This is a genomic window from Brevibacillus sp. MER 51, assembly GCF_023714195.1.
In the GTDB taxonomy this organism is placed as follows: Bacteria; Bacillota; Bacilli; order Brevibacillales; family Brevibacillaceae; genus Brevibacillus.
Map to the genome: position 1 here is coordinate 1 of NZ_JAMAUS010000019.1, position 57,671 is coordinate 57,671.

The 57,671-nt window shown below is 49.7% G+C and carries 58 protein-coding genes and 1 riboswitch (1 of these 59 running past the window's edge); of the genes, 14 read left to right on the top strand and 44 right to left on the bottom strand.

Annotation, left to right across the window (positions count from 1 at the left end):
* Window positions 1-240: 240 nt before the first annotated feature.
* From cdiI to M3630_RS26620, 7 genes are all read right to left on the bottom strand, one after another.
* Window positions 241-642, bottom strand: coding sequence for a ribonuclease toxin immunity protein CdiI (gene cdiI / locus M3630_RS26590; RefSeq protein ID WP_251254085.1), 402 nt, complete (start codon window positions 640-642; stop codon window positions 241-243).
* A gap of 9 nt (window positions 643-651) precedes the next feature.
* Entirely contained in the window at window positions 652-3,903 is a 3,252-nt protein-coding gene (locus M3630_RS26595) for a CdiA family toxin C-terminal domain-containing protein (protein ID WP_251254086.1), read from the bottom strand.
* A 37-nt stretch (window positions 3,904-3,940) separates the two neighbouring features.
* On the bottom strand, window positions 3,941-4,315 hold the full coding sequence (locus M3630_RS26600) for a DUF4280 domain-containing protein (protein WP_251254087.1): 375 nt from the start codon (window positions 4,313-4,315) through the stop codon (window positions 3,941-3,943).
* 207 nt (window positions 4,316-4,522) lie between these two features.
* Window positions 4,523-5,452 (bottom strand): S66 peptidase family protein, encoded by a 930-nt coding sequence (locus M3630_RS26605; protein ID WP_251254088.1) that lies wholly within the window; start codon window positions 5,450-5,452, stop codon window positions 4,523-4,525.
* A 49-nt stretch (window positions 5,453-5,501) separates the two neighbouring features.
* The gene (locus M3630_RS26610) at window positions 5,502-6,869 is read right to left on the bottom strand and encodes a sigma-54 interaction domain-containing protein (RefSeq protein ID WP_221867515.1); all 1,368 of its coding nucleotides are present in this window, start codon (window positions 6,867-6,869) and stop codon (window positions 5,502-5,504) included.
* Window positions 6,856-7,617 carry a response regulator gene (locus M3630_RS26615; RefSeq protein WP_251254089.1) on the bottom strand — a complete coding sequence of 254 codons (762 nt, stop codon included), beginning with the start codon at window positions 7,615-7,617 and terminating at the stop codon, window positions 6,856-6,858. Before M3630_RS26615 ends, M3630_RS26610 begins: the two co-directional genes overlap by 14 nt.
* Window positions 7,604-9,175: an ATP-binding protein gene (locus tag M3630_RS26620; RefSeq protein ID WP_251254130.1), complete on the bottom strand. Its 1,572-nt coding sequence runs from the start codon at window positions 9,173-9,175 to the stop codon at window positions 7,604-7,606. Before M3630_RS26620 ends, M3630_RS26615 begins: the two co-directional genes overlap by 14 nt.
* 99 nt (window positions 9,176-9,274) lie before the next feature.
* Between M3630_RS26620 and M3630_RS26625 the strand changes: the two genes are divergently transcribed.
* Window positions 9,275-10,324, top strand: coding sequence for a DctP family TRAP transporter solute-binding subunit (locus M3630_RS26625; protein ID WP_173608949.1), 1,050 nt, complete (start codon window positions 9,275-9,277; stop codon window positions 10,322-10,324).
* Between the two features lie 5 nt (window positions 10,325-10,329).
* Here M3630_RS26625 and M3630_RS26630 read toward each other — a convergent pair whose 3' ends face one another.
* The 3 genes from M3630_RS26630 to M3630_RS26640 all read right to left on the bottom strand — a co-directional run bounded on the left by M3630_RS26630 (window position 10,330) and on the right by M3630_RS26640 (window position 13,387).
* Complete coding sequence (locus M3630_RS26630; protein WP_251254090.1) at window positions 10,330-11,784, bottom strand: HAMP domain-containing sensor histidine kinase; 1,455 nt, start codon at window positions 11,782-11,784, stop codon at window positions 10,330-10,332.
* On the bottom strand, window positions 11,750-12,439 hold the full coding sequence (locus tag M3630_RS26635) for a response regulator transcription factor (protein ID WP_173608951.1): 690 nt from the start codon (window positions 12,437-12,439) through the stop codon (window positions 11,750-11,752). Before M3630_RS26635 ends, M3630_RS26630 begins: the two co-directional genes overlap by 35 nt.
* Before the next feature lie 213 nt (window positions 12,440-12,652).
* Entirely contained in the window at window positions 12,653-13,387 is a 735-nt protein-coding gene (locus M3630_RS26640) for a stalk domain-containing protein (protein WP_251254091.1), read from the bottom strand.
* A 247-nt stretch (window positions 13,388-13,634) separates the two neighbouring features.
* Here M3630_RS26640 and M3630_RS26645 point away from each other — a divergent pair, with 247 nt between their 5' ends.
* Window positions 13,635-14,927, top strand: a complete 1,293-nt coding sequence (locus tag M3630_RS26645) for a dicarboxylate/amino acid:cation symporter (protein WP_251254092.1) — start codon at window positions 13,635-13,637, stop codon at window positions 14,925-14,927.
* A 49-nt stretch (window positions 14,928-14,976) separates the two neighbouring features.
* Here the strand turns inward: M3630_RS26645 and M3630_RS26650 are convergent, their stop codons facing one another.
* Window positions 14,977-15,231: a hypothetical protein gene (locus tag M3630_RS26650; RefSeq protein ID WP_173608954.1), complete on the bottom strand. Its 255-nt coding sequence runs from the start codon at window positions 15,229-15,231 to the stop codon at window positions 14,977-14,979.
* Between the two features lie 327 nt (window positions 15,232-15,558).
* Here M3630_RS26650 and M3630_RS26655 point away from each other — a divergent pair, with 327 nt between their 5' ends.
* Together M3630_RS26655 and M3630_RS26660 are read left to right on the top strand one after the other, a co-directional pair.
* Window positions 15,559-16,056 (top strand): cation:proton antiporter regulatory subunit, encoded by a 498-nt coding sequence (locus M3630_RS26655; protein WP_173608955.1) that lies wholly within the window; start codon window positions 15,559-15,561, stop codon window positions 16,054-16,056.
* A gap of 2 nt (window positions 16,057-16,058) precedes the next feature.
* Window positions 16,059-17,291 carry a cation:proton antiporter gene (locus M3630_RS26660; RefSeq protein WP_232773630.1) on the top strand — a complete coding sequence of 411 codons (1,233 nt, stop codon included), beginning with the start codon at window positions 16,059-16,061 and terminating at the stop codon, window positions 17,289-17,291.
* A 47-nt stretch (window positions 17,292-17,338) separates the two neighbouring features.
* On the opposite strand, the gene M3630_RS26665 is transcribed toward M3630_RS26660, so the two are convergent.
* Together M3630_RS26665 and M3630_RS26670 are read right to left on the bottom strand one after the other, a co-directional pair.
* A complete protein-coding gene (locus M3630_RS26665; protein ID WP_251254093.1) occupies window positions 17,339-17,899 on the bottom strand; it encodes a peroxiredoxin family protein in 561 nt (186 codons plus the stop codon).
* The gene (locus tag M3630_RS26670; protein ID WP_251254094.1) at window positions 17,883-18,578 is read right to left on the bottom strand and encodes a hypothetical protein; all 696 of its coding nucleotides are present in this window, start codon (window positions 18,576-18,578) and stop codon (window positions 17,883-17,885) included. Before M3630_RS26670 ends, M3630_RS26665 begins: the two co-directional genes overlap by 17 nt.
* Window positions 18,579-18,667: 89 nt before the next feature.
* Here M3630_RS26670 and M3630_RS26675 point away from each other — a divergent pair, with 89 nt between their 5' ends.
* Entirely contained in the window at window positions 18,668-19,447 is a 780-nt protein-coding gene (locus M3630_RS26675) for a GNAT family N-acetyltransferase (RefSeq protein ID WP_251254095.1), read from the top strand.
* Between the two features lie 54 nt (window positions 19,448-19,501).
* Here the strand turns inward: M3630_RS26675 and M3630_RS26680 are convergent, their stop codons facing one another.
* The 21 genes from M3630_RS26680 to M3630_RS26780 are packed head-to-tail and all read right to left on the bottom strand — an operon-like array spanning window position 19,502 to window position 38,743.
* Window positions 19,502-20,137 carry a precorrin-2 dehydrogenase/sirohydrochlorin ferrochelatase family protein gene (locus M3630_RS26680; protein ID WP_251254096.1) on the bottom strand — a complete coding sequence of 212 codons (636 nt, stop codon included), beginning with the start codon at window positions 20,135-20,137 and terminating at the stop codon, window positions 19,502-19,504.
* Window positions 20,138-20,162: 25 nt separating this feature from the next.
* On the bottom strand, window positions 20,163-20,945 hold the full coding sequence (gene cobA, locus M3630_RS26685; protein ID WP_221867505.1) for a uroporphyrinogen-III C-methyltransferase: 783 nt from the start codon (window positions 20,943-20,945) through the stop codon (window positions 20,163-20,165).
* Complete coding sequence (gene cobT / locus M3630_RS26690; protein ID WP_251254097.1) at window positions 20,942-21,982, bottom strand: nicotinate-nucleotide--dimethylbenzimidazole phosphoribosyltransferase; 1,041 nt, start codon at window positions 21,980-21,982, stop codon at window positions 20,942-20,944. Before cobT ends, cobA begins: the two co-directional genes overlap by 4 nt.
* Complete coding sequence (locus M3630_RS26695; RefSeq protein WP_251254098.1) at window positions 21,982-23,499, bottom strand: cobyric acid synthase; 1,518 nt, start codon at window positions 23,497-23,499, stop codon at window positions 21,982-21,984. The genes cobT and M3630_RS26695 overlap by 1 nt, the downstream gene beginning before the upstream one ends.
* A complete protein-coding gene (locus tag M3630_RS26700; RefSeq protein WP_251254099.1) occupies window positions 23,492-24,868 on the bottom strand; it encodes a cobyrinic acid a,c-diamide synthase CobB in 1,377 nt (458 codons plus the stop codon). The genes M3630_RS26695 and M3630_RS26700 overlap by 8 nt, the downstream gene beginning before the upstream one ends.
* A complete protein-coding gene (locus M3630_RS26705) occupies window positions 24,865-26,010 on the bottom strand; it encodes a cobalt-precorrin 5A hydrolase (RefSeq protein ID WP_251254100.1) in 1,146 nt (381 codons plus the stop codon). The genes M3630_RS26700 and M3630_RS26705 overlap by 4 nt, the downstream gene beginning before the upstream one ends.
* A complete protein-coding gene (gene cobM, locus M3630_RS26710) occupies window positions 26,010-26,789 on the bottom strand; it encodes a precorrin-4 C(11)-methyltransferase (protein WP_173608966.1) in 780 nt (259 codons plus the stop codon). Before cobM ends, M3630_RS26705 begins: the two co-directional genes overlap by 1 nt.
* Complete coding sequence (gene cobI, locus M3630_RS26715) at window positions 26,789-27,499, bottom strand: precorrin-2 C(20)-methyltransferase (protein WP_251254101.1); 711 nt, start codon at window positions 27,497-27,499, stop codon at window positions 26,789-26,791. Before cobI ends, cobM begins: the two co-directional genes overlap by 1 nt.
* Entirely contained in the window at window positions 27,496-28,725 is a 1,230-nt protein-coding gene (gene cbiE / locus M3630_RS26720) for a precorrin-6y C5,15-methyltransferase (decarboxylating) subunit CbiE (RefSeq protein ID WP_251254102.1), read from the bottom strand. Before cbiE ends, cobI begins: the two co-directional genes overlap by 4 nt.
* Complete coding sequence (locus tag M3630_RS26725; RefSeq protein ID WP_251254131.1) at window positions 28,688-29,824, bottom strand: cobalt-precorrin-5B (C(1))-methyltransferase; 1,137 nt, start codon at window positions 29,822-29,824, stop codon at window positions 28,688-28,690. Before M3630_RS26725 ends, cbiE begins: the two co-directional genes overlap by 38 nt.
* 4 nt (window positions 29,825-29,828) lie before the next feature.
* On the bottom strand, window positions 29,829-30,479 hold the full coding sequence (locus M3630_RS26730; protein WP_106655678.1) for a precorrin-8X methylmutase: 651 nt from the start codon (window positions 30,477-30,479) through the stop codon (window positions 29,829-29,831).
* A gap of 2 nt (window positions 30,480-30,481) precedes the next feature.
* A complete protein-coding gene (gene cobK / locus M3630_RS26735; RefSeq protein WP_251254103.1) occupies window positions 30,482-31,255 on the bottom strand; it encodes a precorrin-6A reductase in 774 nt (257 codons plus the stop codon).
* 12 nt (window positions 31,256-31,267) lie between these two features.
* Window positions 31,268-32,209, bottom strand: a complete 942-nt coding sequence (locus tag M3630_RS26740; RefSeq protein ID WP_251254104.1) for a sirohydrochlorin chelatase — start codon at window positions 32,207-32,209, stop codon at window positions 31,268-31,270.
* A gap of 35 nt (window positions 32,210-32,244) precedes the next feature.
* Window positions 32,245-34,002, bottom strand: a complete 1,758-nt coding sequence (cobJ, locus tag M3630_RS26745) for a precorrin-3B C(17)-methyltransferase (protein ID WP_251254105.1) — start codon at window positions 34,000-34,002, stop codon at window positions 32,245-32,247.
* 27 nt (window positions 34,003-34,029) lie between these two features.
* Window positions 34,030-34,980 (bottom strand): adenosylcobinamide-phosphate synthase CbiB, encoded by a 951-nt coding sequence (gene cbiB / locus M3630_RS26750; protein ID WP_221867502.1) that lies wholly within the window; start codon window positions 34,978-34,980, stop codon window positions 34,030-34,032.
* A complete protein-coding gene (locus tag M3630_RS26755; protein WP_251254106.1) occupies window positions 34,977-35,609 on the bottom strand; it encodes a histidine phosphatase family protein in 633 nt (210 codons plus the stop codon). Before M3630_RS26755 ends, cbiB begins: the two co-directional genes overlap by 4 nt.
* A complete protein-coding gene (cobS, locus tag M3630_RS26760; protein ID WP_173608974.1) occupies window positions 35,606-36,346 on the bottom strand; it encodes an adenosylcobinamide-GDP ribazoletransferase in 741 nt (246 codons plus the stop codon). The genes M3630_RS26755 and cobS overlap by 4 nt, the downstream gene beginning before the upstream one ends.
* Entirely contained in the window at window positions 36,343-36,882 is a 540-nt protein-coding gene (gene cobU, locus M3630_RS26765) for a bifunctional adenosylcobinamide kinase/adenosylcobinamide-phosphate guanylyltransferase (protein ID WP_251254107.1), read from the bottom strand. Before cobU ends, cobS begins: the two co-directional genes overlap by 4 nt.
* Window positions 36,879-37,994 carry a threonine-phosphate decarboxylase CobD gene (gene cobD / locus M3630_RS26770; protein WP_251254108.1) on the bottom strand — a complete coding sequence of 372 codons (1,116 nt, stop codon included), beginning with the start codon at window positions 37,992-37,994 and terminating at the stop codon, window positions 36,879-36,881. Before cobD ends, cobU begins: the two co-directional genes overlap by 4 nt.
* Window positions 37,991-38,539 (bottom strand): cob(I)yrinic acid a,c-diamide adenosyltransferase, encoded by a 549-nt coding sequence (gene cobO / locus M3630_RS26775; protein WP_017247397.1) that lies wholly within the window; start codon window positions 38,537-38,539, stop codon window positions 37,991-37,993. The genes cobD and cobO overlap by 4 nt, the downstream gene beginning before the upstream one ends.
* Before the next feature lie 27 nt (window positions 38,540-38,566).
* Entirely contained in the window at window positions 38,567-38,743 is a 177-nt protein-coding gene (locus M3630_RS26780) for a hypothetical protein (RefSeq protein WP_234126961.1), read from the bottom strand.
* Between the two features lie 35 nt (window positions 38,744-38,778).
* Window positions 38,779-38,994: riboswitch (cobalamin riboswitch) on the bottom strand.
* A 181-nt stretch (window positions 38,995-39,175) separates the two neighbouring features.
* Here M3630_RS26780 and M3630_RS26785 point away from each other — a divergent pair.
* Window positions 39,176-39,868 carry a M15 family metallopeptidase gene (locus M3630_RS26785; RefSeq protein ID WP_251254109.1) on the top strand — a complete coding sequence of 231 codons (693 nt, stop codon included), beginning with the start codon at window positions 39,176-39,178 and terminating at the stop codon, window positions 39,866-39,868.
* A 71-nt stretch (window positions 39,869-39,939) separates the two neighbouring features.
* Here M3630_RS26785 and M3630_RS26790 read toward each other — a convergent pair whose 3' ends face one another.
* The gene (locus M3630_RS26790; protein WP_251254110.1) at window positions 39,940-42,027 is read right to left on the bottom strand and encodes a hypothetical protein; all 2,088 of its coding nucleotides are present in this window, start codon (window positions 42,025-42,027) and stop codon (window positions 39,940-39,942) included.
* A gap of 280 nt (window positions 42,028-42,307) precedes the next feature.
* Between M3630_RS26790 and M3630_RS26795 the strand changes: the two genes are divergently transcribed.
* Both M3630_RS26795 and M3630_RS26800 read left to right on the top strand, forming a co-directional pair.
* Window positions 42,308-43,192: a hypothetical protein gene (locus M3630_RS26795; RefSeq protein WP_251254111.1), complete on the top strand. Its 885-nt coding sequence runs from the start codon at window positions 42,308-42,310 to the stop codon at window positions 43,190-43,192.
* A gap of 75 nt (window positions 43,193-43,267) precedes the next feature.
* Window positions 43,268-43,798, top strand: coding sequence for a peroxiredoxin (locus tag M3630_RS26800; RefSeq protein WP_173608985.1), 531 nt, complete (start codon window positions 43,268-43,270; stop codon window positions 43,796-43,798).
* 289 nt (window positions 43,799-44,087) lie between these two features.
* Here the strand turns inward: M3630_RS26800 and M3630_RS26805 are convergent, their stop codons facing one another.
* Together M3630_RS26805 and M3630_RS26810 are read right to left on the bottom strand one after the other, a co-directional pair.
* Complete coding sequence (locus M3630_RS26805) at window positions 44,088-45,662, bottom strand: FMN-binding glutamate synthase family protein (RefSeq protein WP_173608986.1); 1,575 nt, start codon at window positions 45,660-45,662, stop codon at window positions 44,088-44,090.
* A 73-nt stretch (window positions 45,663-45,735) separates the two neighbouring features.
* Window positions 45,736-46,047, bottom strand: a complete 312-nt coding sequence (locus M3630_RS26810; RefSeq protein WP_251254112.1) for a hypothetical protein — start codon at window positions 46,045-46,047, stop codon at window positions 45,736-45,738.
* A 360-nt stretch (window positions 46,048-46,407) separates the two neighbouring features.
* Here M3630_RS26810 and M3630_RS26815 point away from each other — a divergent pair, with 360 nt between their 5' ends.
* From M3630_RS26815 to M3630_RS26830, 4 genes are read left to right on the top strand one after another with little or no spacing between them, the layout of a single operon-like run.
* Complete coding sequence (locus M3630_RS26815; RefSeq protein WP_483298480.1) at window positions 46,408-47,700, top strand: right-handed parallel beta-helix repeat-containing protein; 1,293 nt, start codon at window positions 46,408-46,410, stop codon at window positions 47,698-47,700.
* Window positions 47,697-48,278, top strand: a complete 582-nt coding sequence (locus M3630_RS26820; RefSeq protein WP_251254114.1) for a nitrous oxide reductase accessory protein NosL — start codon at window positions 47,697-47,699, stop codon at window positions 48,276-48,278. Before M3630_RS26815 ends, M3630_RS26820 begins: the two co-directional genes overlap by 4 nt.
* 17 nt (window positions 48,279-48,295) lie before the next feature.
* Window positions 48,296-49,102 carry an ABC transporter permease gene (locus M3630_RS26825; protein ID WP_064201759.1) on the top strand — a complete coding sequence of 269 codons (807 nt, stop codon included), beginning with the start codon at window positions 48,296-48,298 and terminating at the stop codon, window positions 49,100-49,102.
* 4 nt (window positions 49,103-49,106) lie between these two features.
* A complete protein-coding gene (locus tag M3630_RS26830; RefSeq protein ID WP_232773613.1) occupies window positions 49,107-49,832 on the top strand; it encodes an ABC transporter ATP-binding protein in 726 nt (241 codons plus the stop codon).
* Window positions 49,833-49,886: 54 nt separating this feature from the next.
* Here the strand turns inward: M3630_RS26830 and M3630_RS26835 are convergent, their stop codons facing one another.
* From M3630_RS26835 to M3630_RS26860, 6 genes are all read right to left on the bottom strand, one after another.
* Window positions 49,887-50,804: a response regulator gene (locus M3630_RS26835; protein WP_173608991.1), complete on the bottom strand. Its 918-nt coding sequence runs from the start codon at window positions 50,802-50,804 to the stop codon at window positions 49,887-49,889.
* Window positions 50,805-50,807: 3 nt separating this feature from the next.
* Window positions 50,808-52,076, bottom strand: a complete 1,269-nt coding sequence (locus M3630_RS26840) for a sensor histidine kinase (protein ID WP_251254132.1) — start codon at window positions 52,074-52,076, stop codon at window positions 50,808-50,810.
* 76 nt (window positions 52,077-52,152) lie between these two features.
* Window positions 52,153-52,803, bottom strand: a complete 651-nt coding sequence (locus M3630_RS26845) for an amino acid ABC transporter permease (protein ID WP_173608992.1) — start codon at window positions 52,801-52,803, stop codon at window positions 52,153-52,155.
* A 15-nt stretch (window positions 52,804-52,818) separates the two neighbouring features.
* Complete coding sequence (locus tag M3630_RS26850) at window positions 52,819-53,472, bottom strand: amino acid ABC transporter permease (RefSeq protein WP_088906220.1); 654 nt, start codon at window positions 53,470-53,472, stop codon at window positions 52,819-52,821.
* Window positions 53,473-53,568: 96 nt separating this feature from the next.
* Entirely contained in the window at window positions 53,569-54,420 is an 852-nt protein-coding gene (locus M3630_RS26855; RefSeq protein WP_173608993.1) for a transporter substrate-binding domain-containing protein, read from the bottom strand.
* Between the two features lie 32 nt (window positions 54,421-54,452).
* Entirely contained in the window at window positions 54,453-55,181 is a 729-nt protein-coding gene (locus M3630_RS26860; RefSeq protein WP_007715956.1) for an amino acid ABC transporter ATP-binding protein, read from the bottom strand.
* A gap of 187 nt (window positions 55,182-55,368) precedes the next feature.
* On the opposite strand from M3630_RS26860, the gene M3630_RS26865 reads away from it, so the two are divergent.
* Window positions 55,369-55,947 (top strand): sigma-70 family RNA polymerase sigma factor, encoded by a 579-nt coding sequence (locus M3630_RS26865; protein WP_251254115.1) that lies wholly within the window; start codon window positions 55,369-55,371, stop codon window positions 55,945-55,947.
* Window positions 55,937-56,923, top strand: a complete 987-nt coding sequence (locus M3630_RS26870; RefSeq protein ID WP_251254116.1) for a hypothetical protein — start codon at window positions 55,937-55,939, stop codon at window positions 56,921-56,923. The genes M3630_RS26865 and M3630_RS26870 overlap by 11 nt, the downstream gene beginning before the upstream one ends.
* Before the next feature lie 72 nt (window positions 56,924-56,995).
* Here M3630_RS26870 and M3630_RS26875 read toward each other — a convergent pair whose 3' ends face one another.
* A protein-coding gene (locus tag M3630_RS26875; protein ID WP_173608994.1) for a manganese catalase family protein crosses the window boundary here: on the bottom strand, window positions 56,996-57,671 show its 3' portion. 179 nt of this gene lie beyond the right edge of the window; the window shows 676 of its 855 coding nt (coding positions 180-855); the start codon falls outside the window, past its right edge — the gene reads right to left on this strand; its stop codon occupies window positions 56,996-56,998.

A 57,671-nucleotide genomic window follows, 5' to 3' on the forward strand; every position in this document is an offset into this window, starting at 1 on the left:
GACTTCATGTTTTTCTCTTTGATCCACTGCTTGATCTGCTCTTTTGACATCATAAAAATCTCCCAACCTTTCTAAGACTAATTGTAGTTTAGAGGTTGAGAGTTTACACAGAATATTTTACAGACTCTAGGCTCCCTCTCTACAAATCTTTCATACCACTCATGTACGATCTTGTTGTTGGAGTTGTAAATTAGTTTACACAATATCGTGCAGCCCTCCACTAATCGCCATACCCAACCACTATTCTTCAATACCATATTTGGATTTAATTCTTAATAAATATTCGTTTATCTCATCTTTTTTATCTGAGTTCTTTTCAATATAGAAATTACACGCTACCTGCAAATAATCATATAATTCTTTATAACTGACAATATCATAATTATCATCTACTCCATAATAAAACAAAACCCTATTCTCGCCAAAATAACCTTCATCCCCAACATCGTATTCATCTGAATAGATTACTCCCATATAATCTCGTCTCTCAATATACTCGTTTAAAAAACCCTCTAATACCTTAACAATATCATGTTCCAACACAAAATCACCAAGAACATCAATGACTGAGCCTTTTTCAAGTCCTTTTTCTTCATACATGAGAATCAACTTATTTTTATCGTCGTAAACAGTGTTCATCATGTTATCTCCTTAATTTTCTCCAAATTTCAATACCGGATAAAAGTTCTCGATTTCTCCAGTATCAATATTTTTTATCCCTTCAAACTTCAATCCATTACTTGAAACTCCTCGGATTATTTGCTTATTTGCTTGGCTTTTCAATTGATTGACTCTTTGCGATTTTATACCTTCTTCCATTGCCTCTTTTCCTAATCGAACAATATCGTCATTAGAGATTACAGTAGGGTCATATATGGTTTTCTTATGAGGTGGCTTATCTTCTTTTGGTATAACTTTATACTCCCCTGTTCCTTTTCCTTGGTAGTTCTTTACTTCAACCTTTAATCTATATTCAATATCATATATTCCCGGGATATCTGGATGTTCTTTTCTTCCTATTTCTTCATATCCATATTTCCCATTTGTGTCAAAGAATTTCTTAAATTCCTCATAATTATGCCCACCGCTGACACCTTTCCAGTCCGTACATTTTGTAACTTCTCCGGTTAAATGTTCAACATAGTAACCTTCTTTATACTTAAGATTACCCGTCCCCTCAGTATCCGGCTTCTTTTCACCTTGAGGATCATTTTTCTTAGTACTATCACCCTTCCCCTTAGGAGGCGTAGAATGATTCGAATGCCCAGATCCGCCGTTCACTACCTTTGGTAAATCCTTCTCATCAGGAATGTCGAGAGGTTTTTCAGCATGTTGAGCTTGTCCTGTCCTTGCCTCATTATCTGGCTTATTACTTCCTTGAGAATTATTTTTGTTCGTACCATCTGCCTTACTATTCAACGATGGAGAATGATTGGAATGCCCAGAATCTCCGTTCACTACCTTTGGTAAACCCTTCTTATTGGAAGTGTCGAGAGGTTTTTCAACATGACCAGTTCTACCATTCCCTGCATCACTATTGAGATGATTACTGCCACGACCGCCTCCAGTGCTACCAGGCATATCATCATGCCGCATCCAATAAACCATAGGCTGACCTGTAACAGCATCTCTGAGAACGACAATTCTTCCATTAAACACACCATTCATCTGCTTGAGGAACTTATCAACTTTCTCTTGTAACTCAATCATCGACTCTGCAAAACTCTTACCATGCGTCTTTAGCTTTCCATCCTTAAGGATGGCGCTCATTGCATCATCAATACTGGAATTAGGCAAAAGGACACTTTTCCCATTTCCCTCATGGTCACCAGACTTTTTCTTGCCATTCGGCCCATCCAGCTTATTGGCCAGTTTCACTGTCCGCGTAACGGCTGTACCTGTACCAGCACTAAGAGCACTTACCGCTACCTCTGCAACCACCATGTCTTTCTTAAACTCATTCTGGCCCTTTGCATAACTCTCTTCTTCTGATCTGGTCCACAGACCGCCGTTAAACAAGTTATCTTGATCATATTGGGCGTCTTTTGCGAATGGGTCGATATAGTCATCGTATAGCCCTTGTCCAAATGACTTTGCATCGGATTTGATTTGTTCCCACGATTTATTGCCCGTTACCGTATCTCCCACGTAATTAACTGCATTCGTAGCGGTTTCTACAGCTCCTCTCGCGAGATCATTTCGTTCGAGGAGAGAAGGTCGCTCTTCCCCAGTCACCCCTTCGTAAATGGCGTCTACCAGATACGATGTTGGTAACGCGGTCGACGCAATATCTCCGGCATCTACTACCACATTCCACAAGCCTAACAAGGTATCTCCGAGACCATCTAACTTTCCTTTCGCCTCAGCAAGCTGGTTGTTGACAGTTCTGCGCAACATGACGGCAGCCAAACCGTTTTCCTCAACGTCCTTTTCAAACGCACTTAATATTCTCGGAAACGCCTGACGAACGGTCGCCTCCAGCTTAATTTCCTCACTGCTGGATTTGTTTTCCTCCAATAGTTCTATCGTATCCGACGATGTTTTCACGTTCAAGCTCTCAGTCCCGGACAAATACACAGCCGCCCCACTCAGATTCAGCGCCCCACTCGCACTGATATTCACATTCGAGGTGCTTTTCAGACTGACGCCAACATCCTTGTTCATCGAGATGTAAAGCATCCCTTCCTTGGCCGTCATCGTCAGCTCTTTATCCCCGAGCGTAAACTCTTTTCCCTGCGGATTCCCAAACGTCTTCACACCGGGGTCCTGCATTTGCCGCTCCTGCTTCTCGGCGGCCGCTCCTTTGGGCGCATGGCGCACGGAGTTCATGACCATGCCGTCGTCTTCATCGGCGCTTGGGAAATACAGCTTTACCTTCGACCCGATCTCGGGCATCAGGTACAAAATTTGGTTGCCTTCCGCTGCATACGGGAACCACTGGGCCTTGCTTGGCTCTTGCTTTTTGTCCATATTCAGATGAAGCTTGACCTGATTCCGTCCGATTTGAATCACTTTTCCGTCGATCGCCGCACCGATGATGGCCTTGTTGTACAGCTTCGTTTGCTTGACGGCTTCCGGCACGGCGCATACGTAGCTCCACCTCAGGAGTCCCTGCTCCAGCTTCCCAGTCACTTTTGTAATGACAAACGTTTGCCCTTCCCGCTGCACCTCATCCCCGATTTGGAGCAGGTCGTCATAATCGAAGGCGTACGTCGTGTACTGGTACTCGCTGACAGACGAGAAGCCGTTTGCGGCCTTTTTCATGTACGGTGCGATGGCCCGGTTGACCTCATATGGTGATTCTTCTTCCAGCTTGATTCGCTTGCGTCCCTCCGGCATGCCGATCCACAAGCGCACCTTATGTGCACTCAAATCCGGTACGAGCACGGCTCCGACATGGGACGCGATTCGCTTTAAAAAGGTCCAGTCTGTCTCCTCGTACTGCATGATGAATTTGCCCTGCTGGCGGTCGTCGAAGGCTTGATCGATGACATCCCCACCGTGATAGATGGACATGATTTCGTCTACGACATCCCGGTACAACCTATTCACCTGTTGAAACGAACGTGTTTTCACGCTCATGTCCAACGCATATGTATGCGAAACGGCCTTTATTGTGACGTAGTGAATGTCCCGTACGACCTTGATTTCCACATGATCCAGTCGCCCCATGAATATCGGCTGTTTTTCCCCGCCTTCCACCTTGTACAGCTCGATGGGATCGTGGGTGCCGGCACGATTGATGATCTCGTCCTCTTTGTCTTCCGGGACAATTCCTGTGATCGTGAGCTTGGCATGCGTGCCTGTTTGATGGACGAACTCCAGCTGATCTAACCGTATCGGTCCATATGGCCAAACGACTTTTATATCCTGATAGGTCATGACGCCGCTTGTACGCTGCATATTCTCCCCCCTCCTTCTCTGGCAAGCGCGATAAGCGTCAATCCTGACCGTCTTTTTCAATCGTGATGATGCCCGAACGATTGCAAACCAGCTGCGACCTGCTCAGCAAGGCATGCTCATTGTCGATGAGCACATCGTGTTTTCCATCTGTCCATTTCGAGAACGTCTGTGGTACACACTCATCACCTCCTGCTGCTTTGCAAAACCCAAAGCATCCGATATTCACGCCGGGGACGTGATCGGCGACATTCATGACAGGCTTGCCAAGGCTGTAAACGCCATGGCACGAGGGTAAATTCAATACGCCGGGGTCGGTTCCCTGACTGCACTTGAGGGTCGCTCCCCGCACGACATATGAGTACTCGGGGCTGAACAGCCCCATAGCAAGTGCTTGAAGTAACGCTAGCATCATTAGACCTATCTCCCCTTCCCAAAAAATCCTCCGCAAGCAACTTCCATATTTCGTCTTATTTTTACATTCCATCTAATAATCGGGATAAATTGGAAAATGATTTATGGGTCAAACGTCCTGTTTCCTTATTTTTCAAAATAACCCAAAAAGGCCTCCACCAACTCTGCGATAGTTGGGGAAGCCTTCTTGAAAGAAAAAGCAATCTCGTTATATCGTTACACTTTCTTCGATCACCAGCTCACCGTTTGTCGCGTCGAGACTGGCCTCTACGCCCAGAGGGAGAGCAATGTTGCATGCGCCATGCCCGATCTGTATGTTCCAGATGGTCGGCTTTCCGTACGGTACGACGATATTTTGAAACACATCCCAGACAGAGAAGCCTTCGCGCTTTTTCGGCTCACAATCGGTCCATGTCCCGATGACGACGCCCGCACAATCATCAAACAAGCCACCCTGAGCAAGCTGTGTCAGCATGCGGTCAATCCGGTACGGCTCCTCGTCGATATCCTCCAAAAACAACAGCTTGCCTCTCGTATCGAGCTGGTACGGGGTCCCCATCAACGCGGAGACGAGGGCGAGATTCCCGCCGACTACAGGTCCAGCTGCCTGACCTTCGACGAGACAGACGATTTCTTCCCCCGGCGGATTCATGATCGCTCCCAATGGCTCGGGGCGAGTCATGGCGCGCAGCAAATATTGCTTGGACCAGTCATCCAATCCATGCGCGATGTCTGAGGTAGCCATCGGTCCGTGAAGGGTAGCCAGATTCGCACGCTGTCCAAAAACGGTATGCAGCGCCGTAATGTCGCTGTAGCCGATAAACAGCTTCGGGTTTTGGGCGATGTGGTCATAGTCGAGCAAAGACAGGATTTGCGGGGAACCGTAACCGCCACGCATGCACATGATCCCGTCTACTTCCTCGTCGACGAACATGGCATTTAGCTCAGCCGCTCGTTGCTCAGGAGTTCCCGCCAAATACCCACCGTACGATTCTCGGCACGTATCCGATATTTTCACCTTGTATCCCAAACCTTGCAGCTCTGCCATTGCTTTGTTCAGCACTTCTTCTGTAGCAGGGCTAGAGGTTGCCACTACTCCGATTGTATCGCCCGCTCGCAATGCTTTCCCTTTGTTCATCTGTCCAGTCTCCTCCTCCGGGTTCTCTCCCCATTATCGTACATCTGTGTCAAATGGTGCATAGCCATTTTCGCAGCTTGCGACTTGCAGACGGCTGGCTGATTCCGAGCGCTTCCGCTACCTTTGTCGTCGTTTTATGCTGCTCATACGCCCGGTGCACGAGCTGCCGCTCCACCTCGTCCATTGCCTCCTGCATCTGCATTACACGATCAACCTTGATCCCCTTGTGCTCCCTGTACTCTTGGTTATGTATGTAACGCGGAATTTGCGCGGGCGTAATGAGGGTATCGTGAGACGTGACGACGAGCCGTTCCACTACATTTTCCAACTCTCTCACATTGCCAGGCCAATCGTATTCACTGAGGATGCGATAGCAGGTATCTGCGAGCTGTCTCTCCAAGCAGTACTTTTGCGAAAAGACATTGAGAAAGTAATGAACGAGCACGGGTATCTCTTCCTGTCGTTCGCGCAGCGGTGGAATTTCCAATGGGACGACGTGAATGCGATAGTACAAATCCTCGCGAAACTTGCCTTCCTTGACCATTTGCCGCAGGTTTTTATTCGTCGCCGTGATCAGCTTTACATCGACTTTTCGCGAAACAGAGCTGCCTACGGGCGTAATCGTTTTTTCTTGCAACACATTCAACAGCTTCACTTGCAAGGAGAGTGACATCTCCCCGATCTCGTCCAAAAACAGCGTGCCTCCGTTTGCCTTTTCAATCAAACCTGCCTTGCCATCCTTGTCTGCTCCCGTAAAAGCCCCCTTTTCATAACCAAACAGCTCTGACTCCAGCAATGTCTCGGGAATGGCTCCGCAATTGATATGCACGAATGGCTTGTCCACTCGCGGACTGCACTCGTGGATGTATTTTGCCAGTACGCCTTTTCCGACGCCTGATTCCCCTAGCAGGATCATGGATGATTCTACCTGCGACAGTTTTTTTGCCATCATGGCGACTTGCTCCATGGACTGACTGCGGTAGATCAAGCTAGTCTCTCCTTTTTGCCTGTTGTTCTCCTTGGTCATTTCACTCTGCAAGACCGTCCCGACGTACTTGACTTCATTTAATTCCTGCTGAAGTTGCTCCTGGCTCGTTATATCAATGAACGTATGGATCACTCCGTTAAAATTCCCGTCCTGATCCCAAATCGGTGTACCTTCCACAAAAAGCTTGCGATTTTTGCGGGTGGTTTGAATCGTGTGTATCTTTTTCTTGTCACGAATGACCCGCAACGTGATCGTTGGCGCAAAATAACCGTGATGATAAAACTCTTCAATCGGCTTGCCCATCATCTCCCTGGGATCGATTCCGAAAAATTCCTCATAACTTCCCGAGCAAAACAAGGTCCTGCCTTCTGCGTCTGTTACGTGCACGATATCAAACAGCGAGCCTAACAAGGCTTCATAATCGACCATGGCGCTCCTTACCTCCCGTGCCCCCCGCATCTTGTGGAGTGACACGTACATAGCGATTCGTCGGTCTGCCTACCCCACCATAGCTGACATCCATTCTGACACTCCCGCTCTTCTCCAGATAGTCCAAATAACGTCTGGCTGTTACTCTTGCGATCCCTACGCGTTCGGCCACGTCATCTGCCGAGAGCGGCTGACTCTCTTTCTCGATCTGGCGCATGATCTGCTCCATGGTGACAGCGTGCAGTCCCTTCGGCAGCACTGCCTTACCAATAGTGGCATCGGCTTGTTCTTTTTCCGGACTTTTGCGGAATAGCAGTTGGTCGACTTCATCCTGGGATGCGGTTCCCTCCCAATCAATCCGTCGGCGAAACTCTCGATAATTTTCCAACGACTGCTTGATCCGCTCAAACTGGAACGGCTTGATAATATAGTCCATTGCCCCATTGCGCAGCATCGATTGAATCGTGGTTTTGTCCTTTGCGGCTGTCACGACGATGACGTCCACTGCATGTTTGGCGGCACGCAGCTCCATCAGCGCCTTCACCCCGTCCTGGATCGGCATGAAAATATCAATGATCACCAAGTCAGGATTGAGCTCATTCACTAGCTTGAGTCCATCTGCCCCGTTGGCTGCAATTCCGACCACGACGAAGCCCGGGACGCGCTCAATGAACTGCTTGTTAATTTCCTGTACCATCGGATCATCTTCCATAATCAGTACGCGAATGTAATCGTTATCCTTCTCCATGACTCTCCACCACCCCCATCGGAAACGTTATAAGAAAGCTGGCCCCTTCTCCGCGTGCCGAATGGCAAACCAGCTCGCCTCTCCCTTTATTGACCAACTGCTGCACCAGATGCAGACCAAGTCCACGGTGCGCGCGTTCTTTCGTAGAAAATCCCCGTTCCAGCATGTGTCGGCGCGTCTCTTCGTCCATGCCGATTCCATTGTCCTCCACCAGGATGGAGCAAATCTCTTCGTCTTGCTCGATACTGATCATAATCTCCTTCTCCTCGCGTTCGATTTGCTCCAGTGAATCAAAGGCATTCTCAATCAGATTCCCCAAAATGAGCACGAAATTATGATGATCCATGTACGGCGGAAAACGTTCCAGATGACTCCTGCGATCAATCACAACTCGAATACCCAGCTCTCTTCCGCGACTTACTTTGCCAATCAATAGCCCTGATAAATTCTCATCCATGATCCGCGTCGTTAAAAAGGAGATGAGCTCCTCCTGCTGCTCGTTGACCTCGAACAAATACGCAAGCGCCTTTTCATGCTGTTGGAGCTGGAGCAAGCCTGCGATGGTATGCAAATGATTCATGTGCTCGTGGTTTTGTACCCGCAGCGCACCGACGAATTCTTTTACGCCTGTCAGTTCCTCCGCCATTCTCGCCACTTCTGTTCTGTCCTGAAAAATGGCAATCGCGCCGACGATCTTTTCCTCGACCTTGATCAAAAAACGGTTGGACCAGAGCAGTGTATTGCCTACGTGAATTTCCGTGTTGGTAAAATTCTGGCGAAGCTCCAGCACTTCTGGTAATCTGGTGTCGTGCAGGACAGACCGTATGTGCTTGCCCAGCACCTCTCCTTCGATGCCAAAAATTTGCTTCGCCCTGTCGTTAAAGATCGTAATTCTCTCCCGATTGTCGATGGCGATGACTCCCTCATGCATGGCATGGAAGGTTGCGGTTCTCTCTACCAGGATTCGCGCGATTTCGTCCGGCTCCAGGTCGAGCATCTGCTTTTTCATGTGACGGGCCAACTGATAGGAACCCCACACCCCGAACAATAAGGAGAAGAAAAAGGTCAGTGCAATATTGTTTCGCTCGCTGTACAAGATCCCCCAAACATCAGGCATGACACGTCCGACCAAGACAACACCCACCTGCTGATGCTGGTCATCCATGATCGGCACGTAGGCCCGCAGAGCCATTCCCATCTCTCCTTTGACTTTTTGAAAATAGGAGTGCTCGGCATAGGCCTCATCAACCGCAGGGTCCATAAACACCGTACCAATCCGCCCATCTAATGGGTCTGAATAACGGACACGCTCCATATTCAGCACGACGATATACGTCACATCATTGACGACGCGCAGGTTGTTTGCTGTCGGTTGGATCACCTTCCATCCGTCTGGTTCCTGAATGCTTTTTTGTACATTCGGAATCGTCGCAACCGTGCGCGCTGTGGTCATCAGCCGTTGTCCCAGTTGGGTTTCCGTAATCCGAATAATCCCTCCGGCCATGATCAAGTTTCCGATGATCAAGGAAAAAAGAACGATTCCGACGGAGAGCAGCATAATTTTCCATTTGATTGTTAAACGTTCGAACAGGTTCGTTCTTTCCTTTCCATTGGGTTTGCAACTCACATTCACTCAACATAAGCAGGTGTTTTGAAAATGAAATCATTGGTAACCAGTACATTCATTGTTATACTCGGACTTGTGAGCGCTGTCATTATAGGCTTCGGACCAGATTCTCTGATGGAAAACAGAGGGTATGATGAAGAACAGGTAGGGCTGTCCAGTCAAATTATCATCAAGTTCAGCCACGTAATCGCGGAAAACACGCCGAAGGGTCTCACTATCGAACGCTTTTCCCAGCTCGTGAAGGAAAAGACAAACGGACGTGTAGAGGTACAAGTCTTTCCCAACAGTATCCTTCATACCGAGAAAACCGAGATGACTGCTTTGCAAAACGGCGAAATCCAGATGATTGCCCCTGCGTTCTCCTATCTGTCAAACACGATTCCCGAATGGGCTGTCCTTGATTTGCCTTATCTGTTTCGATCACAAGAGGACGTCGAAACCGTATTCAATGGAGAAATCGGCCAAATACTATTCGATAAGCTCGAAGATTCCGACATGAAAGGACTGGCCTTCTGGGGAAGCGGCTTTAAGCAAGTGACAGCCAACCGCCCGTTGATTATGCCTTCCGATTTTGTCGGCCAACGTTTGCGGATTATTCCTGGCAACGTGATCGAAGCTCAATTTCGCACGCTCCGGGCAATCCCTGTAGGCTCTTCCTTCAATGAATTATACAGCATGCTGGCTGCCGGAAAAGTAGACGGCGAAGAAAATACGATTTCCAACGTGTACACCAAAAGGCTCTACCAAGTTCAAAAGCACATGACGATCAGCAATCATAGTTATTTGGGTTACACTGTGGTGATTAATAAAACGTTTTGGAACAATCTCCCCGCCGATATTCAGCAGGCGATATCGGAAGCGATGCAGGAAGCGACAGCTTACAATAATCAATTGGCTGTATCGATGAATGACAAACAGCTACGCTTGCTCCAAGAAAACGGGGGAATGAACATCCACATACAGACAGCAGAAGAACGTGCGGCCTGGATCGAAGCGTTGCAGCCAGTCTACGATCAATTCGCTCCGAGCATCGGAGAACCATTGATGCAGAAAATCAGAGAGCTCCACCAACGCCGGTGAAGCTCTCAAACAATCTCCTCGCTCTGGTCCTTGCGCATAGGCAAAATGAGCGTAAAAACCGATCCCTCTGACGTGCTCTTTGCGAGGAGGAGATCACCGCCAAGCGCCTTCGCCATCATGCGAGAATACGACAACCCCAACCCAAGTCCACGTACTTTGTCTTTTTTATTGCTACCCCGGAAGAAACGCTCAAACACAAGAGGCTGTTCCTTTGCGGGTATTCCTGGTCCATCGTCTTTGACGTCGATTCGTAAATCTGTATCCGTTTTGTACAGAGTGAGCGCTATGTTCCCCTTCTCACCAACAGCCTGTTTCGCGTTGTTCAATAGGTTAATCAAGATTTGCTGGACACGGCCCGGATCGACATAGATCATTGTCTGCTTTTCCAGAACCCTAACGGTAAACGTGATGTGACCGAGGTCGTGGACAATCTGCCATTGTGAGGCGATCTCGCGGATCAGCTTGTTCACGTTTTGCTCTTCCTGACAAACAGTGATCGCTCCTACGGCAAATGAATTGAAGTCTAGCAAATCCTCTACCATTTTTTGCAGGCGCTTTGTTTCCTTCAGACAGATTTCCAAAAACTCCTTCTGCTCGTCACCGGAAACCACCTCGTCGTTAATTGCCTGGATTAATCCGCTAATCGACGTAACGGGAGTTTTCAGCTCGTGTGTCACTCCAGCCAAAAGCTCTGTTCGCATGCTTTCCAACTGCCGAAGACGGTCGGCCATTTCCGCAAATGTATGCACCAGCTCGTGAATTTCTTTTTCCTTGATCGTTTTATTGAGCAAGACGTCGTAGTTTCCTTCTACGATCTGTCGTGCGGACATCACCACATTTTGAATCGGTTCAGACAGCTTGCGCGCATGAAAATAAATAACCGCCCAGCCAAGCACACCCAAACTCCCCAGCATGATGACCAAATATTGGATTTCCTCTTTCCCTACCTTGATATCTGTTTCGGGGAAAAGCAAGATCACCTTGCCAATGATTTGGTCATTGAACTCCAAATTTTTCCTGATTACATACAGGGTCTCACCTGACGGATGCCTCACTTTATCCCGCTTATCTGCCTGCTCCAACAACTCAGGTGCTGCCTGCTGCAATGGAGGCGGAAGCTTGGTTGGCCGACTGTATACGACCTTTCCTTTTACATCTTCAATGAATAAAATCAGATTGCGATCCACACCCATAAACTTTCGCCGATTATCCAATACCTGATGAAGTTTTTCCCCCACCAAAATATTTCCAACATCATCCACGACCCGATCAGCCACTTCCTCTGCAAACAGTCGCGTGACCTCGATCTGCTTTTCAATCGCGGCGTACTTGATCCAATAGGCAGAGACAGCCCCAATGATGAGCAATCCGATCACGAGGGTGAGTAGATAGCGTGTGGTCCAATAGCGCAGCAGCGATACGGGCTCATTGTTTTTTATAAACACAGAATTGATACCCAACCCCTCTTTGCGTCTTGATCTCGCCTTCCTGAACTGGCCAATTCTCCAGTGTCTTTCTGACCCGCTTGATCGCCAGGTCTACAGCACGGTCACTCCCGCCATAGTCCATTCCCCATACTTGTTCGATCAATTGCTCTCGGGTAAAGGTCTGATTCGGATTTTGTGCCAGAAAAAGCAGCAAGGACAAATCGCGCGGGTGAAACGTCAGTTCGAGACCGTGAAGCGTCACGTGATGGGACTGAAAGTTTATTTTTAAGCTTCCAAATAGTCGGGTTTCCTGATCTTTCACCAAAATAACAGAGCGGCGCAGCACCGCATTGACTCGTGCAATTACTTCATCCGCGACAAAAGGCTTCGTTATGTAGTCATCTGCCCCTTGATTGAGTCCTTTGAGCTTTTGGTCTGTTTGACCGAGCGCCGTCATCATAATGACTGGACAGGAGCTCTTTTCGCGAATGTACTGGAGAATCTCCCAACCGTTGCGTTCAGGGAGCATGACATCCAACAGAACCAGATCCGGCTTTTTTTCGTCAAAAAGCTCCATCGCCTTGATTCCATCGTTCGCTTGCAAGACCTCATACCCTTCCTTTTGCAAGTAAGCCTTCAGCACGCGCGATATCACCAGTTCATCTTCTACCAACAAAATGCTTTTCATATCTTCCCTACCTGATTTACAGACATATGATCATTCCTATTCGAGAATTCTCTCGCATGGTCTCTCTAATCATCTACGTACTTCTATTCTATCAGTTTACAACCTTGTATTAAAATTTGGCTTTGATGTTTTTGGAAAATAGGAAAAAAGCCTTGCATCCTGTGAAAAGGAGCAAGGCTTTTTTTGTGAGAAACGTCCCCACTTTGCGGGAAGTTAGTTGATAACGTCACCTTCAAAAGTGATATCTCCATCGCTAGCGTCAGCGGAGAAATCATACAGGTTATCGTCATCCTCATCGACAATTTCACCGTCAATATCTGCATCTTCGAACTCATCCCAAATATCTTCCACTACTTTTTCCACGAGTTCTTCGAAATCAGATTCATCCAGATCCTCATATTCATCTTCGAATTCTTCACGGTCAACTTGGATTTCTACATCGATATCATCTTCGTCGCCACTCAGAGAGATCTTCCACTCGATATCTTTGTAGTCATCGTAGTAGTTATTCAGATCGTCTTCCAGATCGTCCAGATCGTCATCGTCTTTGCTACTGTTATTCTTCTTGCTGTTTTTCAAATCAGTGATCTCTTTGTTCAGGCTATCGATGGTGTTTTGCAGACTTCTGATTTGAGCATCACGTGCAGCCAACTCGTTTGCGTGTTGGGAGTTAGGCAAGTCTTTTACTGTGATGGTGTACTTCGCGCCATCCCATGCTACATCCTTGCTGAATACGCCAGCCATCATGCGAAGTGGAATGTACGTGGTTCCGTTTACGATGAATGGTTCGATTGTTGTTGGAACAGCTGCACCGTTATAGATAACTTTAATGTTGTTGTACTTAGCTTGCAGATTCTTCGTTCCAGTAGCCGCTTGAGAGCTCGTCGGAATAAGTGTGGTAGACAGAATCAACGCTGAGGCAATCGCCAAATATTGCTTCTTGAACATAGAAAATCCTCCATTCTCCCGGTTGTCTGTTTCTTTCGTGTCACTATGTACATCTCTTACTTTACCTATCGTTCGTGTCGAGAGTATGTCAACAATTGATTTTTTCCTTTCCAATTTGAGGGGTTTTCTATGACCAAAAGGACCAAAACAACCAATATGACCGTATCATTTTCAATTTTCCACACCATTTATACAATGCAAAAGAGAGGGATAAAGCGCTTTCAATTCTTGGAGGAGGAGTGATTCGATGCGGATCAACTTTAAAAATCTGACCGTACAGGTCGTTATAGCCATCATTCTCGGTATTTTAGTTGGTCATTTTGCACCCAAATTCGGCGCAGAGCTGAAGGTGTTGGCCGATATTTTTGTCAAACTGATCAAAATGGTCATTCCACCGATTGTCTTCTTCACCGTGGTAAATGGAATCGCCAGTATGGGAGACATGAAAAAGGTCGGTAAGATCGGCGGCAAAGCGCTGCTCTATTTTGAAATCGTTACCACAATCGCATTGGCCATCGGACTGCTCGTGGTCAACCTGATCAAGCCTGGGGTAGGCTTTGACAAAACGGGACTGACCAGCGGGGACGTTTCCAAGTACACGGAGGCTGCTGCTCAGAGTAACAACGGTTTTATCGATTTTATTGTGAAGATCATCCCGGAAAATGTCGTCGGGGCGATGGCAAATGGCGAACTGTTGCCTATTCTGTTCTTCGCTGTCCTGTTTGGTCTCTCACTCGCTGCCATGGGGCAAGCGTCCCAGCCTGTCATCAAGCTGTTTGACAAGCTGACACACGGATTTTTTGGTGTCGTCAATATGATCATGAAGGTCTCGCCAGTAGCTGCATTTGGCGCGATGGCGTACACGATTGGGAAATTCGGCATCGGGTCGCTGACCAGACTGGGCCTTTTGATGACGGCTGTCTACATCACAATGTTTTTGTTCATTATTCTCGTTCTGGGCGGGATCGCGCGCTACTACAAATTCAGCATCTTCTCGTTTATCAAATACATTCGGGAGGAAATCCTGCTCGTGCTCGGAACATCCTCCTCAGAGTCCGCTCTTCCAAGAATGATGGATCGGCTGGAGAAGTACGGCTGCTCCAAATCCGTTGTCGGTCTGGTCGTACCGACGGGATACTCGTTTAACCTGGATGGCACCTCTATTTATTTATCTATGGCTGCCATTTTTATCGCCCAGGCATATGGCATCGAGCTCAGCTTTTGGGAACAGGTCACTCTTTTAGGAATTCTGATGATTACGTCAAAAGGGGCTGCCGGTGTCACAGGTTCTGGCTTCATTACACTCGCCGCTACCTTGGCAGCCTTCCCTGTCATTCCGGTCGAAGGCATTGCCCTCTTGCTCGGCGTCGATCGATTCATGTCAGAAGCTCGTGCCATCACGAATCTGATCGGAAATGGCGTAGCTGCCGTGGTCATAGCCAAGCATGAAAATGAGTTCCATCCGGGACGCGTTCAGCAAACAGATGAAACTGCCAGCGAGACGGACAACGAGTCAGAGGCAAAACCGATTATGGCCTAGTCCAGATAAAAAAGAGGTTCTCCTATTCCCGAGAGAACCTCTTTTTGCTTTAGTCATTTGGCCATGTTTTACGAAGCTCCACCTCAAATTGGCGCAGGTGATTAATTCGCTTCTGTGCTGCCTGATACTCCTCCTGCCAGCCCTCTTTCTCGCGCTCTCTGATCAGCTCCGCCTTTTTCTCCAACTCCCTTACCTCATTGCGCAATGCGATCACGATGTCCAATAGCTCATCCATCTCCATGGACCGCATGTCTTGAATAAAGACCCATTCCGCTTCTGTTAATCGATACTGTTTGTTCGCCATGTTTCATCATCCTTAAAATAACCTCTTTCGAAGCCGGCTCATGGAGGAGCGACTGCCCTTTAGAGGAAAGTTGATATTCCTGTACGTTTATAAGTGTGTCATTTTTTAATAAAAATGTTTCATTTTAAAGAAAAATGATGTCATTTCGTGTATAATAGTTGTTGTAGGTATGAATGTCGACAATAATCCGCACAACAGGGGGGATTATTACTAAAATATCACCGGAATGGATATAATTCCAAATAATTATTGACGACTTGTTGCTCAATGGGAAAAAAGAGCCGATATCTATGCCAATACAGTGTCTTGCGTGAAGGAGGATCTTACATGTTCTCGATTAGAGAATCCGATTTGCCAGGGATCGGCAGGAAGTACCAGGTCGAAACCAGAAGTGGCGACAAGCTGGTTATCGTCATTCACGATGACGGCCGCCGGGAAATGTATCACTTTGACCGTGATGATATAGACGAAACAATCTCCATGGTTACCCTTGACGATGATGAGGCGAGACAAATTGCTGCCATCGTAGGCGGTTTGACGTACAAACCATCTGCACTGGAAACAGTCGAGGTTGCGTTAGACAAACTCATGATCGAATGGTACAAGATTGAATCGAACGCTCCGGCCATTGGCAAGACGATTGGGGAGCTCAACATTCGTCAAGAAACTGGCGCTACTATCATCGCCGTTATCGAAAAAGACCATAATCAAACGATTAATCCCGGCCCCGAGTATGTCCTTTGTACAGGATCTACGTTGGTCGTTGCAGGTGAACGGAAGCAGGTGAAGGCTCTCAAGACTATTCTCAGCAACGGAGGTGAGTGATATTGGAGCACATCGTTTTTGAAGTCGGTCTTGCCCTCGCACTCATAGCAATGGCGGGGTTCCTCTCCATGAAGTTAAAATTCTCCATCGTACCCTTCTACATTCTCGTCGGGATGATCGTGGGTCCACACGCTCCCGACATCGGCTTGTTTGATCTCCGCTTTATTGAAAGCGCCCCGCTCATCGAATTTATGGGCAGAATTGGCGTACTCTTCCTGTTGTTTTACCTCGGACTTGAATTTTCAGTAGGCCGCCTGATCAAGGCTGGTCGATCTATTGCCGTTGGCGGTACCATTTACATTGTCATCAACTTTACCCTCGGCCTCTTGTTTGGTTGGGCTGCTGGATTTCCACTCAAAGAAGTTTTGATTATCGCAGGCATTACCACTATTTCCTCCAGTGCCATTGTGGCAAAAGTACTGGTGGATCTCAAACGTACAGCAAATCGCGAAACAGAGATGATCTTGGGGATCATCATGTTCGAAGACATATTCTTGGCCGTCTATATCTCAATCGTATCCGGCTTGGTGTTAAGCGGTGCAACTTCCCTTGCTGGCGTCCTCTCATCCGCATTGATTGCACTCGGCTACATGCTCCTCCTCATTATCGTAGGCCGCAAGCTCGTTCCTTTCCTGAATCGGGCATTAAACATCAAATCAAACGAAGTGTTTATGATTACGGTGTTTGCCGCTCTGTTTCTGATTGCGGGTTTTTCCGAAACGATCCATGTTGCCGAAGCCATCGGAGCACTGCTCGTAGGTCTCGTTTTGGCAGAAACACAACACATGAAGCGCATCGAGCATCTCATCCTGCCATTTCGTGACTTCTTCGGAGCCATGTTCTTCTTCAGCTTCGGTTTGACAATTGATCCATTGTCATTAGGTGGAGCCGTATGGTTGTCCATTGGTGCCGTCGCCCTCACCCTTTTCGGTAACGTCGTCGCCGGACTTTTGGCTGGGCGAAGTGCCGGATTGCCTCCGAAGGCTTCTACCAATATTGGACTGACCATCGTATCTCGCGGTGAGTTCTCCATCATCATGGCTAATCTCGGAAAAGCGGGCGCACTCATGGAAATTTTGCAACCATTTGCGGCTCTTTACGTTTTGATTCTCGCCATTTTAGGACCATTGCTAACCAAGGAATCCAAGCATATATACAAGCTGCTCAATGCTGTATTTCGTCTGGATCGAAAGACATCCGTCAAGGAACCAGCAAACAAAGCAGACGCTGGATAATAGGAAAGACATGACTACCGACAGCAGATATGACTGCTGTCGGTTTTCTATTTGATCGCAGACAACATGTTTTCCATGATTTCTTCACTCATCGGGCCGATGTATTTGTTCTGGACCACGCCGTTCGAATCAATAATGTAGCTGGTCGGAATCGAAATGGCTTTGTACACATTCGCTACTTCTTTATCGGGATCGAGCAAGATCGGAAAGGTGATGCCATACAACTTCACGAAATCCGCCACCACTTCCGGGCTCGTCTCCGTGTCGGTCAGATTGACCCCGAGAATAACAACGCCTTTTTCCTTGTTCTCTTCGTAGTAACGCTGCATATCCGGCATTTCTGCGCGGCAAGGAGGACACCACGTCGCCCATAGATTGAGAATGACTTTTTTCCCCCGTAAATCGGACAGCTTGACTGTACCGCCACCTATCTGCTGCAGTTCAAAATCCGGAGCGGTATTTCCTTTTTCTATTCCAATCTGCCCGTTGCCTTGCTCACTAGATGAAGCGATGGATTCCTGCCTGTTCAAGATTTCCGCATCAAAAATACCCCATCCCAAAAGCCCCAAGAGTACGACAATCGCCCAAACATTATGATGCTTCTTCATCAGTCGTTCCCCCTATCGGCTTCACTCGTCTGGACAAAAAGAGCAGCAAGAGAGCGAATGCATAGTACATGAGCTGATCGCCAGAAAGTCCTGCAAACACAGCTTCTCGATTCGGAATAAAAAAGTGCACATAGACTTGGCTAATGGCAAACCACATCACGGGTGCAAGCCAAGCCGCCAGATGAATGAGCCCTTCCTTTACCCGATGCACCCACCAAAGAAAGAGGGCGCATATGACGACCTGCTGTAGGTGATACCACATGCTGCTTTGTTCCAACACGACCGTGAGCAGTTGGTAAACACCAGTTGCAGCAAGAAAACCTGTCGCCATTCCCAAGGCAACGAAATGAACAGGAATCGCTTTTTTGCGTACCGTCTTGGTGAGGTAGACGACAACTGCCACGACTGCCAGAATGGCTCCGGTTTCTCCCCCGGAAAAGTAAAGAATGGATGAGGGATTCTCCACTGCCTTCGAAAAATGAAACAGGACGTAGCTGAACTTCCAAACGAGAAATGCCAGCAACAGTGCATTACTCAACAGCTCAATAACCGCTGATTTCATTTCTCTGCTATGTTTAAGCTGAGCGGATATAGCCACAAAGCCGAGCGAAAGTGAAACAATGACCGCCAGCATGCTCATTTTCAACAAAAAGGGGCCTATTTGAAAAGCATCCGACATTTTCGTTCCCTCCTTTAGGAAAATGGCTTACTCTGAGAAGACAAGTATTCAAACAACTATCACCATATCAGGAAATGGGGAATAAAGGAATGCTCACGAATATTTTTACTTTGCAGGAGCGCTATGCCCTTGCTTTTTCTACGCGAACGGAGCATCCACAAGTGCGCGTATATCGCGATGAATCGGTCCCGGACATGTATAGCCATAATTATACAGAACTGATGTCGGTTCCCACTCAAGACTGGGTACAAGCTTTCATCGAGCAAGAGCTTCGACATGCCAAAGAGCAGCAGCTCGGCCACTTGAAGCTGGAACTGCACCCGTCGCTACCTTTTTCAGAAGAGTTAGTGTCTTTTGCTTCCCAGCTTGGGTTTGAAGTAAATACGATGCTGTACATGGTTGCTCCACTGGATGTTGCCGATAAACTGGCGCCGAATCCACAATGCTCCGTTTTACGAGGGGATTCAACTGACATCATGGAAGCAGGCATACGCTGCCTTACTGCTTATGATTCCGTTATGATCAATCCTGATTTTGCTGTACGTAAAGCGAACCGGAAAAGAGAAATTTATGAAAAAGGCGAGATCATTCCGTATGTGTGCTTTGTCGATCAGGAGCCAGTCGGTGCATGTGAATGGCATCTTTACAACGAGCTTGTTCGTATGGAGGAATTTTTTATACTGGATGCCTGGCAGCGTAGAGGATTCGGCACGGAAATCATTCGGGTCATGATGCAGGACGCCAAAAAACTCGGCGCCACCCATATGTACTTGACGACCTATGCAGATGATACGCCGCAGGAAATGTACAGAAAGCTCGGCTTTGAAGTGGTCGGGAGGCATTTGGAAATGATCTGGCGAAAGAAGTAGAAAAAAGCTCCCACCAAGTCGCTTAGTGGGAGCCATCCAATTTTTTGCGTTGATCTACTCTCTTGTCATGGTAAGCAGTGCTGCGGCCTCCCGATCTCTCCGGTCGGTTTCGCCATTTTTGGTCCACTGTAAAAAGCGGTCGTCCAAAAGCTCTGCCAGGATTGCCCGTTTATCCGCCTCGTTCGCCGCCAGCGAGAGTACTTGTCTTCTCATGCTGCCGAGAAAAAGCGTGTAGTCCTCGTATTCCGGTCCCACCCATTCTTCGAGCTGACGGCGCATTTTCTTTGCCAGACCCGGGTTGTTCCCACCCGTAGAGATAGCAATCTGCAAGTCTCCACGTGCAACAACAGATGGAACGGTAAAGGAACAGAGGTCTGGGCGATCAACGATATTGACCCACTGATGCGGACAGCACGCTTCGTATACAGCCAGATTGACGGTGGGATCACTCGTCGCCGCGATGATGAGAACCGCCTGCTCTACGTCCTGTGGGGTAAAGGGGCGCTGTGCTACCATCAGCTTCCTAGCATGTGCCCACTCAAGGATGGTTGCCGTACAGGAGGGACTCACAACGGTGACATCCGCACCAGCAGCAAGCAGACTGCCGATTTTCCGCTCGGCTACCTGCCCGCCACCGACCACCAGGCAACGCTTGTTTTGTAGATTGACCATCATGGCATAGTGCGTCATCAGCGTTTCCCCCCTCGTTTTCCTATTATTGCACTTGCTCCATTCCAAGCGTAGCTTCAAACCAGTTGATTTTCTCACGCATCTTCACGACATCACCGACCAGAATGATAGCTGGATTCGTGATGTGACTGTTTTGGGCCAAACGTTCCTCAATATCAACCAGGGTACCCGTTACCACTGCTTGCTGCGGGAGTGTTCCCCAGGAGATGACAGCGACTGGCGTATGTGGATCGCGTCCGTGCTTGATTAATTGGGTGCGGATCAACGGCAGATTGGCTACTCCCATGTAAAAGGCAACCGTGTCGATGCCATTTGCGAGAGCACTCCATTTTTCTACCGCCAGCTCCGGCTTGTCTTCGCGCAAATGTCCCGTCACGACAGCGAATGAAGAGCCGTGATCGCGGTGTGTCACTGGAATACCCGCGTACGCCGAGGCTGCAATTCCAGCTGTTACTCCCGGGACGATTTCAAAGGCAATTCCTCGCTCAGCCAAATGCTGCGCTTCTTCTCCGGCACGTCCAAACACACAAGGATCGCCCCCTTTTAGCCGTACGACGACTTTTCCTTCCAGCGCTTTTTCCGCTAACAGCTCGTTAATCGATTCCTGTCTCATCGTGTGATGATCCGGCAGCTTGCCGCAGTAGATGCGTTCTGCCGTCTGTGGCGCGTACTCCAGCAGGGCTGGATTTGCCAGACGATCATACACAACCACCTCTGCCTTTTGCAGGCATTCCATTCCTTTTACGGTAATCAGCTTTGGATCGCCAGGGCCAGCTCCTACGAGATAGACTTTCCCCGCGCCGCTCATCGGTCACTTACCCCTGCTGATGCAAATGTCGCCATCTCACGGACCATCCGTGTCGCCGCTTCCACGATTGGAAACGCCAATGTTGCTCCGCTTCCTTCGCCCAGTCGCAATTTCAGGCTGAGCAGTGGCTCCTTGCCTAATGCTTGCAGGACAAAATCATGCCCCGGCTCCTCAGAACGGTGACCCGCGATCAAGTAATCAGCAACGAGTGGCTCCATTCGAACAGCAAGCAAAGCCGCTACCGTAGCGATAAAGCCGTCCAGCAGCACAGGGACACGGCGAGAGGCTGCTCCCATGATCGCACCAGCCATTGCTCCGATTTCCAGTCCGCCGACTTTTGCCAAAACGTCCAACGGATTAGTTGCATCCGGGCGATGCAGGGCAAGTGCTTCACGAACAACTGCCTTTTTACGCTGCCAGCCCGCGTCATCCAGCCCTGTTCCTCGTCCGACGATTTGCTCAGGATCAGCCCCGGTTAATGCTGACAGGATCGCACTGCTGGCTGTCGTGTTGCCAATGCCCACTTCACCGACGATCAGGACTTTGGCGCCTTCCCCGATCATCGCTTCCGCCATCTCGAGGCCAACTGCGATGGAGCGCTGCGCTTCGTCTGCGGTCATTGCTGGTTCTTTCAGCATATTGCCCGAGCCTGCTCTGATTCGCTTGTTGTAAACATCCGGTGCTTCGACCTCGACCGCTACACCGACATCGACGATTTTTTGAATGGCTCCGATTTGTCTGGCAAAGACGTTGACTCCAGCTCCGCCATGAACCATATTCAGCACCATCTGCGCTGTCACTTCCTGCGGATAGGCAGAGACACCTTCCCGTGCCACACCGTGATCGGCCGCAAAAACAAGCACGCCCGGCGGGGTTACAACAGGCATCGTCTCACCTGTCATCCCAGCCAGCTCAATAGCCAATTGCTCCAGGCGTCCAAGGCTGCCAAGCGGCTTGGTCAACTGATCCACATGCTGTCTCGTTTGCTCACTTGCTTTCTGATTTCGTGGCTCAATCGCCGGATAAATGACTGCCATTATATTTGCACCTCTTTTTCTTGAAAAGCCTTCATGTACTCTTCGATCGTATCCAACCTCACATGGCGACGAACAGTATCCGCCAACAGATCGTACCCCTGCTCTCGTAGAGCGACAAAAGATGGGCGATCCGTAATGGGTGAGAGTCCTTTTTGCTCACGGATGGCATTCAGCAACAGCGTGCGGAAGTGGTCATTGTGGAACAGCCCATGAAAATACGTACCGATCAACTGCCGCTCCTCCTGACAATAGCCCTCCGTACGCCCCTCCATCTGGATAAAAGGAAAATCATTGCGCGAATAAGCGGATTGCCCCATGTGAATCTCGTAGCCTTCCACCGTCAGCTTTTCCTTCGCAAATACTGCTTCCCCACGGGACAAAACGGTCGTTTTCTTCTGCTCCATCGTCGTGATCATCGGGATGAGACCCAGCCCATCAAGCTGCTGCAACGGTGACTCGACCCCAGCCGGATCATGAATGGCTTCTCCCAGCATTTGATAGCCGCCGCACAAACCAACGATATACGTCTTCCCTTTATGATGAAGGTCTTTGACCGCCGCAGCAAGACCCGTCTCTCGTAAGAACTGCATATCCTCGATTGTATTCTTGCTGCCCGGCAGGACAATCAGGTCAGGTTCCCCCAGCTCTTCCAAACGTGTCACAAAGCGCATCCGGCAATCCGGCTCTACAAAAAACGGGTCCACGTCTGTAAAGTTGGAAATTCGCGGGTAGCGCAAAACCGCAATGTCAATCTCCCGCGGCGTCTCACGCTGACCTTGATAACGGTGCAAAATCAGCGAATCCTCTGCATCGATCCACAAGTCTGGAATAAATGGCACGACACCAAGAACAGGCTTGCCCGTATATTCTTCGAACCAGTCGAGTCCCGGCTGCAAAAGTGTCAAATCACCGCGAAAACGATTGATGATGACGCCGATCACACGATCCCGGTCTTCGGGTTCAAGCAGTTGGAGAGTACCGACCAAGCTGGCAAACACACCCCCGCGCTCGATGTCTGCCACCAAAATGACGGGCGCGTTCGTGAGACGAGCGACTCGCATATTGACGAGCTCGCGGTCATTCAGATTGACCTCTGCCGGACTGCCAGCCCCTTCAATGACGATCCGCTCATAGGAGCTGGCGAGTCGTTGATACGCTTCCTCAATGATCCGCAAGCCCTCGTCATAAAATTCCGTTCGATAGGCAAAAGCTTTCATGTTGCCGTATGGCTCGCCGTTGACGACAATTTGCGATTCAGAATCTCGTGTCGGCTTGATCAAAATGGGGTTCATGTCAGTCGTCGCCAGAATTCCCGCTGCCTCTGCCTGAACGCCCTGCGCCCGCCCGATTTCTTTTCCATCCAGCGTCACGTAGGAATTCAGGGCCATATTTTGCGATTTGAACGGAGCTGTCTTGTAGCCATCTTGGGCAAAAATACGGCAAAGCGCTGTTGCAATCGCACTTTTTCCTGCATCCGAGCTGGTACCTTGCACCATCAACGGGAGGGATTTAGGCACGTGCGGCCACCTCCGCGCATCTGTTCAGCCAACGCTCAACCAGTTTGGGATTGGAGCCGAAATGCAAGTGAGTATAGCCTGCGACCAGATTATCTAGGGCATAGCCCTCCGGCTTCGTACCGCGAAGCCCTTTCGTCTCATATGCTGCTGGGAGCTCTTGATCCGAAGCATACGTAGAGTAGTGAAATTCATGCCCTTTTGCCTGTTCTTCGGTACCGAGCAAGAAATTGCCTTCCTTGCCGCGCACTTCCCGATAGCCAAGCGCTGCGAGCTTTTTCTGCATGGTCACCTTGCCTGAGATGAGCCCCACCATTGGGTAGCTGTCGCCATCGGTCGTGACGATTGCCTCTGTCAAAAACATGTAACCGCCGCACTCAGCCAAGGTAGGCAAGCCTTTTGTGATCGCAGATCGGATCGATTGTTTCACCGCTTCATTTTGCGATAGCTCTGCTGCAAATTCCTCCGGGAAGCCTCCCCCGATGTACAAGCCATCCGCATCCTCAGGCACTCCCTCACCGGCCAGTGGGGAAAAGAACGCGAGCTTCGCGCCATATGCTTCGAGCAGCTCCAAATTTTCCGGATAGTAAAAATGAAAAGCAGGGTCCTTCGCTACAGCAATGGTGACATTGGCAGACGCTTCTCGCGGAGCAAACAACGTAGGTTTGGCTTGCAGCGGCTCTGCCTTTGCCAACTCCCAGATTTGCTCCAAATCGACTGTCTCCGCGATCAGATCAGCCAGCTTTTCAAACAAGGGAGTCAACTCTCCACGTTCGACAGATGGCACTAACCCGAGATGACGTTCCGGTATTTCCAGCTCGTTCTCCCGTTTCAGGTAGCCCACGACCGGAATCCCACACTCCTGCTCGATCGCTGCCTTCACGATTTTGTGATGCCCTTCACTGCCGACCTTGTTCGCGATGACACCGACGATTCTCGCCTGTGGATTGAGCAGTTGAAAGCCTTTGACAATCGCAGCCGCACTACGCGCCATGCTCTGACAATTGACCACCAGCAGAACCGGAGAGCCAGTCAGAATGCTAATTTCTGCGGTGCTGCCTTTATCGCTGGTTGCTTCCTTGCCATCGTACATGCCCATGACACCCTCGATAATCGAGATGTCTGCACCCTCGCTGCCGCGGACAAAAATCTCCTTCACGATCTCGTGCTCTAGCATAAAGCTGTCCAAATTTCGCGAGGCTCTGCCGGTCACAGCCGTATGATACGTGGGATCGATATAGTCAGGACCACACTTGAAGCCCTGTACGGTATGCCCTTTTCTTTTCAAAGCAGCCATCAGTCCGATGGTAACGGTTGTCTTGCCCGCTCCGCTGCCTGTTCCGGCAATCACAATACGGCGGCTGTCCGTCATGCGCGCTCCTCCTCGTGATAGGGCATCAATCCGACCGAAATGGTAGTGTTACCCGACTTCTTCTTGGTCAAAACGAGTTCGCCTACTCCAGCGTACAGCTTCGCGGCAGGCTCACTCACTCCGTACGCTCCCGTGAACTTGAAGACGGTATCAGACGGATCGCTGATTTCGACCTTGTTTAATTCTTCAGGCGAATACCAGACGAACGACCAGCCGTATTTTTCGCAAACGGCGATGAGACCCGCTTCATCCTTTTTCAGCTCGATGGTCGCCAGTGCTTTTACACTTTTGATCGAAAATTGCAGTTCATCCAGCGTTTCCTTGATGACTGCTTCGATCTCCTCTGCGGAGGTTCCCCGGTTGCAGCCCATCCCGAGCACGATTACCTTCGGACGATAAAGGACGCCATTATCCAAAATCGATTGTTCCTCCGCTGTGAGCAGGCGATGAGAAACGACTAGAGCAGCTTGCGGCTGATCGGCTTTGGCCTCAGCGATTGTCGCGTATTCCTTGATGGACGGTGGCATTGGGGTGTCATGCATCCACCAGTCGCGTTCACCGGATTCATTGATGACGGCTACACGCTCCTCGTTAACAACGGAAGCACTGACAGGAGTCAGCTTATCAGCGGAATCCCACTCCCAGCCAAAACGTCTACCGAATAGATCGACGGGAATGGTCTTTTGTACATCCGATGCTGTCGTGATAATCGGACGAGCACCCATGACTGCCGCTACCTCGCGAGCCAGCTCATTGGCACCGCCCAAATGGCCGGAAAGTACACTGATAACATTCTCCCCACGGTCATCGACGACGACGACACCCGGGTCTTTCTTTTTGTCTTCGAGCAAAGGTGCGATCATCCGAATAACCGCACCCAGTGAAATAATGATGATCAAACCTTTATAAGCAGGCCAGAGAGCGGGAAACAGCATCCGTACACTGTTGGAAAACAGCTGGATGCCGCGCGCTTCCTCATCTCCGCGTTCGAACTTGCTCATGTAGTACAGGTCTGTCCCAGGAAATTTCTGTGCCAGATCTCGGGCCATCTCTACCCCGTGCTTCGTGATCGCGACAATGGCATAGTCTCCGCGCTGCTCGATAACAGGGATTTCTCCCTCGATCAGTTCGATGATCTTCATTATTCCTTCACACCTTTTCTGAACCCGTGTGTAAAGGTTTTATCGTACAGCTTGGAACGGTATTGCTCGCTCTTGTCGTGGATGTTCGGGTCCAATGCCCAGCCAGCCAAAATCATCGCGTGCTTGCGAATGCCGTTTTTGCCCATGTCTTCGTCCAAATTTTTCAGCGTGGTGCGAACGATCAATTGATCCGGCCAGCTTGCACGTTGTACGACTGCTACTGGCGTATCCTCGCTCCAGCCTGCATCGACCAGCTCGCGGACTACTTTTTTCGTCAACGTCGCGCTAAGATACAGAGCCAACGTGCAATGATGCTCAGCGAGCGCACGCAGCTTTTCTCTTTCAGGCACTGGTGTGCGACCCTCCGCACGGGTAAGGATGATCGTTTGTGTCAGATCAGGAATCGTCAGCTCGGCTCCTACTGCCGCCGCCGCCGCAAATACGGAGCTCACACCTGGAACGATTTCTACCTCGATGCCTTTTTCTTTTAACAGGGCGATCTGTTCCATGATCGCGCCATAAATGGACGGATCACCTGTATGCAGGCGTACAACTGTTTTTCCGCTGCTAATCCGTTCTACCAATTGTTCTACCATTTCTTCCAATGCCATCCCCGAGCTTTGCAGTACTTCTGCATTCGGATTGCCGAGCGCAACCAAATCCTCGTTCACGAGAGAGTCGGTATACATAATGACGTCTGCCTTTTGTAGCAGCTTTAAGCCTTTTACCGTAATCAATTCGGGGTCACCAGGACCCGCTCCCACTATGTACAGTTTCATTACTTTTTCACCACCATCAGTGTAAGATAGCTGAGCTCTGCCCGCTCCAGTTCACGCATATCGGTCCAAACCATTTCCTCGGAGGAAGTGACCTTGGTCGCTACTGCTGCCTTTTCAGCCAGCCCCATTTCTTTCAGCAAGCCAATGATCATTGGCAGTACTTTTGCTACCTTCAAGAATACGACGGTATCGTGGTTCTCCAGCGCTTTGCGCATGGCTTCCTTGTCTTCTGTTGCCGGGATGATGCCGATCTGCTCGTCGCCATCCGCCAGCGGCAGATTGAAGCGGGACGCTGCTCCCAAAAACGAAGAGACTCCTGGTACGGTTACGATTGGCACTTCCGGGTGCTCCTCATGCATAACGCGCATCATGTGGATGAATGTGCTGTAAAACATCGGATCGCCTTCTGTTACAAAAGCGACGTCTTTGCCTTCAGACAGACGCTCCCAGACGATCTCTACTGTGTTGTTCCACTCGCGCTCCAAAATTTCTTTGTCCCGCGTCATCGGGAATACGAGTCCGAGCATTTCCTTGTCTGGAGACTGCACATACAGCTCTGCGATTTGATGCGCGTAGCTTTTGCTGCCCATCCGTTTTTTCGGGTACGCAACCACTGGTGATTGCAGTAATAGACGAAATGCCTTGACGGTAATCAATTCAGGGTCGCCGGGACCTACTCCCAGTCCGTACAATGTTCCGATCTTGGTCACTTGCTGTCTCCTCCTAGTTCTTCTGCCTGCTTGGCCCAGGCCGTAATGATGTAGATCGGATTCAATGCTTCAAAGCGCGTCAGGGACAAAATCGGCTTGCTGCGCGATAGCTGCGCCAGTGTCACCGATGTCTCGAATCCTTCCTGCGCGAATGCTTGTGTCGCTTCGTACAATGTCTCAATAGTCGCCGCGTTCACCACAATCCGGCCTTTCGGACGCAGTCGTGTGCAGCAGATATTCAACAGCTCGCGCAATTCTCCGCCACTGCCGCCAATAAATACGGCATCCGGGTCCGGGAACTCATCCAAGCCATGTGGGGCACGTGCGTTAATCACTGTCAAATCCGTGCGAAACTTCGCCATGTTCTGGCGGCAGTTTTCCAGATCATCCACGTTCTTCTCTACGCCGTACACTTCACCCTCACGCGCAATCCGTGCCGCTTCAATGGCGACAGAGCCTGTGCAGGTGCCGATGTCCCAGACGATGCTTTTCGCATGCAATTGCAGCTGCGCAATGCTTAAAATGCGCACTTCCTTTTTCGTAATGAGTCCCTTGTCCGGCTTGCGCTGGGAAAACTCCTCGTCTGCGATTCCGAAGGGCCATACCGGGTTTGGACGGCGTTTTTTCAATATCACGACATTCAGATCAGAGAAGCTGCCATCAGCCATTTCCTCAAGGGAATACCAGCCTGTCCGCTCTTCCGCACTGCCCAGATTCTCCGCCACGAACGCATCGTACTCGGTCATCTGAAACGAAAGGAGGTACTTGGCGATTGCTGCTGGCGAGTTTTCCCGATCCGTCAACAGTGCGACCTTATCCTTCCCATCGATCCGTTGTGCCAGACCTTTGATACTACGTCCGTGCACACTAGCCAATGTCGCATCTTGCCATGCTTCGCCCATTTTGGCAAAAGCGAGCTGGATAGAGCTGAGGTGCGGGTAGATCTCCACGTTCAGCTTTTTGGAAAGCAAGCCGCCAATCCCGTAAAAGAGCGGGTCGCCTGACGCCAGAATGACCGTCTTGCGCGTCTCGGTGCGTAGCTCTTCTACCATCGCGGTCAGTCCGCCCTTTAGTACACGCTTTTCCCCTGTATACTCCGGGAAAAAACTGAGGTGTCGCTCTCCTCCAACCAACAGTTCACTTTCTTCTATCCAAGTCCGGTACAACGGCAGCAGGCTCTGCTGTCCATCATCCCCGATTCCAATTACTTTCATCGCCTGTGTCATTGATCGTCACCCTTCCCAACAGGGACCCTTTCATTGTGATGATGATGGTTTCGACCTCGATGCCGCCGCCCACTTCTTTTAATGCAGCGCGACAGCAGTTTTCGCACATTATCTCGAAAAAGGCGGGCGTGTCCACCATCATATCGCCTACCTGCGAAGCGGTGTTGGCTCCCAAAATTTCGTCAATACGCTCCTGAGAAGCTCCTGCATCTGCCGCCATTTGGGCGAGGAAGCCGAAATCGACGGGTGCGCTTTTGGAATGAACCATCATGACGCCTTGCGCTACCTTGGAAAACTTGCCCATCATCCCGACCAAGGTCACTTTGCGCATACCCTTGTTTTTGCACTGCTTGAGAGAAAAGCCGACGAAATCGCCCATTTCTACGAATGCTTCTTCCGACAGCTCTGGATAAGTAGCGACCCCGTAGGATTCACTCTTTCCGCCCGTCGACAGCACAATATGATCGCAGCCGGCTTCCTTGGCGACGTTGACCGCTTGCGCCACACTCGCCTTGTAGGCAGAAGTGGAAAACGGCACCACGATTCCACGCGTCCCCAAAATGGAGATGCCGCCGAGTATGCCGAGTCGTCCATTCAATGTTTTTTTGGCGATTTCCTCGCCTGCAGGCACAGAGATGACGATTTTGATCCCGCGCTGGGTCCCGTACTCATCCAGCACTGCCTGCGCGGTTTCCCTGATCATTTTGCGCGGGACGGGATTGATCGCTGCCTCGCCAATCGGAACGGGCAACCCTGGTTTGGTCACCCGTCCCACGCCGAGTCCGCCATCCAAAATAATGCCAGGCTGATCCGACCATTCCACAGTAGAGAGGATAAGGGCACCGTGTGTCGCGTCCGGATCGTCTCCCCCGTCCTTGATCGTGCTTGCTGTCGCCCTCTCCAAGGAAAACTCACAGCTCTCCATCTGAAAGGTGACATCCTCGCCGATTGGCAGGCGAATCGTTGCTTGGCTCTGCTCTTCCTGAGTAATCAGCGCGATCAAAGCAGCCTTGGTCGTCGCCGTTGCACATGATCCAGTCGTATATCCGTGGCGGAGGGGTTTTGCCTCTTTTTCGTCCGTTGCTGCTTTGGCTGCCATCTGCTTAGCCCAACCGTTCCGCCATGATCGAAATGGCATTCAATGCTGCTACCGTTACTGGACTTCCGCCTTTGCGTCCCATGTTCGTAATGAACGGGATATCGAGCTTCGCCAGCTCTTCCTTGGATTCTGCCGCAGATACGAAGCCAACTGGCATCCCGATGACCAGACCTGGCTTTGCTTCTCCTTCCTTCACCATGCGGATCAGCTCCAGGAGTGCAGTCGGTGCGTTTCCGATGCAAAAGATTCCGCCATCCGCTTCCTTGATCGCTTTGCGCATGGAAATGATCGCACGGGTCGTGTTCAGACGCTTCGCCTCTTCCATTACATCGCGGTCGGAGATGTACACCTTCACTTGTCCGCCGAATTTTTCAATGCGGTTTTTGCTGATGCCGACTTGCACCATCTGTACATCTGCTACGACGATTTTGCCGCTGCGGATCGCTTCGATTCCCGACTTTACTGCGTCCGGGTGGAAAACAAGGCTGCGTCCGAGGTCAAAGTCTGCGGATGCGTGGATGACACGTTGTACTACCGGATATTGTTCTTCTGTAAAAGAATGCTCGCCCAACTCATCTGTAATGATTTGAAAGCTCAAGTCCTCAATCTCTTGCGGTTGTACGGTCATCGGTTTAAATTCCGTTTTGAAATCCATGGTTAGTTTCCTCCAGTCACTTGTTTGAGTTCGTCCAGCACGCTGGCGTAATCCGAAAACTTCGTTCCATAATCGATCTTTGGACGACCGATGACGATGGTTTCGATGCCCATTTCCAGTGCCGCTTCCACCTTTTCATCAAAAGCGCCTACCTTGCCGCTCTCTTTGGTGATCATCAGCGTGACACCATAATGATCGTAGAGCGCTTTGTTCAGCTCCTTGGAAAAAGGACCTTGCATCGCAACGATGTTTTTTTGCTCGACACCCAGCTCTTCGCATTTCTGCATATTGTCAAGACGCGGCAGCATGCGTGCTACCAAGGTCGTGTCCGGCAAGCCCAGAAGCCGATCCGTGAACGTTTTCAGCGTCTTGCTGCCCGTCGTCAGCATGATGACGCCCCGCTTTTCTGCCGCCAGCTCAGCCGCCTGGACGTAGTCTTCTACCACAATCAGCTTCTCACTGCCTGGTGAGGAGAGGCTTTCCCGCTCGTAACGAATGTAGGGGACTCCCGCGCCCTGTGCTCCTGCCATGGCGTTTTTGGAGGCTTCCTCTGCGAAGGGATGACTCGCATCGACCACGCATTGGACGGCTCTGTCTTGGATCAGCTGCTGAATATCGTCTGCAGTCAGTCGTCCGACCTGAACAGGAACGCCTGCCTCCTCCATACTTTTCGCAGCATTGTCCGTGACGACCGTCGTCAACAGCTCGTAGCCCTTGTCCTTGATTTGCAGAGCCAACTCGCGCGCGTCGCTCGTTCCAGCCAGTACCAGAATCATGCTGTCTCCCTCCTACTTGGTAACGTGATCATGCTTGTGATCATGCTTGTGGTCGTGGTCATGGTCGTGATCGTGATCGTGATGATGATGGTGGTGACCATGGTGATGATGATGTCCATGCTCGTCATCGTGGTGGTGATGGTGATGGTCGATGTGCTCCATCGCTGCGAGCCTGTACTGACAGGTATCACAGTTCAGCTTCACTTCACCGTGCAAAGCTTCCTCCACACGATCCTTGAGCACTTCCTTCAACAACGGATGGAAGCCAAAATACTCGGCCATTTCGAACTGGGCTTCTGGATATTGCTCGCGGAACTTCTCCAGCTGGTCGCTCATCCGTTTGATCAACACACCCGTGAACAGGAAGTACGGCAAGAGAACGATGCGCTTCGCCCCCAGCTTCAAGCAACGCTCCACGCCCTCATCGTACAACGGATATGTCACGCCCATGAAGGCCGTCTCTACCCACTTGGCTTTATAGCGCTCCCAGAACAGTCGGGACATTTTGTAAATATCACTATTGGCATCTGCATCGCTGCTACCGCGTCCGATTACAAGTACAGCCAAGTCATCGTGGTCTTCTCCGGAGGCAAAGCCTGCCTCTTCCATGCGAGCGGTCAAAATATTGATGACTTCGTCGTGGATGCCGATCGGGCGTCCATAGATGAATTGAACGTGTGGGTGCAGTTCCTTCGCCTCGTCGATGGCAGCAGGAATATGAATTTTTGCATGTCCGGCAGAGAACAGGATGATTGGAATCACCGCCACGCGGGTTGCACCCCGCGCCACGCAGGTATTCAAGCCTTGCAGCATGTCAGGACGGGCAAACTCCAGAAAGCACGTCTCGATTATCGGTACATCCAAATCCGGTGTTAGCGTCGCCACAAACTGGCGAATCTCTTCATTGCCTTCCGGGTCTTTGCTTCCATGACCTACAAATAATACTGCGTCCATTTTATGTCCCCCTCGTTTTTACATGTGTTCTTGCATTAATCTCCGCATGCAGCATTCTCGATTTCAGCTTTTGCTGGCTCGTACCATGCGAAGCCCTCTAGCTCACCTACACGTTGGAAAAACTTGTGGAACCGCTCATTCGGAAATGCTTCTTTTTTGAATCGGTTCACGATTCGCTCCACGAGTGGAACAATCTCCTCTTTTTCGATGCCTTCTGCTACCGGAATACCGGAGTGTGCATTCCGTCCAACCGTTTTGGCTCCCAGGAATAAATCGAACTTTCCTTTACGGAATACGATCCCGATATCCTCTTGAACCGCGCCATAGCACGCCATCCCGCAGCCGTTGAAGCCGATCTTCAGTTCCTTCGGCATTTCTTTTCCACCCAGCTTTTGATGCAGCTCGTCGGCATAAGGGATGCTGTCTTTTTTCTCGCCGTCGCAGAAATCACACGCTTTTACCTGCAAAACATCTCCGATCGGACTGAGAATCAACCCAAGCTCTCGCAAGCGGCTAGTAATGCTTTCAGGGTTGGCAGTCGGCACGCGCAAAATCATTTGGTGGTGTGGGGTGTATTCGATCTCGCCTTTTTCGCCAGCCACTTCGGCAATCGCCATCATTTGCAGCGGCGTGATTTTTTTGTTGGCAACGCCCGGACTTACCGCGCACTCGAAAATCATCTCTGGCGTAAAGGTAGATACCGGACGGTGGACTTGGCCTGCAGCTGGCTTGGTTTCAATACCTTTCGCCGCATTGATAGTCGTCAACGCCTCCATGGCCCATGCGAATGGAGCTTTTGGTACGGCTTCTTCTGTTACAGGAGGCGCTTCCAGTACTGCCGTGCTTGTTGCTGCACGATTTGCTGGTTCTGTAGCCGTTACGCTGTCCTCGGTCACAGCTACTGGTCTTTCTTCCTTCGATGTTGCTGGTGCTGCCGGAGCTGACGCTAGGCTCTCCTCGGTGGCCTCGAGCGACCAAGGCTCATTTTCTACACGCAGACGCTGATGCGGCTTCAGTGGCTGCTCATCGGCAGACAGCGTATATTTGCGCTGGTAGCCTCGCGGCGTAATCATTTTGCCGTCGTATACAAACGTCGATGTATTTCCGATAATCACGGTGGTCAACATGCCGATATCATGCTCCAGCATTTGCGCCAGCGTCGTCACGACAACCGTTTCGCGTTCGCGATAAGCACTTTTCACGATACCGACCGGCGTATCTGGTGAGCGGTACTGCAAAAGAATGCGTTGCGCTTCGACGATCTGGCGTGTGCGTCGTCCGCTGCGCGGGTTGTACAACGCGATCACAAAGTCAGCCATCCCTGCTGCGTCAATTCGTTTGGCAATCAGTTCCCACGGCGTCAAGTGATCGCTCAGACTGATCGTGCATGCATCGTGCATGATAGGCGCACCGAGGATCGCTCCACAGGAATTGATCGCCGAGATGCCCGGTACGATTTCGATGGGTACGCCGGTAGCTTCTGTCCAGCCTTTTTCCACCAACACCTCGTATACGAGACCTGCCATCCCGTAAACACCTGAGTCTCCACTGGAAATGACCGCTACCTTTTTGCCTTCCTCTTCCGCCTGACGCACGGCTTCTCGTGCACGCGCCACTTCTTCCGTCATCCCTGTGCTGACGATTTGCTGATTCGTCAAAAGTCCGCGGATCAAGTCTACGTAGGTGGAATAGCCGATAATGACATCGGACTCCTGCAGGGCTTCCCGCGCCCGCTTGGTGATATGCTCAAAACTTCCTGGACCAAACCCGATCACAAACAATTTGCCGCTCATAAGGCCCCTCCCCTTTTCGCTTCCTGTTTATAATAAAATCGATATCATCACGCTAACGAGCAGACATAAGAGCGAAACGAGATACATCAAACGAATCGTCGCGACAATGTCACTTGCCTGCAATGGTCGCTTCGCATCTCCCATTTTTGCCCGATTCGACGCAACGCCTTGGTAATAATTCAATCCCCCGAGCTGTACGCCTAGTGCGCCAGCGACTCCAGCTTCCGGCAAACCGCTGTTTGGACTCGGATGCAAATGCGCATCTCTTCTGATCATTGCCCAGCACTGTTTCCCATCCAATCGTTGCAGCCAGCTTGCGACGACGAGCAACAAAGCTGTCAAACGGGCGGGTATGTAGTTCAGTACATCGTCAAAGCGGGCAGATGCCCAGCCGAGATTCAGATACTTCTCGTTTTTATAGCCAACCATGGAGTCGAGGGTATTGGCGGCACGGTACGCCATTGCCAACGGCGCTCCCCCAATCGCTGCGTAAATTAGCGGAGAGACGATCGCATCGACGATGTTTTCCGCCACGGTTTCCACCGCTCCCCGACATACTTCCGGTTCATCTAGCCGCTCTGTATCACGTCCGACTACCATGGACAAGGAGCGTCTCGCCGCTTCCATATCCCCAGCCACAAGATGACGGGCAATCTCCATCCCGGCATCGGCCAAGCCTTTTGTCGCGATCGTCGTGGAAATCAACCAGGCACCCAAGATCCAGGCAAGCACCGGATGGATGAACGTCGCTCCCCACAAAAGCAGCCAAACAACAGCGTAGCTGCCGCCAACGATCACGACCGGGAACAGAACTCCTGCCAGCTTCAAATGCGACTCCTCTTTGACCAGAGAACGTATGACCCGCTCCAATCGTGTAATCCACCAGCCCATGATGATCACTGGATGCGGCAGGCTCCGGGGGTCTCCTACCACCCGATCAATCAAGTAGGCCGCGCATAATATCCATACTTCTGTCATGTTGTCCCTCTCTTACTCTTCAGGGGTTGTCGCATCCAATTCTGCCCTTCCGCATCCAAGCATTCCGCTACCAGAGCCGCTCCATGCTTAATGCCCTCGACCTGCCAATATCGGTCGGGATTGTTTTCGAGCCACGCGGCCTGGAACCAGCGGATTACGCCGCCATGTGTGACGATGACGACTGTATTGGATGCCTCCTCCTTGCCCACTCTCTCCAACAAAGAACGTAGCCAACGATCCACGCGCATCCCCAGCTCTTCCAGACTCTCCCCACGTGGAGGTCGATTTCGAAAAGGATCGTCGTACCACCTCGTGGCTCGCACAGGGTCCGACTGCATCAGCTCATCGTACGTCATCAGTTCCCACTCGCCAAACGACAGCTCTCTCAAGGCTGGCTCCGAAATAACCGATAGCCCCACCATAGCTGCGAGCGATTCGGCAGTCTGCATGCATCTGAGCAGGTCACTCGAGTAAATCGCAGCAGGTCGTCCGATGAGCTCTGGTAATTCCTTGGCCAAATCACTCACGTGCAGATGCCCGCGCTCATTCAATGGAACGTCGCTATGTCCCAAATATCGATGCTCACGATTGCTGTCTGTCTCCCCGTGACGTACCCAAACCAGTTTCATAACCACCAGCTCCCGACTAACACCAGCAGAACGACCGCTTCACTGCTTTCGATAACAGCCCCGTAGCAGTCTCCGTTTAGTCCGCCCAGTTTTTTTGCAACCGAGCGTGAAAACAGTAGAGCGAACAACAGCGACAGGAAAATAGCTGTCATGACCTGCAAGCCCCCAAGATACCAACCTGCGGCAAACACGACGATGTAGCTCACGATGATAGCGGAAACGGAAAGCCCAGCACTGATGCCTTTTCCGATTCCTTTGTCCGCCGAAAGATACGGCCAGAGCTTGATCGACAAAAGCACATGTGTCCGCGCTGCCACTGGTGCTACGATCAAAAAGCTGCCCCATCCCGGATGTGCGAGCTCTGCGACTGCACCCGCCTTCATCAGCAAAAGCATAATCGCAGCAAGAACCCCCATTGCACCTACGCGGCTGTCCTTCATAATCGCAAGCACTTGCTCTCGCGGTCTACTACTGCCAAGACCGTCCGCGAGGTCCATCCACCCATCCATATGAAGACCACCAGTCACGTAGACCCATGCGACTAGCGTCAGAATAGCGGCGATCCACGGACTAAACAACACCAATCCCGCCTGATGCACACCCCATAGCAGTAAACCGATGACGAGACCAACTGCGGGATACCAGTTGACGCTTCTTCTCCACGCCTCCTCAGAAGGACGAAGCCACGGAACCGGAATACGCGTAAAAAACGAGATCGCGTGTAAAAATGCATTCATCCTTTGATCCTCCACGGTATCCCTGACAAAACCGCGTAGACGGCGTCCGCTTGTCGCGCACTTCTCTGATTGACATCCCCCAGAACATCCGCGAACCATCTGCCCAAACGACTCAAGGCTACACCGCCCAATCCGACCTCGCTTGTGACAGCAATGACTTTTTGCGGGGAATTCTGAACGAGGGACAGCCATGCCTCCGCCTCTTGCAACAGGGCTTGCGTGTGAAAAGCACTTCTCCATTCCGCCTCATCCACGCTCATTAATCGATTACTCACCCAGGTGGACAGACAATCGATCAACACCACATCATACTGCTCACGAAATGCGTGGTAATCGGTTAAGCGCTCTCCTACCTCTACACAACCCCATTCCAGCGGACGACGTGCTTGATGCAGCTCGATTCTCTGCTTCATTTCATCATCCCAAGCCTTGCCTGTCGCCACGTACAGAACTCGACTGCTCAACTTCATTGCAAGCTCTTCCGCGTAGCGGCTTTTTCCTGAACGGACACCGCCTGTTACCAGCACCAAGCTCATCGCTGTTCACTTCCTTCCGCATGAGCTTCGCGAAGCGCTTCCATAAGTCGTTCATTTTCCTCTCGTCCACGCACTGCGATTCTCACATCATGTGCCGTCAAACCGGGATACATCGCACAGTTGCGGATCAGAACGCCTTTTTTGCCGAGCCGTGCCTGCAATTGTTCGGCTGACAATCCTTCTGGCGAGCGCAGTAGCAAAAAGTTTGCCTCCGAAGGCCATACTTGCCAGCCCAACTCACTTCGGATGCTATCAGTTAAATACGCACGTTCTACTTTTATGAGCCTGCGCGTCTGTCCCTCGTATCCCTGCTCCTGCAAGCACAGTTCGCCTGCCAAAAGGGCCAGTGCATTCACGCTCCAGCTCACTTGCTTTTGGCGCATTTTCGCAATGACATCCGGGTGCGCAATCGCATAGCCCAGGCGCAATCCCGGGATCGCGTACATTTTCGTCATCGAACGCATCAAAATCACACGAGGAAAGTGCTCCAGTTGCGTCGCCAATGTATATTGCCGCTCTTCCTCTACAAAATCGAGGAAAGCCTCATCCACGATGAGCCACGTATTGGTCTCTTTCGTCCATTCCGCCATTTGGCGTAGCTCATCCGGCTGATACAGAATTCCTGTCGGATTGTTTGGTGACCCGACAAATACGAGATCACACTGCGTAAAAAGCGTGTACAGCTCGGCAGGATCGGGCTTGTACCCGTTCGCTTCCTTCCCGAAGCAGCCAATGACACGGGCTCCATACTGCTCGGAAAGTTGCGCGTATTCCGAAAAGCAAGGATATACTACTCCAACTGTTTGCGGCGAAAGGCCGAGGATGGCCAGTGCCATCGCCTCCGCTGCACCATTGGCAGGCAGCAACCATTCCTCCGGCACTTGCAGCCGTCTCGCCAGTGCCCGACGAAACACACGATGTCCAGGGTCTGGGTAATGCGCAACAGCAGCCAACGAAGCCAGCAGCATCTCACGGACGCTCGCTGGCATCCCCAGCGGATTAATATTGGCACTGTAATCCAGAAACTGCCCGGGCTCTCGACCAAAGCGCTGCGCTGCGGTCAGCAAGTCTCCGCCATGACCATACGTCTCTATTACACCTGCGCTTGTCAAAATTCTACCCCCAGCACAGCTGGAATCCCTTCATCGTAGTAATGCTTGATTGGCTTCATCTCCGTCACCAAATCTGCGATGTCCAAAATCTCCTGCTTTGCTGCCCGTCCCGTAATCACGAGGTGGATATGACTTGGCCTGTTTTGAATCGCTTCCAACACATCGGACAATGGCAACACATCGTCAATCGGGAAGCGGTCAATCGCCAATGCATTATTCAGCTCATCCAGAATAACGACATCGTACGCTCCGGAAGAGAGCTTCTCGCTCGCAAACGCCCAAGCTTCTTTCAATGCCTGACGATGCTCCTCCGGTGTCTTCGTCCAGGTGAAGCCGACGCCCATTTGCACGATTTCAATGCCCAATTTATCGAAAATAATCTTTTCTCCGTATGTACGCTCTGGAGACTTGATGAATTGAACCATCAGCACCTTTTTCCCGCGCCCTGTTGCCCGCACAGCCAATCCGACTGCTGCCGTTGTTTTTCCTTTGCCGTCTCCTGTGTAAACGAGGGTCAAGCCCCGCTTCTTATCGTTTTTCTCCATCGTGACCACCTCAAAAAGTGACGTATTTTACTCCGCTGTTCCATCCATACTTTCCGAAGCAACAAAACGGTCATGACCGTTTTGTTGACCGCAAGCGGTCGCATCCACTTTTATGAAAAACGTCGAGACGTTTTTCACAGAAAAAAAGCGCTCTGTTTCCCCCAGTACGTAAGGAAAAACAAAGCGCGGATAGCTGAAAAGCAACAATCCTCACCTCTTCCTTTGACCCGAAGGAAATCAGTGTAAACATAAAACAGGCAGGTCTCCTGGCTTGAGGATCATCGCTTTTCTTCTCCTTCCCGCTCCCGGATGGGCAGTGGATGGCATGGTGCCTTGAAGAATAGCTACTCTCTTACAGTGGCGGGACCGCGTTGGCTTTTCACCAAACTTCCCTTTTAACCTTGCTCCTGCGAATCGGTTTCGCAAAAACAAGGACCTGTTTCTCTTCCATATGTAAATGTCATTCGTTTCGTTGACAAGCACTTGCTTTAATAATAGCAAAAGCTACCGAGGATTCAAGCAAAAGCTGCGATTCGTCGCAGGTGTCTATTGGCAGAAAAATAAGATAATCACCGTTTACTTACCTGAAAATTTTCGTTACCCTATTGGCAAAACAATCGAAAGTGGTGTGCAGTCATGCTATTTCCTCCGATTCCAAAAATACCCGACATGATTCTGCCCAGCCCACTGCCGATCAAGGAATGCGGCGAACCGATGATCCCCCTCTCTTCCTTTACGGAGAAAATCACGGTCTATCCAGCCTACTACCACGAAGGCTATGCCGGAACACAGCCAGAAGCTTTTTTGCGAGAAGGGGCAGCACGCAGGCTCGCCACGGCAGCCGCCCAACTGCCCATAGGCTACAAACTCGTCGTGCTGGACGGCTGGCGCTCGTTCGAGGTACAGGCATCGTTGTATGAACGTTTTCGTGAAGCTTTGCTTTTACAAGGCTGGCAGGAAGGACCTGCACTCACGGAAGAATTGAGCAAATTCGTCGCATATCCAACAACAGACGTCTCCAAGCCGTCCCCTCACCTATCCGGTGGCGCAGTCGATCTGACTATCGCAGGACCTGATGGCTGGCTGGAGATGGGAACAGACTTCGATGATTTCAGTGAAAGGGCTGATACTCGCCATTATGAAGAACTCCTACAGCCTACCCAAACGGACATCGAAATTCGAGACAATCGACGACTGCTGTATCATTTGATGACCGCTGCCGGATTCGTCAACTATCCGAAAGAATGGTGGCATTTCGAGTACGGAACGCGGACCTGGGGACAAAAAACGCAGCAAGAGCCGATCTATGGCGGGGTTTTGTCGATGTGAGAAATAACTACCATGAAAAAGACCGTCAGCCCATACTGCCTGACGGTCTTGCTTATTCCTTTATGAAACAATCACTGCATAAAATCCGCCATGATGATCTCCGTATCAAACGGCGTAATCCCTTCCTCCAAGGAAAATACCGTATCTGCTTCTTCCGCTTGGTCAGTCAGCGTCCCTCTCGCCTGTGCATGAAGCATGAACAACTCATGCAGGGTAGGCTTCACCAACGAGGTGAGCGCTCTTCCCATCAGCTCTACCCCTCCGGCATTGGACTCCACATTGTTGGCAAAACGCGGATCGGAATTCAGGGCGATATCTGTCCAAATCACTTTTCTCTCCACGAGATCCAGAATGACCGGGATACAAATCTGCGTGTTTGCGGCGAGATCAATCTTGTCCTGTACCGTCTGCGGCTCGAAAATTTCTCCTGTCTGTGGCGCTGAACGAATCATCCAGCCGGCAAAGCATTCAGGCAAATCGCAATAAGGTTGACTCGTAAACGAATACAGGTTCATAACGACATATCGACCGCCATAGCGGATGACAGAATCCATGTCGATGTCGATGAACTCGCACGCGCCTTTGGGAGCCTCTACAATATCCCCGCTATGGCACGCTTGATACTTGTCGGAACGCAGATTGGTATAGGAAATATGCTCCATGTACTTCCAGTCTGCGTTATAGAGCACGGCAGACAAATCGATATCGACTCTGCCTGTAGGGACATCGTTGACGATCCCTTCTCTCCACCACAGGAAAAAGCGAATCGTTCCTCCATCCGGGATCGATAGTCGGGAGCCGCGTGCAATCGTGCGCAGTGCTTTGCTGGCAGATCGCATCGAAAACGGAACGAGATGCTCCTGCAGCCGCAGATCGATATAGACTTTGCCCAGCGACGGCAATTGGGCAAAACGGTTCAACAACGATGTCCGGCAAATATCCGCTGCCTTCTGTCTGATGTCCTCTTGCAAGCCTGGCACCCGGTTTTCGATTGCCTTTACTTTCGCCACTTGCCCTTTCGGAAAAAAGGTCCGCCATTCACCGTAGCTGTTCCGTTTGTCGAAGTGATTCATGACCTGCAAAAGAACTGGAGTCGATACACCATCCGCAATTTTCTCGAAGGCAGAAAGGACTGGACTCCCCTCCTCCGTCACACGCAGCAAATGATCCAGACGACGGGCAAATTCCCCAGGACGCTGTTCAAGCAGCTTGATCGCCGTATTCACATCTGCACGGACCAGCGCCTGCTCTACTTGGCTGTTGAACGTCTCAACCTTGTGATTGTTTCGCAAAATATCGAATGCTTCGGCCGCTTTCGGATAGCGATCCTTATATTCAAAAGGATGCAAGATTTCCCCGAGACGAATCCATCTGTTTTTGTAACGATTCATATCTTCTACGATATTCGAGCTGGCTTCCAGCAGGCTAAGGAGCAGTCTTCGTTCCCCGCGTTTAAACTTGCGAAATTTCGCAGGCTCCGCCAAGCTTACATCCCCATCAGACAGCGCCACCGCCAGACGCAATACATCTGTTGCGGTCTTGCAATAGTGGGCAAAAAAAGTAGCAGGAAGCTTGTCGTACTTCAGCAACAAGCTCGCAGCGATTGCCACGTTTTCCTTTTGCGGAATCTCTGCTGGCAGTGCTTCTGCAATTCCTTCATAGCTCTGTATCAAGCCCTCCAGGTCTTCCTTGTCGGTAGCGGACAGCGAGCTATTGGAGCGCAGCAAATTCATTCCTATCTGAAGCAACTCTTCATCTGTGCCCAAATGAATCAGCTTCAGGCGAGATTCTCTCAGCAAGGGCAAACGTTTTTTCACTTCGTGCACAGGCAGGTCCAACGTCAAATAATGAATGATCGCATTTACAAACAGCTCACCCTCGCCAGCCTCCATGACTTGCTTGGGAAAATTCGGATACATCGGCTTGTACTGACGGGATGCCCCGATCTTGACTTTTAGCACAGCTACCACATCCGAATAGAGCGCGAAAAACTCTCCTTCCGACAGCGTGCGGATTCTTTCTAGCAATTCCAGTGAAAAGGTATAGCCCAAGCTCTCTATATTACGCAAAGCCGCAGCTAAATAAGAGGTAGGCAGTTCATGCTGCTCCAGATGTACGATGATTTTATTTTTCCTACGGAGGTAAATTTGATTTTTCATTGGCATCACGAAAAAAATCAGGAAAGCAGTACCCCTAATGGTGAACCAAACCTTTTGCTTAGAAGGAAGGTGTACAATAGCCTGATTTTTTATTCCCTTTTGTAATTTTTAACCATCTTACTTCAATTTTGTCAGATGGTAAAGCTCTCTTTCAGAACGAGACATAAATCCGTCCCCGGACCTAATTCGATTTCATTCCGCTGCCCGTTATTCTGTATTCTTCCTCCCTGTAAAGTGAGTAGCAGAGTACCAAAACTTTACAGGAGGGAGAATTCCATTCATGAATCCATCTGTTATGAAAAGTCATACTGCACCCCCTTTCTTTCAAGGGGAGAAATGGTTAGTGTATACCGGCTTGCTCGGCTTCTTGCTCGCTGCGCTATGCGCAATCTGGGTCATGCTGTACGGAGGACCCGTCGCTCCTAATGGCGATGTCTCGAAAGCGTTTTCCTTTAATGCCGCACTCGGAATATTTTTATTAACGACAGCCGCCATCATTCCGTTATCTGCCCTGGGCACGCGAAGTAGAGCTTTCTTTCGCTGGTCTTATATCCTGCTTGCTTTATACTCTTACGGAGCGGAAACGGTACAAAACTTCCGCGGCGTGGACCCGAGGTTCGTCAAAAATGGCACACCCTTCGACATTGCTGTCGGTTCCATTTTTACTTTTGTGGCTCTTCTCCTGGTCCTTTTTTATGTATTCATTGCCATTCAGTTTTTCCGTAGAAAAGCATATTCCCTACACCCAGAGCTGGCCGTTGGCATCCGCTATGCCATGATTGCGATTATGCTATCGTTTGCGGCAGGTCTCTGGATTTCATTCAACGATGGTCGAGTGGTTGGACACGAAGGGAATATCATTTGGCTTCATGGCATTGGCTTTCATGCTCTGCAAGCAGTACCTTTTGTCGCTTGGTTAGCGGAACGTAAAAAACATGTGTCCAATACTCGTACTGGATTCATCCATCTCGCCGGTATCGCCTACTTGTTCGGTTTAGCTGCAATTGGCTGGCAAACCTATCTCGGTCGAGCCGTTTTGGAAATGTCCGTATTTCCGATTCTCGCCGCCTGCTGTTTCTTGGTCGCCTTCTATCCCATCGTTTTCTTCCTTCTCCAAAAGAACGATGCAAAAAAACTCCACAACACTTTTGATATTCCGAACTAATTGATTCTCCTTATCATTCGTGATACTTTGTTACCAGTACCTGACATACGGTAACAGAAACGAGGAGATCGATTTATGACAGCACGTATTGGACTTCCTGCACCTGATTTTACGATGGACACCGTGACGTTTGACAACGGATTTCCCCTGCCAAAGAGCTTGGTTGACTATCGCGGAAAATGGCTTCTTTTGTTCTTTTATCCGTTTGACTTTTCGAAAGTATGCCCGACAGAGATCCTCAGCCTGAACCGTCGGATCAAGGAGTTCGCGGATTTGAATGTCGAAGTGCTTGGCATTAGCGGCGACAGCATACATACGCACAAAGCATGGATGAGATCGAGCGACGGCATCGGTCCACTCTCGTTCCCCCTCGCTTCGGATTACAGCAAAGAAGCGACCCTGGCATACGGTGTGCTGGACGAAGCAACCAAAGCGCCGCTGCGCGGCAGCTTCATCATCGATCCAGAAGGCATCCTGCAATACGCAGTCATTTCCAATTCCAAGGTTGGCAGAAGCGTAGATGAAACGCTCCGTGTAATCGAAGCTCTGCAATCAGGCGGATTGTGCCCAATGGACTGGAAGCCTGGGCAAAATACGATATCCTAATCGATAGACAGAAACAAAGGCCGCATGATCGCTTGTACAGGATCATACGGCCTTTTTCATTTTTTCATAGACATAAGAAAACCTCTATCGAGGCCTATTCATGGAGGAGCGATCGCGTTTTAGCGGAAAGTTTTCATGCGCTCCGGAATTCATAAGCGTACCGCTTATAAATTCCTATACGTTAAAAAAATCAGGAAAGCAGTACCCCTAATCTCAAGTTATGTTAGAAGGAAGGTGTACTATAGCCTGATTTAATCACCATACCATTATTTATCTTCTTTGTAAATACTTATCTGGACGCAGCAGGGTACGGAAACAAGTCAACCACACGTATGGTCTCCCCGCTTTCGTTGGTAAACACGACATGCTCTCTCCGAAGCTCAGTCGGACTCTCCAAGCCACATGCCGCCGCAAGCGAGAACAAGCCTTCCCTCAACTGCAAAATATAGTTCATGACACGCCACTGCTTTTCCGCCGGAACCAACGCTTCCTGGTACTTGGAATCTGTAGTAGTGACTCCTGTCGGACATTTCCCTGTATGGCATTGCATCGCCATGATACAGCCAGTTGCAATCATGAACCCGCGCGCAGAGTTGACGCAATCCGCTCCCAATGCCATGGCGATCGCTACTTTGTCAGGAGTAACAAGCTTGCCGGAAGCAAAAATCCTGATACGGTCCCGGACACCGAATTTCCGCATCGTATCATCGAGAATGATGAGCGCAGCGAAAAGCGGCAAGCCCATGCCATCTGCCATTGCCTTGAACATTGCGCCTGAACCGCCCTCAGAGCCATCAACCGTAATGAAATCCGGGTAAATGGACAGCTCCAGCATTTTCTCAAAAAAATGCTCCAACCGCTTTGGATCGCCGACGACGATTTTTACTCCCACCGGCTTGCCTCCCGCCTCCTGCAAACTACCGATGAAACGCAAGGCTTCATCCGGATTGCTGAGGAACTCGAAGCGGTTCGGTGAATTGACTGTTTGTCCCACAGGTACCAGCCTTGCTGCTGCGACTTTTTCCGTGACCTTGGCGCCCTCGAGGTGCCCTCCACGTATTTTGGCCCCTTGATGAAATTTCAGTTCAAACGCTTTGATGTTCGGGATGCTTGCCTTTTTCTTGAATTCTTCGATTGAAAACTTGCCCTTGTCATCACGGAAGCCAAACATCCCCGGTCCGATTTGCGAAATAATATCTACACCTGTAGAAAGGTGAACTTCTGCAACGCCACCCTCTCCTGTATTGATCCAAGAGCCGCCTGCCATACGCGCCCCATACCCAGTGGACATGATATAGTTTTCTCCCACTGCTCCAAAGGAGGTAGCTGAAGCACCGAACATCCCTTTTAGCCGCCAGGGCTGCCTTCTGTTTTCGCCCACGACAATGACATCCTCGTCATGCAGCATCCACGGCTTAACCTCTTGTTCTTCGATAAACTTTTCTCTTCTTGTAAACAGTCCCTCATGGGTAATTTCATACCTTTTGCCAGGAACGACTTTCTCGTTATCTACCCGCAGCTCACTCGTCAGCCTCGGGAACATCGCATTGGACAAATAGAAGCCGGGCTCCTCGTAATCTCGTTTTCCACCAAACGAGATCAGGTCGGTCCTGTATTTGGCCGCATAAACCATACCAACAAAGTCAGAACGGGAGAACGGCTTCCCTTCTGTATCCGATTCAAACCAATACTGACGAAACTCAGGCCCGAGCTTTTCCAGCAAATAACGCATCCACCCCAAAAAAGGATGGGACCGAATAATGGAGTGCTTCGGCTGTTTAGACAGGGCGTACATATAACCGAAAAATACAATGGGTGGCAAAAGAAGGATGATGATAATGACGCATAACAGAGTAGGTACCACTTGTGCTTACCCTCCCCAAACACAATATTCTAGTAAATCATGTCAAGGATAGGATGCAACAAGTTCTCTGTTTTTAATCGTATTTCTCATCATCCTCCCGAATTTGCCCATCTACGATCAATTCCAGCTCCGTTTCAAAATTCAGCATGATCTCTACAGGCAGCTGCTCTGCAACCTCTGCCATGTCTGGAAGAAGCAGTGCATCCTCTAGTGTATCAGGCTTCGCTTCCAGTTGATTGTACCACTCGCGGATGTGATCCATCATGCGGTAAAACGAAGCCTCAAACTGATTCGCATCGTCCTCCGCGTCGTCCTCGTGGCTCTTTTTCATCCGATCCCAATATTCCAGCGTCGTGCGCAGTGCTTTTTCTATGTTTGTATCCATTTATCGTCTCTCCTTTTCGTCTCTACCATTTAGTATGACCGCTTTAATTGCACATTGCCACCATAGGTGTAAACCTCTCGACCCTTCCATTTTTTCATAATCGTTGCGTTTTTTGACACGTTTTATAGCCCGGTTGAGTCATACGAAAATGAAAAGAGGCTGTTATCCTAAATGTAGCTAGCAGCCGATGATCCGGCAATAAACAAGAGAGCTCTCTAGTGGAATAGGGGAGGATGCACCCTGTCATTACGATGGAAAGATCGAAAATTATCTCTCCCGCTACTTTTCGTCTCCGTCATTTGTATCGTTGCTCTACAGCTGCCTATCACAGCCAAGGCGACGCCTGCGGATTCTGACTCCTTGCAGGCGATGATTGATCAAGCACGCCCTAACGATACCGTAACCATCCCGTATGGTTTGTACAAAGGTCCTATCCGCATTACCAAGCCGATTCAATTGGTAGCCAATGATCCCGTGAAGATCATCAATCCGACCGAGGAAGAGGCAACGCTCACGATTGAAAGCGACAATGTGAGTGTGCAAGGAATCCATATCGTGGACAAGCGAATCAACAGTGACGTAGCCGCTCTTGTCATCCGTGGCGATCAAAACTTCCTGGAAAATGTCATCGTTGAAACGAAAGGGATCGGTATTCAATTACGACAAGCAGACTACAACACGCTGCACAACGTTCAAGTCATTGGAAAAATCAAAGGTGATGGCAGCCCAACGACCAGTACGGGACATAATCACGGGGCACAGCCCGAAGTAAAGCCAAAGCAAACGGAAAAAGCGAAACGAGGAAACGGAATTGACGTGCGTGAATCGGATCATAACCGTTTCATTAAAAACCAGGTGACGAATGTCGAAGATGGCTTTTACGTCGAAAATAGCGATCGAAACCATCTGGAACAAAATCTGGTGACGAGCTCGCGGTACGGCTATCACTTCATGGGCACCTCTGATACGACGGTCATCAACAACATTGGAATGGAAAATGTGACAGGCTCCCAGCTTATGGAGTCGCGCAAATTGACGGTTACCGGGAATCAATTTTTGAAACAGCAAAAAAATCCTGGTTCACAAGGAATTCTACTCATTACCGTACAGGATACGCTGATTGCCAACAACACGATTGAGGGCAACCGGGTTGGACTGTATTTAGAGCAATCATCCGGAATTACGGTCAAAAACAATTTACTCAGTCTCAACTTTATCGGCATGCAGTTTTTGTCCTCTTCTGACAACGTATTAACCGATAATCAATTTGTCTCAAACGTCATCCAAGCGCAAGCCCAGGATAGTCAGAACAACAACTTAAACAAAAACTACTGGGACAATCTGCAAGGACTCGATGTGAACGGGGATTCCCGCAGTGATTTGCCGTACGAAATGAATCCTTTTTACCTGGGTTTGACCGATGCGGTTCCTGCCTATCAGTTGTTTTTCCAAGCCCCGGGATTTGTGTTTCTGGAAGGCTTGTTTACTAGCGGAGCCGGCTCAGCAATCAAGGATGCAACTCCTTTAATGCAACCCTCGGACACTGTGCTCATTGAATCGGGGCAAACGAGCAGTTGGGGCGCAGGCATTTTTGGACTTATCTTGTTAGTAGGAAGCTGTTGGATCATTTATATAGGAGTGAGAAAATCATGAACAAAATGAAAAAATGGGGTACAACAATCGGAGCAATTATCGGCATTAGCCTACTTATGGTCGGCTGCGGAAGCGAAGAGCCAAAACCTGTAGATATCGCGGAAGGCGTAGACAAATGCGACCTTTGCAAAATGCATGTCCCTAACGATCACAATGCTACTGAAATCGTCTTAAAAGATGGAAAAGCACTGAAATTCGATGATCTCGGCTGCATGTACAACTGGACGAAAGAGAATGGAACCGATAACGTGGCTGTACAATTTGTCCGCGATTACTACACAGCAGAATGGACAAAAGCAGAGCAAGCTACCTACGCTTACGACAAAGACTTCAAAACGCCAATGACCTATGGCATCTATTCTTTCAAAGAGAAGTCTGCTGCAGACAGCTTCGTTCAGGAACAAAAGAAAGGCATTGTCATGAGTGCGGAACAGTTGAAAAATCATAGCTGGGAAAATGGCATGAGCAAGCACATGAACAAAGATGGTCAGTCTTCCGAAGGTCAACATAATGGCGGTCACGAAAGCAAGCCAGCCGATCACGGAAGCAACAGTACTGCCCCAACCACACATAACTAACAGAGGGAGTGGAGTCTTTGCACATCAATCTGATTGCCAAACGAGAAGTGAAGGTAGGCTTTCGCAATCCATGGTCCTACTCGTTTATGGCTCTGTTCTCCCTGTTTAGTTTGGGACTCTTGATCATCCAATCGCAGTCCTACATGAAGGGTTATACGTACACGACTGGTACCATGCTGAATCTGATTTTGTATTTGCTGCCACTGATGACGATGCTTCTCTCCTCTTTTTCTTTGACGGCGGAAAAAGAAGAGGGAAGCTGGCAGCTCCTCTCTACCTACTCCATGACGACCTTTTCGTTCCTGGTGGGGAAATACTTGGGACAAGCACTCGTGTTAGTCGCGATTGTCAGCTTCGGGTATGGGTTATCTGGTGTGGCAGGGATGCTGCTAGGAAAAAGCTTTGCATTCTCGACACTTTTGTTTTTGCTCGCCTTTTCCATTTGTCTCATTCTGCTATTTTTAGGTATAGCCATGCTGATTGGCGCCATCAGTAAAAACCGTTGGCAGGCTTTGACAATGGGGGTCAGCATCTGGTTCTTCTATATTCTGGCATGGCCTACTCTTCTCATCTCTGTGCTCAGCTTCGTCCCTTATACATGGATCAAGCCCCTGCTTCAGCTCGCAACGTTTCTCAACCCAGCAGAGTTTGTACGAATTTTTTCCGTTGCCAGATTAGGCGGTGGCTCGATCTTTGGACCTGAATACTACAAATGGGTATACTGGGCTGATTCTCCGCTTGGTGATCTCATCTTTGTCGCACTCAGTCTGCTCTGGATCAGCGCGACCTTGTTCATAGCCATCCGGGTATGGGAAAGAAGGTAATGCAATGAATATGTTAGGACTTACTATCGACCAGGTCACCAAGGAAATCAATGGAAAAACAATCGTCCACCCATTCAGTATGAACATTGAACCCGGTCAGGTCGTTGCCTTATGCGGCGGGAACGGCGCAGGGAAAAGTACGATCCTGCGGATGCTGGTCGGTATTCTCCCGCCTTCTTCGGGAACCATTCAGCTAAATGGGTTGAACTGGAACGATAATCGCGTAGAATATCTGCAAGAAATCGGTTATATGCCAGATCACTTTACATTTTCTGCCGGACTTACCGCCAAAGAAACGCTCGAATTTTACGCTTCCCTACGCAATCGCACCCCAGAAGAGGCAGATCGCCTGCTGAAAATGGTGGGACTGCATGAAGTGAGAAACAAACGGGTGTCTCAGTTCTCCAAAGGCATGCAGCAGCGTCTCCTGTTTGCCCAAGCGATATTGGCCAAGCCCGCACTCGTCGTCCTCGATGAACCGACCAACGGACTCGATCCGTATTGGATGGATGCCTTCGTCGATCTCGTGCGGGAAGTAAAGCTCGCGGGTCAATCCGTTCTCTTTACGACGCATCAGCTACAGGTGGCAGATGCTGTGGCTGATCGAGCTATTTTCTTGATGAACGGGAAAATCGTGCGTGATGGCTTGATAAAGGAGTACCAGCAGCAGTATGGGGCAATTGGTTTATATGGTGCCTTTTCCGAGCTTGTGAATCAGACAAAGGCATGAATAAAAAAACGCGGGAGCTTTGATCGTTTAGATCGGCTCCCGCGTTTTTGCTATTTATAGCGCCTTTGCTTCCATATAAAAGACAGATAAAAACTTTTTCACACTAATCCGGCACTTCGTCGTTTTTTCGCCCGCCTCCAGTTCTTGCATCCGTTGGCGAATTTCTTGAAAGTCAAACAGTCTTGGTGCAAAGTGTTCAAAGGTCGGGTTGGCATAATCGGTCAAGCCTAATGAGGAAAGATGCGTAAAGGCTTGCAGGACCATCCGGCGAATCCGTTGTTCCATGGCACGCACCTCTTTGGTAATTCCATGCTCATCCAAGCTGGCATGTACCTTCAGCAGAATTTGTGTGTACAGTTCCTTGAGCTGCAATTCGTGCAGCTTGTCTCCTTGTCGCTCATCCTGTTCGAGCCATTCCATGATCAATAACAGATCGGGAGCACCAGCTTCACTCGCAATCCCTAGCTGCAACAGCAGTTTTCTCGCTTTTTGAGCAAGGATGTCCTGATCGGACGACTGACTTTTCAAGCCGCTGGTATGCGGTTCTTTTGCTTTGACGTCCAGAATTTGCAATGATTTGCGGATGGTTTGCAGAGAGGCTTCCAGCGACAAGTAATCCGATACCCGTTTCAGCACAGCCATCACTTCGAGGCGGTTGATCGGCTTTTGAATAAAGGTATCAATCCCTTGCAAATAAGCCTCCCCGATCATTTCCTTGTTCTCTACCTGTGACACCATAATGAAGCGGCCCGCGAAGCCATCTGCCTGCAACTTTTTGATCGTTTGAATGCCATCAAGCCCCGGCATCAACAAGTCGATCAAAATGACATCGACCCCGTACAGCTGATCAATCGATACGTGACTGCCGTCGCTGGCTTGTCCTACAATTTCGCCCAACCCGCTGTCTTGAATAATCCGTTCGAGCATGCGGCGAACTACCGCATCGTCTTCAATTAAAAAGAAACGTATCATTGCTTACACTCCCTCCTTTCCGAGCAATTGGTCGGTCGGAATTTGCACTTCTAAATGCGTCATTTGCTTTTGATCAGGTAAAATACGCAAGCTTCCTTGCAGGCTTTGGACAATTCCGCGGGCATGCGTCAGTCCAATTCCGGTAGAGGCATTTCCCTGTTCATCGTATTTCGTCGTATACCCGGGCTGAAACACCCATTCCTGCTCTTCCAGCGGGATTCCCGGACCACTGTCAAGTACACTGAACACCAGATGACGATGAATCAGTTTTACATTCAGCTCAATCCTTCCCGACGTGGGAATCGCCTCTACTGCATTGGCTACCAGATTGTTTAGCACGGAGAGCAGCGCATAGATTTGGCTGGTAGACAGGCTGACGTTACAGCTCCACTCGATCCGAATATCCTTTCCCAACATCTCTGCGTATTTCTGATTCGCCCGAGCAACCAACTCACACAGTTCTTTGATCGGCAGCTGTGGTGCCAGTCCCTCCTGATTGATCAGCTTGGAAATCCCCGCCAGCATCCGTTGTGAATCTTTTTTCACTTCATGCACATTCTCGGCAATCGCCAAGGCCGTCGGGGATTCCGCATGATCCGAGGTGAGCAAACGCCTGTAAAGCTGGTAGCTCTCGCGCGTGATTTCCTCCAGATGCGTCATCGATTTGCGCAAGTAAAAGGCTTCTTCATACAGCTCCGTATTGATCATCCGCAGACGCTCCAACTCTTGCTGACGCACCTCTCCCACAGCCCGCAACTGCCTGATCGAAAAGCTGTTGTACAAGCCGACAGCAAAAAAGCTGCGCAAAACCCCAAAGAAGAGAAGCATCAAAAAGCTCTGCCAAGTAATCGGAGGAAAATCAGTGAAATACTGTCGTACCTGAATCTCTACCACATTGGAGATAAAATCAATGGATGCACCTATCAGCCCCAACCATAGAGGGAACTCGCGATAGCTACGCGCACGGAGCAAATAAAACAGAACGGTAAAGCTGAAATAGTAAAAGGCGGAGGGAAGATGCGCAGCCACACTCTCCATGTACGGACGGTACGCAAAAAAGACATCCATTCCGACGCGAAATCCGAAGATAAACGTCCCTGTAAAAAATCCCGTCAACAATACAGGTACGGACGAAAACCACAGCAATCCAAAAAAGAAAGCAGCGATGCCCAATGAAAAACGAAAAGACCCTCCTACGGGGTTTACCTTCATCTCTCCAAAAAAAGCAGTTGCCAGCATGATAATAAACAGGATCAAAAGGCGTTCTCGCATAGCTGCTCCTTTCATACGGAAAAAGATCTCCTATTCTTATTTTACTAAGAATCGGAGATCTGCAAAGATAAAACGCTTAAGCGTGCTTGTTTTCCAGTCGCTTGGAGACGACTGACAACGCGTAGTTGACGACAAAGTACATCACTGCCACCATCAGGAAGGTCGGGATGACGTAGTTGACATTGCGTCCGTTGATGATTTGCGCATGGTTCATCAGCTCAGGCAAAGCGATTACGACAGCCAGCGACGTATCCTTCAAGAGCGAAATGAATTGGCTCACAATCGGCGGAACCATTCTTCTGAGAGCCTGTGGCAGGACAACATGCCACAGTGTCTGGACATAATTCAGACCAGAAGAACGTGCAGCTTCAATCTGTCCTTTTTCGACCGAATTTAAACCGCTTCGCACGATTTCCGACAACATCGCTGCTTCGAATATAACCAACGCCAGAACAGCGGCCCAAAACTTGTCCAGCTTGAATCCCACTTCCGGGAGAGCAAAATACGTAAAGAAAATAATCAACAAGAGCGGCAAATTGCGAATCAGCTCTACGATTGTCCCGAGAACTTGTGAGACTCCGGGAATTTTTGCGTAACGCAAAACCCCTACGATAATCGCAATAGTAAAGCTGAAGACAATTGACAAGAAAGCAACCTGCAAGGTGACCCAAAAGCCTTCGAGCAGGAAGGTCAAATGACTGGGCGCATAAGCTCCGGTAAAGTCCATGATGTCCCCTCCTTCTTAGCGGCTTCCAGCCAAGCGTCGCTCCAAATAACTGACGAACGCGCTCAACGGAAGGGTCAGAATCAGATAGAAAACAGCTACAAAAATGTACACATCAAAGGTAACAAACGTATCAGCGGAAATCAGATCCCCAAAATACATCAGGTCAAGACCTGCAATCACACCTAATACTGAGGAGTTTTTTACGAGATTGATAAACTGGTTGCCCATCGGCGGGATCACGACCTTGATCGCTTGCGGCAAAATGATATAGCGCATCGTTTGTCCGTACGTCAATCCCGAGGAACGAGCGGCTTCTGTCTGTCCTTTTGGAATCGCCAGAATGCCTGCGCGGATCGTCTCCGCGATAAATGCTGCCGTATACACTGTCAAGCCAAGCGTACCTGCAATAAAAGGCTCCAGCACGATACCAATTGCCGGTAGACCCACAAAAAAGAGGAACACGACGAGAATCAACGGGATATTACGCACAAACTCAACATAAGCCGTAGCGATCCACTTGAGTGGTCGAATCGGAGAAATCCGAAAGATCGCAAAGAGCGTCCCCAGCGCAAAGCTCCCGACGAGAGCAAGCAGGCTCGCCTGCAAGGTGTTCCAAAAGCCTTCGAGATACATATCCATGTGATCAAACAAGATAGAAAAATCGATCATCTCTTATGCGATCCTCCTTGTGTGCAAAATTCAGTTGGGGATATAAGGGAATGAGCGGCAGAGTAAACCGCTCATTCTTTATGGAGTCGAACCGCATTATTTTTTAGGTTTTGTTCCGATCCATTTTTCATAAATCTTGTCGTATTCACCGTTTTCTTTCATTTCTTTCAGCAAATCGTTCACTGTTTTCACGAATTCAGCGTCACCCTTGCTGATTGCAATACCGTATGGCTCTTCCGTGAAGGTTTCTTCGGTTACACGGTAGTTCGGATCTTGCTTCGCCATGCCGTACAGGAGAGCGTTATCAGTTGTCAGCGCGTCACCTTGACCAGCTTTGAGTGCTGTGAAGGCTTCCGCGTAGTTTTCGAATTCCAGTACTTCTACGTCAGGAGCACTCGCTCTGATGTTTTTCGCAGAAGTAGAACCTTTTGCAGTCACGATTTTCATGCCTTTTTGCATGTCTTTCAGACCGTTGATTGAGCTGTCCTTTTTCACCAGGAAAGATTGACCCGCCAGGAAGTACACGTCAGAGAAGTCTACTTCTTTTTTACGGTCTTCCGTAATGGTCATCGTTGCGATGATCGCGTCAATTTCTCCGTTTTTCAGCATCGGGATACGTGTTTTGGAGGTTACTTCCTTCAGTTCGATTTTGTTTTCGTCCCCGAGTACTTTCTTCGCAATTGCCTTCGCAATATCGATATCGAAGCCTTCTACATTTCCGGTTGCCGGATCTTTCAAGCCGAACAAGTTCAGGTCGTACTTCACTCCGACTACGAATTTGTCTCTTTCTTTGATTTTTGCCAATGTGCCTGTACCTGCTGCAGCTGGTGTACCTTTTGCACCGCCTTCTGTTGCACTACCCCCACCACAGCCTGCCAACGCAGTTGCACTCAGCATGAGTACGAGACCCATACCTGCCACTTTTTTCCACAGCTTGTTTGCTTTCATCTGAATTCCCCTTTTCTCTATCGTTATATTTTTTAGTGATTCAAAATCCGGCTCAAGAACAAACGCGCACGCTCTTCGCGCGGACTTGCGAAAAACTCCTCTGGTGTAGAATCTTCGAGAATCGTTCCCTGATCCATAAACACGATGCGGTCTGCCACTTCGCGGGCAAAGCCCATTTCATGCGTCACGACCACCATCGTCATGCCTTCCTTCGCCAGCTTCTTCATAACGTCGAGCACTTCGCCGATTGTCTCGGGGTCAAGTGCAGAGGTCGGTTCGTCAAACAGCATGATTTTTGGTCGCATGGCCAGTCCGCGTGCGATTGCGACGCGTTGCTGTTGACCGCCAGATAGTTGCGTTGGGAACATTTCTGCCTTTTCCGGAATCCCTACCTTTTCCAAATAGTAGAGAGCCGTTTCTTCGGCTTCCTTCTGCGATACGCCCAGTACCTTGGTTGGTGCCAGCGTAATGTTTTGCAGTACGGTCTTGTGCGGATATAGATTGAAGTGTTGGAAAACCATGCCGATGTCCCGACGCAGCTTGTTGATATCGGTGTTTTTATCGTTCACTTTCACCCCGTCTACCACCAGTTCTCCGCTTGTAACCGTTTCCAATCTGTTGATGCAGCGAACCATCGTGCTTTTACCCGATCCTGACGGGCCAATGACCACGACGACTTCTCCCTGGTTGATATGCAGGTTGATGTTCTTGAGGACATGAAAGCTTCCGTAATGTTTATTTACTTGATGAAAACTGATCAACCTTAAATCCCCCCTGCTCTATGTCTTATTTTGTATACTAATGTCGAACTACTCAAAACTACTGAAAAAGACAAAGAAAAGTTTTTCTGTTTACAATTTTCTAATAACACACAATAAAAAAACAAAGTGAACCTACCAGTCGAATGGGAGCCAATATATCATGTAAGACCTGAATGGAGGCCGGCCTATGAAAGAGGAAAATGTAAAGCCTTGGCTCATCCGGATGCGTCAAGGAGAGGAAGAAGCTTTTCAAGAAGTCTATCGAGCAACTCGCACGTACTCCTACAACCTGATCTATTTTCTGGCGCCGCATAAACAGGATGTAGATGACATGATGAGTGAAGTGTACGTGGAGTTGATTCGAAGCATCGACAGGTACGATGTGGAGCAGCCCTTTATCCCATGGTTCAACGGATTGATTGTGCGGCAGGTTCGCAATTGGAATCGAAGCATTTGGCGAAGATTCCGCCTGCTGGAGCGGGTAAAGGAAAAAGGCTACGAAGCACCTGTTGCAGGTATGGAGGATAAGCTGGGGGCGATCAGTGATGAGCTGGAAGTCATTCCCGCCGTAGAGAAATTATCCTTCAAGCTCAAGGAAATCGTCGTACTGCGCTACTACCAAAACTGTTCCTTGGAGGAAATTGCCGCGATTCTTCAAATCCCGCTCGGAACGGTGAAATCGAGACATCACTTGGCGATGAAAAAGTTGAGAGAGCATTTTGAGCATCGAATCAATCGTGAGGAGGCATCTTTTCATGTTCATTGAAAAAAAGCTGAGAAATGAGTATGAGTGGGCAGCAGGGAAGGTCCACGTTGATCCTGCACTGGACAGCAAAATCGAACGAATAGCCAAAAAGGAGCTCGCTGGCAAGCAGCGTTTGCACAGAGAGATGCGCTTTCGGCCAAAGCTGGTACATGTTGCAGTAGCGTTCGCCCTCACGACTGGTTTTGGCTATGCGACACACAGCTTGTTGTACAAAATTGATGAAGGCTCTGTCCTTATGGAAGTTCAAGCACACAAGGATTTTACATTGACGCAAATAACCCCTAAAGAAATACGGCTGGAATTGGCAAACGTAGAGAACAAACTGGCAACAGGCGAAACGGCCCTCGTCTATTTCGCAGCGCTTGCAAAAGAGAAGCACCCTCTTTTTCAACAAACCCCCATGATCGGCATAGAAAAGCCGGATGTCGTGAAAGATTGGAAGGCATGGACTGCCGTCCTTAGTGAAGAAGCTTCTCTCTCCCATGCGCTGCCACACCAGCTTCCTGATAGCTTCTCATTCCTTGAGGGCAAACAAGGTACTCCGTATGGCGTCATGATGGGTCAAGAAGGCCAGCAGTGGCTGCATGAGCTTCAAGAAGAAAGCAAGGAAACAGGTAAAAATGTCGTATGGAAAGTTGTTCCACAGACGACTTCTCCTATCGAAGCCTATACGAGCGTGTATGAGAACGAGCAGAAAGAACGCATCTTTGTCACGGTCGAGAAATTACCGAAAGAACAGCTAGATGTACAATTGAGTACACCAGAAACAACAAAATACGATGCAATAGCTATCAGTGGAAAAAAAGCGCATTACACGAAAAATGACCAGTTCTTGTTCAGTGAATCCGGTCAGTATCAAGAGCTGTCTTGGTTGGATCAAGATGGAGATCAACCGATTATGTATCGTGTAGCTACCGATTCGCCAACGGTTTCCAAAGAAATGCTGCTCCAGGCTGCAAGAGCAAGCCAGCAGTAACAAATAGGAAAAAAGATAAAAAAACCAGTTCAACGCTCTTTATGCGATGACTGGTTTTTCCCTTTTAACCTATTACGCATTCAGATCATACAGTCCTGGACTGTGTTCATTTGGCTGTTCCGGCATGATAGGAACCGGGAAGCCCTCAGGTGGCGGAACTACTTCCAAACTGCCGCCATTTCTACTCGGTGACTGCCCGTTGAAGATTTCTCCAATACGAGTGTTATCCAAGCGGAAATTGAACTGAGCATTGTGGAAGCCCATTTCGACATACTTGCGGCACTCAGGATACTTGTTTATGTCGTAGTTGGGGATAGGGAACAGCTTGCCCCAGTTCACGCCTAATGTCTCCAATGCCTTTGCGAAGGCGTTTTGATGGGCGTTATCCCGAACGATTAGGAAAGCAAGCGTTTCACGGAATGTTTTGTTCGAGCTCATTTCGTAAATGCGTGACTTTTGCAGGACACCGGTTGATTCCAGCACCAGGTTGTCGAGAAGATCGCTTATCAAATTTCCATGATTATACACATAATTCCCCATCCATGGATTTCCTGCTGCATCGACGGGTAAGGAGCTTTGCGCACCCACGATGAAATGGTGCGGGTTCGCGTGCTTGACTGCCTCATCAAGCGGTGCTCCGTCAACCCCCGCATTACCGGGAACATCTTCACCACTCCCCGTCAGCAATTGATTAATCGTGTGCTGTACAAGTTCCACGTGCGCTATTTCTTCCAAAAAAACACCCCGA

Bases quoted from the DNA above. Each gene is read 5' to 3' on its own strand.
- M3630_RS26665 (WP_251254093.1), bottom strand. From the start codon at position 17,899: ATGAAGAAGCATCATAATGTTTGGGCGATTGTCGTACTCTTGGGGCTT.
- M3630_RS26830 (WP_232773613.1), top strand. From the start codon at position 49,107: ATGAATATGTTAGGACTTACTATCGACCAGGTCACCAAGGAAATCAAT.
- cbiB (WP_221867502.1), bottom strand. From the start codon at position 34,980: ATGACAGAAGTATGGATATTATGCGCGGCCTACTTGATTGATCGGGTG.
- M3630_RS26790 (WP_251254110.1), bottom strand. From the start codon at position 42,027: ATGAAAAATCAAATTTACCTCCGTAGGAAAAATAAAATCATCGTACAT.
- cbiE (WP_251254102.1), bottom strand. From the start codon at position 28,725: ATGACACAGGCGATGAAAGTAATTGGAATCGGGGATGATGGACAGCAG.
- M3630_RS26730 (WP_106655678.1), bottom strand. From the start codon at position 30,479: ATGGATTTCAAAACGGAATTTAAACCGATGACCGTACAACCGCAAGAG.
- cobA (WP_221867505.1), bottom strand. From the start codon at position 20,945: ATGAGCGGCGCGGGGAAAGTCTATCTCGTAGGAGCTGGCCCTGGCGAT.
- M3630_RS26845 (WP_173608992.1), bottom strand. From the start codon at position 52,803: ATGGACTTTACCGGAGCTTATGCGCCCAGTCATTTGACCTTCCTGCTC.
- M3630_RS26785 (WP_251254109.1), top strand. From the start codon at position 39,176: ATGCTATTTCCTCCGATTCCAAAAATACCCGACATGATTCTGCCCAGC.
- M3630_RS26810 (WP_251254112.1), bottom strand. From the start codon at position 46,047: ATGGATACAAACATAGAAAAAGCACTGCGCACGACGCTGGAATATTGG.
- M3630_RS26700 (WP_251254099.1), bottom strand. From the start codon at position 24,868: ATGACGGACAGCCGCCGTATTGTGATTGCCGGAACAGGCAGCGGAGCG.
- M3630_RS26725 (WP_251254131.1), bottom strand. From the start codon at position 29,824: ATGGCAGCCAAAGCAGCAACGGACGAAAAAGAGGCAAAACCCCTCCGC.
- M3630_RS26835 (WP_173608991.1), bottom strand. From the start codon at position 50,804: ATGATACGTTTCTTTTTAATTGAAGACGATGCGGTAGTTCGCCGCATG.
- M3630_RS26820 (WP_251254114.1), top strand. From the start codon at position 47,697: ATGAACAAAATGAAAAAATGGGGTACAACAATCGGAGCAATTATCGGC.
- cobS (WP_173608974.1), bottom strand. From the start codon at position 36,346: ATGAATGCATTTTTACACGCGATCTCGTTTTTTACGCGTATTCCGGTT.
- M3630_RS26840 (WP_251254132.1), bottom strand. From the start codon at position 52,076: ATGCGAGAACGCCTTTTGATCCTGTTTATTATCATGCTGGCAACTGCT.
- M3630_RS26670 (WP_251254094.1), bottom strand. From the start codon at position 18,578: ATGTCGGATGCTTTTCAAATAGGCCCCTTTTTGTTGAAAATGAGCATG.
- M3630_RS26800 (WP_173608985.1), top strand. From the start codon at position 43,268: ATGACAGCACGTATTGGACTTCCTGCACCTGATTTTACGATGGACACC.
- cobU (WP_251254107.1), bottom strand. From the start codon at position 36,882: ATGAGCTTGGTGCTGGTAACAGGCGGTGTCCGTTCAGGAAAAAGCCGC.
- cobT (WP_251254097.1), bottom strand. From the start codon at position 21,982: ATGGCAGTCATTTATCCGGCGATTGAGCCACGAAATCAGAAAGCAAGT.
- M3630_RS26795 (WP_251254111.1), top strand. From the start codon at position 42,308: ATGAATCCATCTGTTATGAAAAGTCATACTGCACCCCCTTTCTTTCAA.
- M3630_RS26675 (WP_251254095.1), top strand. From the start codon at position 18,668: ATGCTCACGAATATTTTTACTTTGCAGGAGCGCTATGCCCTTGCTTTT.
- cobJ (WP_251254105.1), bottom strand. From the start codon at position 34,002: ATGAGCGGCAAATTGTTTGTGATCGGGTTTGGTCCAGGAAGTTTTGAG.
- M3630_RS26650 (WP_173608954.1), bottom strand. From the start codon at position 15,231: ATGGCGAACAAACAGTATCGATTAACAGAAGCGGAATGGGTCTTTATT.
- M3630_RS26755 (WP_251254106.1), bottom strand. From the start codon at position 35,609: ATGAAACTGGTTTGGGTACGTCACGGGGAGACAGACAGCAATCGTGAG.
- M3630_RS26615 (WP_251254089.1), bottom strand. From the start codon at position 7,617: ATGGAGAAGGATAACGATTACATTCGCGTACTGATTATGGAAGATGAT.
- M3630_RS26605 (WP_251254088.1), bottom strand. From the start codon at position 5,452: ATGAACAAAGGGAAAGCATTGCGAGCGGGCGATACAATCGGAGTAGTG.
- cobM (WP_173608966.1), bottom strand. From the start codon at position 26,789: ATGAAACTGTACATAGTGGGAGCGGGTCCTGGTGACCCCGAATTGATT.
- M3630_RS26865 (WP_251254115.1), top strand. From the start codon at position 55,369: ATGAAAGAGGAAAATGTAAAGCCTTGGCTCATCCGGATGCGTCAAGGA.
- M3630_RS26625 (WP_173608949.1), top strand. From the start codon at position 9,275: ATGAAATCATTGGTAACCAGTACATTCATTGTTATACTCGGACTTGTG.
- cobK (WP_251254103.1), bottom strand. From the start codon at position 31,255: ATGATTCTGGTACTGGCTGGAACGAGCGACGCGCGCGAGTTGGCTCTG.
- M3630_RS26850 (WP_088906220.1), bottom strand. From the start codon at position 53,472: ATGATCGATTTTTCTATCTTGTTTGATCACATGGATATGTATCTCGAA.
- cobO (WP_017247397.1), bottom strand. From the start codon at position 38,539: ATGGAGAAAAACGATAAGAAGCGGGGCTTGACCCTCGTTTACACAGGA.
- M3630_RS26600 (WP_251254087.1), bottom strand. From the start codon at position 4,315: ATGATGCTAGCGTTACTTCAAGCACTTGCTATGGGGCTGTTCAGCCCC.
- M3630_RS26595 (WP_251254086.1), bottom strand. From the start codon at position 3,903: ATGCAGCGTACAAGCGGCGTCATGACCTATCAGGATATAAAAGTCGTT.
- M3630_RS26645 (WP_251254092.1), top strand. From the start codon at position 13,635: ATGCGGATCAACTTTAAAAATCTGACCGTACAGGTCGTTATAGCCATC.
- M3630_RS26855 (WP_173608993.1), bottom strand. From the start codon at position 54,420: ATGAAAGCAAACAAGCTGTGGAAAAAAGTGGCAGGTATGGGTCTCGTA.
- M3630_RS26740 (WP_251254104.1), bottom strand. From the start codon at position 32,209: ATGGACGCAGTATTATTTGTAGGTCATGGAAGCAAAGACCCGGAAGGC.
- M3630_RS26655 (WP_173608955.1), top strand. From the start codon at position 15,559: ATGTTCTCGATTAGAGAATCCGATTTGCCAGGGATCGGCAGGAAGTAC.
- M3630_RS26705 (WP_251254100.1), bottom strand. From the start codon at position 26,010: ATGAAGATCATCGAACTGATCGAGGGAGAAATCCCTGTTATCGAGCAG.
- M3630_RS26680 (WP_251254096.1), bottom strand. From the start codon at position 20,137: ATGACGCACTATGCCATGATGGTCAATCTACAAAACAAGCGTTGCCTG.
- M3630_RS26635 (WP_173608951.1), bottom strand. From the start codon at position 12,439: ATGAAAAGCATTTTGTTGGTAGAAGATGAACTGGTGATATCGCGCGTG.
- cdiI (WP_251254085.1), bottom strand. From the start codon at position 642: ATGATGAACACTGTTTACGACGATAAAAATAAGTTGATTCTCATGTAT.
- M3630_RS26870 (WP_251254116.1), top strand. From the start codon at position 55,937: ATGTTCATTGAAAAAAAGCTGAGAAATGAGTATGAGTGGGCAGCAGGG.
- M3630_RS26610 (WP_221867515.1), bottom strand. From the start codon at position 6,869: ATGGTCGATTATGAAGCCTTGTTAGGCTCGCTGTTTGATATCGTGCAC.
- M3630_RS26620 (WP_251254130.1), bottom strand. From the start codon at position 9,175: ATGCTGCTCTCCGTCGGAATCGTTCTTTTTTCCTTGATCATCGGAAAC.
- M3630_RS26640 (WP_251254091.1), bottom strand. From the start codon at position 13,387: ATGTTCAAGAAGCAATATTTGGCGATTGCCTCAGCGTTGATTCTGTCT.